Consider the following 57671-nt stretch of genomic DNA (forward strand, 5'->3'; position numbering starts at 1 on the left):
TCGTAAATGTCTTGGCTGGAAATCTGCTCACGAAGCATTCATGGACGAACTGTCGCGCTTAGCTTGACAATCCGTCAAATGAATAGAATATTGGCCTCAATTCGATTAGAGCGTCCAGCTAACGGATATGTTAGTTCAATGAAACAGCGACAGTTTGGGACTTTATTTTCTCGTCCATGGCTGTTGCTGTTTCAATTTCTAGGGGCAGTCTATTACTTATTTCACCATATAGATGTGGCTAAGATGGCCAAGCTTGAGCGAAACCGTAGGCCGAGACGTCGGAAATGAACGTCTCAGCCTCCAAAACGTCGCGCCCGAGGGCTGAGGCGTCGAAAAGCGACGTCTCAGCGGCTAAATTGGCCCCGCGTAAGGGGAAATTGAGCCCGAGACGTCGGAAATGAACGTCTCAGCCTCTAAAATGCCGCGCCCGAGGGCTGAGACGTCGAAAAGCGACGTCTCAGGTGCCAAAAGGGCCTCGCGCGAGCGAAAATCGAGTCCGAGACGTCGAAAAATAACGTCTCAGCTTCTAAAACGCCGCGTCCGAGGTCTGAGACGTCGAAAAACGACGTCTCAGCGCCAAATGTGCCCCGCGCGAGCGGAAATTGAGTCCGAGACGTCGGAAATGAACGTCTCAGCCTCCAAAACGCCGCGCCCGAGGGCTGAGGCGTCGAAAAACGACGTCTCAGCGGCTAAATGGGCCCCGCGCGAGCGCCGATCTTCCACGCATTTCGACAATTCGATGGATGCGGAAAGGAGATTATGGTAAAGTGTCCACCAGAGGGAACATCAAGCTGTGACGAATGAACCCCATGCGAAACAGCAACAAAAGAGGTGTGCTGACATGAACAAAATTATGATTGTTGAGGATGATTCCAAGATTGCGGAGCTGCTCCAGTCCCATATTCAGAAGTATGGTGATGAAGGCATTATCGTAACTGATTTTCAACACGTCCTCCAACAATTTCAACATATTCAACCGCATATCGTGCTGCTGGATGTGAATCTGCCGAGCTATGACGGTTACTACTGGTGCAGACAGATTCGTACGATCTCCACTTGCCCTATCATCTTCATTTCTGCGCGCAGCGGGGAGATGGATCAAGTCATGGCACTCGAGAGCGGGGCAGATGATTACATACCTAAACCGTTTCATTATGAAATCGTGATGGCCAAGTTACGGAGTCAGATTAGGCGAGTATACGGCGATTATGCGACGAAAGAACGGGTCATTGAGCAGTCGGGACTGCTGCTCTATCCTGAGCGTTTGGAGCTGAAGCTGAGAGAGAGGTCCGTTATGCTGACTCGCAAAGAAGCGCTTCTACTAGAAACGCTGATGAACAATTGCCCGCGAATCATAAGCCGGGAAGCTATATTGGACAAGCTGTGGGATGACTATAATTATGTCGATGACAATACCTTAAGCGTGAATATTACGCGTGTTCGCAAGAAGCTGTGTGAGCTCGGCATTCATGATGCTCTTGAAACGGTACGCGGAGTCGGCTATCGTCTCCATTTGACCTGGGAGGGCGATGTGTGACATGAGGCTGTTTATACGAGAGCAGCTGCCATTGATCGGCTTCAATATGGTACAAATGCTCGTCGTGCTGCTCGTTTATTGGCTGGACGGCTATGATCGGTGGGCAACAGCGTTGTACGCGATGTCGCTAGGGCTATTCATCACCTTCATCTACTTATGCTATCGCTACATCAGCCACCGGGAGTTCTATCGCAGCTTGTCAGAGCCGGACAAGCTGCCATCGGATGCGCTTAAACGAAGCGGTGCCCCTTTATCCGCAGCACTGAACGAGCTGCAGACTGTACAGCATCGGGAATACAAGCAACAGCTACGGACATGGGAACGCGGAAAGAAGCAGTACCAAGACTTCATCAACCAATGGGTGCATCAGATGAAGACGCCTCTGTCTGTTATTGAGCTCATCACTCAAGACGGCGACGATCCTAGATTCGAGAGCATCACAGAAGAAACCGATCGTTTGCGTCATGGCTTGGAGATGGTGCTGTATATGGCGAGACGAGATACCTTTGCTGAGGACTTTCATGTGCACAAGGTTAGCCTTCGCAAGCTGGTCAATGAAGTGATTCAGGACAATAGGCGTTCTTTCATTCGCCATTATGTATATCCCGAGATTGAGATCGATGACAGCATCACGGTTGAAACGGATGCCAAATGGCTTCGCTTCATCGTGCAGCAATTGATCTCGAACGCGATTAAGTATTCTGCGGGAAGCCGTGAGAAAGTAACGTTGAAGGCGTATCCGCAAGAACGAGCGGTTATTCTCGAAGTGATTGACCGCGGCGCAGGCATCCCGCAATCAGATCTATCGCGAGTCTGGGACGCGTTCTACACGGGGGAGAATGGCAGAGTATACAAAGAGTCTACTGGTATGGGACTCTATTTGGTTAAGGAAGCGATTGATCGCCTGCACCATCAGATTGAATTGGAATCAACCGTAGGCGCAGGGACAACCGTTCGCATTCGATTTCCATATGCGGGGAAATAGATCCATAAGGGCAGTCTCATAGGAGGCTGCTCTTTTCTATATCTTATCTTACACAGATGTAAGATTCACGTCAGAGAGTATTATATGAACATCTTCCAGATTCATATAGACTAGGGGTATACGATATAGGAACGTATGGGATTGAAAGGAGAACGTATGATGGAAATATTAAAAGTCCGCGATCTATGCAAAACATATAATGAAAAGATACCTTACGAAGCGCTGTCGGGTATCGACCTCACGATAAACAAGGGGGAGTTTGTCGGCATCATGGGACCCTCTGGCAGCGGAAAGACGACGCTTCTTAACTTAGTGTCCACGATTGATGCTCCCACATCAGGGGAGGTCAGCATCGAAGGGCAGAACCCCCATCTGCTGAAGCCGGATCAGCTGGCTCTATTTCGCAGACGTGAACTAGGATTCGTGTTTCAAGCCTTCAACCTGCTGAATACGTTGACGGTGAAGGAGAATATGATGCTGCCGCTCACGCTGGATGGCACAAGCCTCCAAGAGATGAAGTCTCGTGTCAACGCGATCGCAGAGAAGCTCGGAATCGCGTCGATTCTGGACAAGCGGACGTTCGAGATCTCTGGCGGACAAGCTCAACGGACAGCGATCGCGAGAGCGCTGATTCATCATCCGAAGCTGGTGCTTGCGGATGAACCGACAGGCAATCTGGATTCCAAATCGGCCCGCGACGTGATGGAGCTGCTCTCGGCGATGAACAAAGAGCAGCAGGTTTCGATCATGCTCGTCACGCATGATGCGATGGCCGCGAGCTATTGCGATCGCGTCGTATTTATTAAGGACGGCAAGTTCCACAATGAGATCACTTGCGGTGACAATCGCGAGGTGTTCTACCAGAAGATCATTAACGTGCTGTCGCTGTTGGGAGGCTATCGACATGACTTTTCGACAGTTCGCGTTTAACAATGTCGTTCGCAACAAACGAATATACTTAGCGCACTTCTTAAGCAGTTCATTTTCCGTCATGGTCTTCTATATCTACGCGCTGCTGCAGTTCCATCCGAAGCTTCAGGGGGAGCTCTCTTCTACGAGCGAAACGCTAAGCACCTTGGGAATGATAGGGATGCAGGTGTCACAGATCATCATCTTCATATTTTCATTCTTCTTCTGCTTATACTCGGTCAGCGCTTTTCTGAAGACCCGCAATCGAGAATTCGGCATTCTCATGATGCATGGGATGTCACCGCGCCAGCTTCATAAACTTGTGTTTATCGAAAATTTAATTATCGGAGCGGCATCTATCGTGATGGGGATTGGGATTGGTACTGTATTTGCGAAGCTCATTCTGCTTGTGGTAGAGAATATTCTTGCGATCGATAATGGGTTAGACTTCTACGCGCCTTGGGCGCCGATGCTGACGACGACGGTCGCATTCGCGCTGTTGTTCCTCATCGTGTCGCTGTTCACTTCACGGAAGGTGAAGGTAGGGCAGCTTGTAGATTTGTTTAAGTCCGAGGAGAAACCGAAGCCTGAACCGAAGGCATCACTTATGCTCTCTCTGCTCGCTGTTCTCTTTATTCTGGCTGGGTATGGGATGGTGTTTTATTTTGCGATAAATAGAATGTTCTCTTTCCCACTGTTATTCGCAGGCGTTATTAGTGTCATTATCGGCACGTATTTCCTGTTCACCCAACTAAGTGTATATGTGATTCGAGCTATGAAACGCAATGAAAAGGTGTTCTTCAAACGCATCAATGTGTTGGCTATATCCGATCTGGCGTATCGGATGAAGGATAATGCGACGATGTTCTTTATGATCGCTATCGTGTCTGCGGTGGCGTTCACAGGGATCGGCACGGTGCTGGCGTTAGGGGACCCTGGCCTCACGGAAATGGAGAATCCGTATGCCTTTATATACAGCAGCAGCTCGAAGAATAAAGCTGAGGAGCAGGATGTGCAGCTGATTCAGCAGTTGCTGAAGGATGGAGTCTTCGCATATGAGATGTTGGAAGTGAATTCTCGCCTGAATCAAAGTCCGTGGGTTCCTATAAGTCTGAGCGATTATAATCAGATAGCAGAGCTGTTGGGAATAGAGAAGATCGTGGAACTGGACGATGGAGAGGCAGTGCTCGCCCCATCCTACATCATGATGCAAACCGACTGGATGAAGGAGGAGAACTGGCCTAAGGACATTGAGATACTGCAGGAAGAGTGGAGTCATACGTATAAGGTGTCACGAGTGATAAATGAGATTGTTCTGCCTGAGGGAGCAGCGGTTGCGATTATATCGGATGCCGCATTTGCGTCCATTCCCGATGGTGGAATCGGAACGGATCGATATATCTTGTTTGACGTTCCGGACTGGAAGAGGACTAGGGAGATCGCGCAGACGCTCATCAAGGAGATTAATGAAGATGAAACACGTACAGAGTTTTCGCCTTATGTAACAACGCTGGTGCTGGAATGGCTGAACAACAAGCAGGGTAACGGACTGCTGTTCATCGTGAGCTCGATGGTGGGCATCGTGTTCTTTACGTTTGGAGCCAGCTTCTTGTATTTCCGACTGTACACGGATCTCGAGCGGGATCAACGGCAGTATCAATTGATTAGCAAGCTGGGTCTGACGAAGCGGGAGATGAGCCGTACCGTGACGCGCCAATTGATGCTGATGTTCTTCCTGCCGCTATTGATGGCTCTGGTGCACAGCGGTGTGGCATTTGCGGCGCTGCAGAAGCTGGTAAGCTTCTCGGTGTACGAGAATTCCGTTATGATCTTCGTATCGTTCATTACGATTCAGATCGTATATTTCCTCGTCATCCGCTGGCGCTACTTGCAGCACATGCGGCTGGCGATGAGATAAGTTCAGAAAGACAGCAGTCCTGGGGGAGGGTGCACGTTCCCTCTGGGTTGCTGTCTTTCTTATGTTTATGTGTGGGGGTGGACCCACGATCCGCTATTTGTGACAAAATCGGCTGTTTGGTCGTTCTTGCGGACCGTGGTTCCGTTATTTGCTCCCAAACGACGCATTATCGCTCATTTTGATGCAAATAACGGCCGCTGTGTCCGCCAAACTTCAAATTCGCTTCGAAATGCAAGAATAGCGGCTCCTGTGTCCGGTTGATCGGTCAACCGTCTATCTAACTATCTCAGACTAACTAGAATTGCGACTTTAAGTGTGATGCGGACCCACGATCCGTTATTTGTGACAAAATTGGCTATTTCACCGTTCTTGCGGACCGTAGTTCCGTTATTTGCTCCCAAACGACGCATTATCGCTCTTTTTGATGCAAATAACGGCCTCTGTGTCCGCCAAACTTCAAATTTGCTTCAAAATGCAAGAATAGCGGCCGCTGTGTCCGGTTGATCGGTTAACCGTCTATCTAACTGTCTCAGACTAACTAGAATTGCGACTTTATGTGTGATGCGGACCCACGATCCACTATTTGTGACAAAATCGGCTGTTTTATCGTTCTTGCGGACCGTAGTTCCGTTATTTGCTCCCAATCGACGCATTATCGCTCATTTTGAGGCAAATAACGGCTTCTGTGTCCGCGAAACTTCAAATTTGCTTCAAAATGCAAAAATAGCGGCCTCTGTGTCCGGTTCGACGATTTGTGACTGATGCATCGCGCAATTTCTTGGCGTATTATCGAATTGTGGTATGGAAGGAATAGGTATGTCGAGAGTCGAGTAACATGAACTTGATTGGAAAATGAAGGGTGATACCATAGTGGGGAGGATGGGACAATATTGGTTTTATTATTTTTACTAATGATTTGTCTTGTCATATCAGTCAATCTATCGTTGTTGGCAACTACTAGATCAAGATCGCTCACAGATGTGCTGCTCTTGTCTGTCTTGTTTGTCTTAACGGGTGGAGTCTTGTTACTCGACCGGAGCATAGGCGATAATAGTATCTTCATGGCAATCAATTACGGACTCATATTTACTGGCTTAATGACAGGTATACTCAGCTTTATCTTTAAGAAGGGTTGAGCCTACGGCCATCTTCCTATCATTAGCATGAAGTAGAAGCTCAGAATAGGGAAAGAGCATTCCCCTATTCTGAGTACAGATATCTTACGATGAAGTCGAGGATTCCATCCACTTCTCGTATAGGGAATCCAGCTTGGCTTGCAGCAGCTCGCGCTCCTCGTACAGCGTCGCGAGCTTGGAAGGGGAAGCGGCGTTGGCCGGCTCCATCATAGTCTCGTCTATCGAGCGAAGCTGCTTCTCGAGCTCGCTGATGTCTTGCTCTAGGCGTTCCAAGTTGACTCCATCCCGTGTGGAACGACCCTGGACTCGGCCAACCTGAGCCGAATCGGCCTTCAGTCGCTGTTCAGGTGCCGATGTCAGCAGTAGCTGCTTCTCTTTAAAGTGCTCGAAATCGCCGGGCGTGCTTGCTAAGCCGCCATTTTCCAGCGCCCAGATCTTATGAGCGATACGATTAATGAAGTATCGGTCATGCGACACGGCGAGCACGGTGCCGGGGAAGTCCTCCAGCGCTTCTTCGAGCGCTTCGCGCGAATCGATATCGAGATGATTCGTCGGCTCATCGAGCACGAGCAGATTCGGCTGCTCATGCATGAGCAGCGCGAAGCGCAGGCGGCTCCATTCGCCGCCGGACAGCGAGCGCACCGACTTGAACACGTCGGCGCCGCAGAAGAGGAAGCGGGCGAGCCGCCCGCGCGCTTCGCCTTCCTCCATGCCGACGGCTTCGCGGTAGTACGCGAGGACGGTAGCGCCCTCGTCTTCGGGGGCGGCTTCCTGCGCCAGATAGCCGACGGCGACGCGCGAGCCGAGCTTCACCTCGCCCTCGTCCGGTGCGACCTCGCCCAAGATGCACTTCAGCAGGGTGCTCTTGCCGGAGCCGTTCGCCCCCAGGAGCGCCACGCGCTCACCATAGCGCAGCAGCTCGCTCGCGCCCGAGAAGAGCGAGCGGTCGCCGTACGACTTGCCGACGCGATCAAGCGTCACGACCTGCACGCCGGAACGGTCGCGCTGGTTCAGGTCAAGCTCCATCGCCTTGCGCTCCATAATTGGGCGCTTCAGCTTCACCATCCGATCGAGCGCCTTCTGCATCGAGGCGGCTCGCCGGTACAGCCCTGGGTTCGGCGGGTTGGCGCGGTTTGCCCATTCGATGAGCTGTCTAATGGACTCTTTCATCTTCTTAATCTTCTTCTGCTGCTCTTTATAGTCCGCGAACTGCTGAAGCAAGCGGGCTTCCTTCTCCTTCTGATAGTCCGTGTAGTTCGTGTAATAGGTGATGGCTTCGCCATCCTCCAGCTCGATGATCTTCGTCACGACGCGATCGAGGAAGTAGCGATCGTGCGAGATGACAACGACCGTGCCACTGTAGGACTGCAAGAATTGCTCCAGCCACTCGATCGCATGCATATCGAGATGGTTCGTCGGCTCATCCAGCAGCAGCACATCCGGCTCTTCGAGCAGCATAGCAGCGAGGCCGACCTTGGTCTTCTCGCCGCCGGACAGCTCTGCGAACGGCCGCGCGAGCTGCGCCTCCGGTATTCCCAGTCCGGAGGCGACTCGCCCCAAGCGCGCGTCGAGCTCATAGCCGCCCGCGCGCTCGAACCGCTCCTGCAGCTCGCCGTAGCGGCGCAGCAGGTCCGCGAACTGCCGCTCATCGCGGCTCGCCTGCGGGTCGCTCATCATCCGCTCGAGCTCCTGCATCTCGCGCTGCCAGCGCTTCGGCTCCGCAAATGCGCGCTCCAGCACATCCTGCACCGTCGCGGACTCCTCCGCGTGCGGAACCTGCTCCAAGTACCCGATGCGCGCGCCTTTCTTGATCGCAAGCTGCCCGGCCTCGGGCTTTTCGCTGCCGTTCAGCAGCTGAAATAGCGTCGTCTTGCCGGTCCCATTGCGACCGATTAGACCGACTCTTTCCTGTTCTCCTATCTCAAACGTAACATCTAGAAGCACTGCGGTTGCTCCATAGCCCTTTTTCACCTGTTGACATTGAATCATGATCATCTGGATCGCCCTCTCTATTGATGACCATCTGCCAAGCCCGCGATAACACAAAAAGGCCGCAGGGAAATGTCCCCGCAGCCTTGTCGATAAACAGAAAAGATCCGTTAAGGCAGTGACAGGATGGTCATTTCGCTTGAATGTGAATGTAGTTTGGAATTGTTGAAAATGGACATACGTATCCCGTTAACGAGCCCATCATAAAAAATTCCGCGCAGCTGCGTACGAAGCGCCTCCAGATTCAAGCTTCTCAACCACGACGACTTATTTGTGTTCATCCTGTCACACCTCCTTCTTCTACAATAATATGTTCACCTTAGCATAGCCTCTCCCACACTTACAAGCGGCAAACGTGGAGACAATGATTATAGTTAAAGTTTACAACTGGCGATCAAGCGGCTAGCTAGTCTTATCCAGTCTCATTCAAACTCATTCTAGCTAATTCAGGCTAATTCTCAAGCATCTTCTCCATATATTGCTTCGGCGTGCACTGATTATACCTCTTGAACAGCTCATAAAAATGAGCCATATTGCCGATACCCACCGATTCAGCAATGTCCTGAATCTTACGCTGCTCAGTCACGAGCAATCGCTTCGCATAGGAGATTCGTCTGCGATTGACAAAGTCAGTGAAGCTGACACCCATTTTGCGTTTGAAATACTTAGAGAAGTACGTGTAGCTCATCCCGGCAATGCGGCAAACCTCCTGCATATCGATGCGATCCGTCAGATGCTCCTCCACATAGGCAACCACAGGCCGAATAACGGCGGCGTCTATCTCGCCATATGACTGAAGCTTGCCTATTATATCCTGACGAAGAAGAGTCAGCATGAGATGCTGTATATGCATGCTGACCGCGATCTCATAGCCTTTGCGAGGGGACATAACCTCATCATGGATCGACGTGATGATTCTTCCAACCTCCGACCGGACCTGCTTATCGGCAAATATATAGTTCAACTCATCCAACGGCTCCTGAACCTCCGCAAAATGCCCGTAATACATCATGATCGCAGGATCAAAGTAAGGCTCCAAATCCACATGCAGCACAATAAAGCTCAACGGATCGTCGCTCAGTTTACGAGGGCGATGCAATTGTGAGGAACCGAGCACCACGATATCACCAGGTCCGAGTGTATACGACCGTTCAGGCGTTTCCATCTCGTGAATACCGTGCTCCACTAATATGAATTCAATTTCTTTATGATAATGCCATGGCATAGGAATATGCGAAGACGCTGCACGAAAAGGATCGATAAAGCGCCACACTTTCATGCGCAGCGCGGAGTGTTGATAGATGATCGGCTCTTGATAGATTTCCACTGCTTCAGCTCCCATTCTTGGCAATGGCTAATTTGGATACAAACTGCATAAATGCCCGCATTTACGAGCGGTATACGAAAAGTATATCGTATAGGAGAAGATGGATTCAACGAAAACGAGAAGAAGCGAGGTGCAATTGTGAAAATAGCGATTGTAGGCTGTGGTGGAATGGGGCATGTGCATGCATTTGCCTATCACAAGATGCCTGATGTGGAATTGACGGCAGTATGCGATATTATTCCGGAGCGCGCTGCGGATATAGCGGATCATACAGGAGCAACTGCATATACCTCTATCGATGAAATGTTGGCTAATGCGGAGTTCGATGTGATTAGCGTAACTGTACCGAGCTATTTACATAAGGAAATGGCGATCAAGGCGGCTGAGGCTGGCAAGCATGTAATTAGTGAAAAGCCAATCTCGTTGTCGCTCGCGGATACGCAAGAGATGATGGACGTCTGTGAACGCAATGGGGTGCGTTTGTTTGTCGGTCATGTGGTTCGCTTCTTCCCTGAATATGTGCAAATCAAGCGGGCTGTTGATCAAGGCAAGCTGGGCCAACTCGGCGTCGCCCATACGAAACGGAGCGGAGCTCATCCGGGCGATGTGTCTTCGTGGTTCCGGGAAGCCGATAAGAGCGGCGGCGTCATTCTAGACTTGATGATCCACGACATCGATTATCTCCGGTGGACGGTAGGCGAAGTGAAGTCGGTCTATGCTCTGGGGCATCGTACAGAGGAGTTGGAGTTTGCCTTTGTAACCTTACGTTTTGAAAATGGGACTATTGCTAATCTTGAAGCATGCTGGGGATACCCTGGAGAGTTCCATACAGCGATTGAGATCGCTGGCAGTGGTGGCGTGGTGCGTAACAACAGTGAGAAGTGCCATTCGCTCTCGATTCGCCAGGCATCGGTGCAGGAGAAGGCTGGCAAGTTTGTGGCGGTACCGCAAAGTCCCGGCTACAAGAACCCGTATGAGCTGGAGTTGGAGCATTTTATAGGGTGTATTCGGACAGGAGAAGAAGCTGTTGTTACAGCTCAAGATGCATATAAAGCGCTAGAAATTGCAAATGCCGCAGTGGAATCGCTGCGTACTGGCAGAGTCGTGGCACTCGGTGCGAGCGTTGAGGAAGGAGTGTCGAAATGAGTAAATTGAAGGTTGGCTTTATCAGCTTTGCGCACGGTCATGCCTTTTCTTATCTGGAAGGCTTCCGATCGCTCGCGAATGTGGAGATCGCGGGGATCGCGGATGAGGTGGAGAACCGTGTAGCGGATGTAGTTGCGCGCTATCAGATTCCTTACTATTCGGATTATCACGAGCTGTTAGCAAGCGATGTCGATGCGGTCGTTATATGCTCGGAAAATGTGTACCACGCGGAGCTCACGATTGCGGCTGCGAAGGCAGGCAAGCACGTCATGTGCGAGAAGCCGCTCGGCATCTCGGTAGCGGAGATGGAGGCGATGATCGCAGCTTGTGCGGATAATGGCGTCCAGCTGATGACGGCGTTCCCTTGCCGCTCGCTGATTGCGGTCGTTCGGGCTAAAGAAGCGGTGGATCGCGGCGATATCGGCGATATTATCGGGTTCAAGGGGACGAATCGCGGCACGATGCCGGGCGGCTGGTTCGTGAATCCTTCGTTGTCCGGCGGCGGCGCTCTTTTGGATCATACGGTTCACGTGGTGGATCTGATGAACTGGTTTACGGGTTCGAAGGTGAAGGAAGTGTTTGCGCATGCGGGTACGATCTTTCATAAAGGCTTACCTGTCGATGACGCGGGGATGATGCATGTTCGGTATGAAAATGGCGTGTTCGGCGTTCTAGATACGAGCTGGTCGCGTCCTTCTACGTTCCCTACTTGGGGCGATGTGACGATGGAGATTATCGGCACGAAGGGCGTCATCAATGTTGATTCCTTTGCTCAGAACAATGAGCTGTTCAGCGATGCCAATGGCAAGGGCACGTGGGAGTTCTGGGGCGATTCCATGGATGACTACATGGTTCGCGACTTTGTTGAAGCGCTTCTCGCCGGCAAACCGGTGCCGATCACGGGCGAGGACGGCTTGCGTTCCGCGCAGGTCGCGCTTGCAGGCTATAAGTCGATTGAGCTGGGGCAGCCAGTGACAATCGCCTAATGCTTTATGCCGCTCTTCTGCCGCCGTTGAGGTGGTGGGGGGCGGTTTTTTTTGCGCTGCTCGATGCTCCGTTGTTGGTGAAGAAACATTTCTGTTTGTTACAGGTATATCCATTTGAGTTTGCTTACTATTCACAATAATGGAGGCTGCCAAATGAAAAAAAGAATTGTTCTGATTTCGATGTTGCTTCTTATCTTAGGATCAAATGTATCGGCTTCTAATACTGTCAGTCTTCACGAGTTCAAAGGAAACATTTATTGGGATGGGAATCGGATAGCCAATAATACGAAAACACCATTTTTACAGAGTAATGGAGCTGTCTATATCCCTATTCGCTTGCTAGAAAATACAAATACTGGTCTAGTGAGTTATGAATCTAATACAAACTCAATTTATTATGATTCTTTTGATACATTAAATTCTCATGTAAGATCAACTACGCATAATCAGAATAAAGATGATCTATTTCAACTTAGAATTAATAGCAGTAAGGAAAAATATAAGGCAGGAGAAGAGCTGCAAATATGGGCTTCTTTAGATGTTATTGGAGATGAGGATGTGAAGGTGCTCCATTTAAATCCACTAGTTATATTTTATATAACAGATAGCAATGGAGTAACGATAACAGAGCCCACAACTCTCAAAATGCAAAGTGACTTATTCAAGCCCGGAGATCAGATCATAAGAACTTGGAACGGGGTTCTAGCTAATAATTATTTATCAGCTGAGATGGGTGATGAAAAAAATACAAATGCAAGACCTCTTCGACTCCCTAAAGGTGAATATACGATTGGTGCGGAATTAAACTACTCTATAGATCATGATAGCCAATTAGAGAATAATACTGAGCAATATAGGCTTGAAACTAATATCTCAATCAAGATTGAATAAAAATAAATGCACATACACCAAAGGGTGCCGTTTTGGCCTGCCCAGCGGGCTGAGACGACGAAAATCAACGTCTCAGCTCCGAAAGTGGCTCAAAAATGAGCTGAGACGTCGAAAAACTGCATCTCAGCCTTCAAAAGGTGCCATCTAAGCCCCCAAAGCGGTCCGAGACGTCGAAAATCAACGTCTCAGCCCCGAAAGTGGCTCAAAAATGAGCTGAGACGTCGAAAAAATGCATCTCAGCCTCCAAAAGGTGCAGTCCAAGCCCCGACAGCGGTCCGAGACGTCGAAAATCAACGTCTCAGCCCCGAAAGCAGCTCAAAAATGAGCTGAGACGTCGAAAAAATGCATCTCAGCCTCCAAAAGGTGCTGTCCGAGCCCCCACAGCGGTCCGAGACGTCGAAAATCAACGTCTCAGCCCCGAAAGTGGCGCGAGAATGAGCTGAGACGTCGAAAAAATGCATCTCAGCCTCCAAAAGGTGCCGTCCAAGCCCCCAAAGCGGTCCGAGACGTCGAAAATCAACGTCCCAGCCCCGGAAACGGCTCGAAAATGAGCTGAGACGTCGAAAAAATGCATCTCGGCCCCCACCGGTGCCATGCGATCCCGCAAAGTGTACCGCCCGATCCCCACCCAGCGCTCTAACTTACAGAGTGTGCCGTCCGATCCCTCTCGGCGCCCCCAATCCAGCTGCTACCTCATACTATCCAAACAGCTTTCTCCCATTCACATAGCTGCGATTGACTTGAAATACGCGTACAAGCTTCGTTCCTTCGCCTCCTGGCAGCAGACTGCCCTTATGCAGCATGTTGCGCAGGATCAAGTTAGCTTTTCTTGTATGGATCTGCAGCAGGTCGCACACATCCTTTGTATTCAGCTTGCGATCGAGCTGCAGCGCATATCTCAATACTTCCTGCTCCAAATACTCCTCATAGCTAATAGTAGAATTACTGCCGAAGCTCCATATCCCCATAAACTGCTGCAGCAGTTGTTCGCACATACGGGGTTTTTCATTAATGTCATCATAGGAGAAACGCAGGATTCGCCAACCATCCATCGTCAGGTGATTTTGCCGGAGTAGGGAATCTGAGAATTGGGAGCGAGTGAGTTTAGCACTATGTGGTCCATAACCATCAATCTCAATCGCTAGCTTCAGAGGGAAACGGATATAAGCAAAATCAATATAACGACTTCCGTCTTTGAAATCAGATACTTCATATTCCGGATGCAAATGATCAAAGCTTTTGAGTGCTGGATACCAAACATTTTGCAGAAACAATTTTTCAGCATGACCATACCCATTCTCTAGACGCTCTCTTCTGTTACCGCTGCTATCTTGTAAATGACTGCTGTACCATAGATCATAGGAATGATTAAACATTTACTACACCCACTTTCAATAATAGTTATCGCATTGCATGCAGCAACAACCAATCATCACCGCAATAATTTCCGCCATACATGCAAAAACACCGCCAGCCAGGCACGAGAAACTCGTATCCAAGCGCAGCGGTGTATGCTTCACAACCCGTTTGATTTCTTTCAAGCATAACACATCGAGATTCAGGGATTCAATAAAGGTTCTCCCTATATGATGATCTAATCGAAAAGGGCTAGTTGCATTCATTTTACGGGGAGAGACTGAGGATATCAGAGTGTAACCATCCCCAGTGCAACCACCCAAAATACAGGTTATATTTGACAACTTGGTGAATCGCGCTATAATGAACATAACTTATTCATAGGTCCATACACGGTTAGGTGGAGAATTGGAGAACCCTTATCCGAAAGCATACCCCGGTAGCAGCCCCGGGTGATTTTGCTTTGGTGAGGGTTTTTTTGCGTAGTTTTCTAGCTACAAATACAGCGAAGGGCAGGCGTGATACAGGAGATGAGAGGCTATATCTTTGACTTGGATGGCACTGTTTATTTAGGGGAGCGCGTAATTGAGGGAGCGGTTGAGGCTATCGAAGCGTTGCGAGCTCGAGGGGATAAAGTGATGTTTTTATCCAATAAGCCTATTGCAACACGAGTATCCTATGCGCATAAGCTATCTAAGATGGGAATCCCGACAACGGATCGCGATATTATGAATTCTTCCTCGCTGGTGGCCAGGTATGTGAAGCAAATCTCGCAGACTGGAGATCAGATACTCGTCATTGGAGAAGAGCCGATACGCGATGAGATGCGCAATGAGGGCTTGCAGCTGAGCGATCATGATGTGGATGCGCCTTATGTGGTGCTGTCATGGGATCGCAAATTTACGTATGACAAATTAAATGTGCTGTATCAAGCGGTTCTTCGCGGCGCGCATGTGATCATATCGAATCCGGATCGCACTTGCCCGATGGAGACCGGACAAGTGCCGGACACGGGAGCTCTGATCGGAGCGCTGGAAGGAGCGCTTGGGCTTCAGCTGGATGCCGCTATGGCAACTGTTGTCGGCAAGCCGTCGGCCATTGCTGCTAAGATGGCGGTAGCTCATCTGCAGCTAGAGTCAGACCAGTGCTATATGGTAGGGGACCGTCTGGAGACAGACATTCTGCTTGCGAATGAGAATGGAATGAACTCGGTGCTCGTGCTGACGGGCATAACAGAGCCAGAAATGGTTGACCAAGCAGATATTCAAGCAAAATATGTGATAAATTCCATTGCAGACGTCGTTAATCTGTAAAAATGAGGTACAATGGGCTTGTATCCCACTAAGGAGGAGTGTCCTTTGTATCCAATTGTAGACATGGTTGAACATCAGGTCATCGCTTCTGTCCACTCTGAACAAGAGCTGAAGCTGGCGCTTGAGAGCGATGCGAACATCGTATTTTTATTGACAGGTTCTATCTTTAATTTAAAGTCCATGGTAGAGCAGGTGAAGCAAGCGGGGAAACACGTGTTTTTACATATGGATTTTATAGAGGGAATAGCGAGCGACCGCAGCGGGGTTTCTTATGTATCGCAATATTTCCAGCCGACAGGTATTCTATCAACTAGGAGCAACCTTATTCGTGTGGCGAAGGAAATGAATTTAATGTCGATTCAGCGCATCTTTCTTATTGATAATAATGCGGTGGCGAAAGGCATTAAGGCTGTTGAGCAGAGCTTGCCTGATGCAGTGGAGATCATGCCGGGTGTTATGCCGCGCATTATACGTCAATTGACAGATATGACACCGCTGCCTATCATTGCGGGGGGCTTGATCGGCAATCGGCAAGAGATCGACGACGCACTGGCAGCCGGAGCATTAGCGGTTTCGGTTGGAACGAGCGAGCTATGGAGCCACTCTTCCAGAGCGTGAATGAACAGTAAGATATCATAATCATCTTCCATTAATGGCTTGAGACATGGAGACGCCTGGGGAAGAGACTGACGTTAGAATTGCATCGTTTCGCGGTGCGGTGGCTATGCGTTTGTCTTTTTACCAGGCTTTTTATATTTATAAGGGGGCATACAGCATGCGTTTCTCATCATTAAAGCGTCAGGAACAACTTAAATATATGTCAGAGGAACAGTGGGATTTAGTTGTCATTGGGGGCGGAATTACAGGAGCGGGGATAGCACTGGATGCTGCCTTGCGCGGGATGAAGGTTGCGCTGGTAGAGAAGAACGATTTCGGCTCGGGAACGAGCAGCCGTTCGACGAAGCTAGTACATGGCGGTCTGCGGTATTTGAAGCAAGGGGAAGTAAAGCTGGTACAGGAAGTTGGCCGAGAGCGGGCCATTCTGTATAAGAATGCGCCGCATCTGGTTGTGCCGATTCCTATGCTGCTTCCCATATATAAAGGTGGCACTTACGGTTACTTAGCTTCCTCAGTCGGTCTATACGTCTATGATATGCTTGCTGGCGTCGTCCGCAAAGAGCGCCGTAAGATGCTGAATCGAGAACAGGCTCTGATGCAGGAGCCATTGTTAAAGTCGGACGATCTGAAGGGTGGAGGCTTGTACTTTGAGTACCGAACAGATGATGCCCGTTTAACGCTGGATTTGATGAAGACGGCTGTGCAGAATGGGGCGGCGGCTGTTAATTATGCGGAATGCAAGCAATTTATCTATAGGGATGGCAAAGTTTGCGGGATCGTAGTAGAAGATGTGCTGAATGGCAAGAGCTACAACATTAGCGGCAAGCATGTGGTAAATGCTGCAGGTCCATGGGTCGATCAAGTTCGCAAACAGGACAACAGCTTGAAGGGCAAGCGACTGTTCCTGACCAAGGGCGTGCATCTGGTCGTTCCTGCGGAGCGTCTGCCTATTAAGCAAGCGGCTTACTTTGACACGCCAGATGGCCGTATGGTATTCGTGATACCGCGCGGACAGATCACCTATGTCGGTACAACTGATACCGCGTATGATCAGAGTGTAGATGAGCCGCGTACAACACAGGATGATCGCGACTATTTGCTGCGGGCGGTAAATGCCATGTTTCCTAGCGTTAAGCTCACGATAGAGGATGTGAAATCGCACTGGGTAGGCTTGCGGCCGCTAATATACGAGGAAGGCAAGGGTCCTTCCGAATTGTCGCGCAAGGACGAGATCTTCATCTCGGACTCCCAATTGATCACCATCGCAGGCGGCAAATTGACGGGCTATCGCAAGATGGCGGAGAAGGTCGTTAATTTAGTGACCGATTCGATGAAAAAGGAGTCTGGCTTCGTATTCCCACAATGTATTACAGATACAATCACGGTGAGCGGCGGAGATATGGGAACAGCCTCTACTTATGCCGATTGGAAAGCCGAGATGCTGCAGAGGGGAGTCAAGCAAGGTGTAAAGGAAGACGTCATGCAGCATTGGATTGATATATACGGCAGCAACGCGCTGCGGATTGCTGCTATATATATGGAGCTTCCACGCGAGGATGAGGAGATGCGCGCGCTGCAAGCCGAATTAACCTATTCGATACAAGAGGAGATGACAGCGACTGCAGCTGACTTCCTACGCCTGCGCACGGGCTGGATGTACTTTAATCCGATGGCGGCTCGGAACCATCGTAATGCGGTGCTGGCTATTATGCGGAACATGATGGGTTGGAGTGAAGCGGAATTCGCACGTGAGTCGAAGCGGATTGACGGCTTATTCGACGCTCTCATGACCTTGCCGGTTAACGATACTCAGATGACAGCAGCCCATAAGGTTAACGAGGAAGTGGTCATGGCTTGACTACTCCAACCGAGTTGGGATTTCATCCCGAAGTCTGGCAGATCTCGTTCGCCGATCTAGCTTGGCGTTATTTAGTTGCGCTCGTACTAGGGGGGCTGATCGGCCTTGAGCGTGAATGGAGCAACCATGCAGCGGGCTTTCGCACACATATATTGGTGTGCGTAGGCTCCGCTACGATCATGCTGCTCTCGATTTATGGATTCTCGCAGTTTGTGTATGAAGCTAATGTGAGGATAGACCCAGCCAGGCTGGCTGCTCAGGTTATTAGCGGTATCGGCTTTCTTGGAGCAGGAGCAATACTGCGTAATGGGCTGACGGTGTCGGGCTTAACGACAGCGGCCTCCATATGGGTAGTAGCCGGTATCGGACTTAGTGTCGGTGCAGGCTTCTATGAGATTGCGCTGTTGGCGACGGTCACGGTATTAATCAGCCTTATCCTGCTGAATCGCTGGGAGTATGTGCTGATGAAGAAGCGTCGTGTTCATGAGTTGATACTGCGCATGCGGGATCAAGATCGCACGATGAGCAAAGTCATACAAGTATTTTCCGATCATGGTGTGCGAATTCAGCAGCTGTATGTAGAAGTGGAGGATCCGGATCACATCGAGCATGAGGAATCGATGCGAATCATTACGCTAAGGTGCATCTTGAAGGCACAGAGTGAAGGGCATGTGCTGCAGGTCATTCAGCACCTATGTTTAATGCCAGATGTACTGCATATTCAACATGGGTCGCTTGTATCATCCTTGCGCCGAGATAAGGACAAGCAGGCAGGCGTGTTGGGATAAGTGGAAGCGCTTTCGCAGCGAGGGTAAATTAGTGTCGGATTAATATGATGATATAACTTACATCACAATTTTTGTTATTATTTTGCAAAATATTCTATATTTTGTTGACGATAGATTGAAGGCGTGATATATTTGTGAACAAATATGGGAAACGCTTTCAATAATTGTATATTTTTCAATAGGGTGGAGAATGTGAGAAAGCCCGGAATTGTTAACGCATCTTGCGAAGGATTTGCTGTTCGTGTAGATCGGAACTGGAGCTAAGTTTCGATACGGCATACGGCTGCTCTTCTTCAGGCAAGCTTCGTTATGTAATTCTGAGGCTTTTTTTGTTTGACATTCCTTCTGAACAGGATTCAATGGAAGCGGGCTGCCCCATATTGTAGCACGGTATGGATCGCAACATCGAATAAGTATAACTATTTCGGTTGAGTGAAAGGGGAGTCCAAGATGAAGTTAAGACGTTGGCTGTCATTATTTACTGCTCTAAGCATGATCTTGTTAGTCTTTGCAGGCTGTTCTGGTGGCGCGGAGGAAGGGTCAGGAGAACCGGTTAAGAAGCTGCCTCCGGCACCTGAAGACAATACGCCGGTAACGATTCAGTATTGGCACGCGCATGCGGAGGCGCAGCTTGAAGGTCTAAACTATATGATCGCTGAATTCAACAAGAAGTATCCGCATATCACAGTAGAGCCGGTCTACCAAGGGGAGTATGACGATCTGCATAAGAAGCTGCTGGCTGCTGTATCGGCAGGCGATGTACCTGCGGTAACGAACGTCGAAGTCTCGTCATTGCCTAAATTCTCTCGCGACGGTATATTCGAGAACTTGGATCCGTATATCGAGCGCGATAAGGTGGACATGGACGACTTCGCCGACGGTATGCGAAATGCTTATGCATATGAGAAGAAGCAGTTTGGATTCCCATTAATCGTCAGCTCCAGTGTGATGATCTATAACAAGACATTGCTGGACAAGCTGCAAGTGCAGCCTCCGCAGACTTGGGAGGAAGTCGAGCAGTTCAATCAGAAGGTAACGGTCAAGAATAACGGCAAGACAGAGCGATACGCTCTTTCCGTACCTGGCTGGGACACATGGTATTACGATCCATGGATGATCAATGGCGGCGGATCTATCCTGACTGAAGATATGAGCAAATCCAATATTGAATCGCCTGAAAGCTTGCGTTATATCCAGAACTTCAAGAAGTGGCTTGATGACGGTTCAATTCATATCGGCTATGGCAAAGGAGCTTCCAGCACGATGCGGCAAATGTTCCTTGAAGAAAAGATCGCCATGGTTCAGCATTCTTCAGCAATCATCAAAACTTACGTTGAAAATGCAAAGTTCGAAGTTGGCGTTTCCTTCGTCCCTGGCGACAAAGAGCGCATCTCGAATATCGGCGGAGCGGGTATCGTTATGATGAGCGGCGCGAAAGAGAACGAGAAGGAAGCCGCTTGGAAATTCATTCAGCACATGACGGGCAAGGAATTCAATCTGCAATGGGCTGAGAAGGTGGGATATCTGCCAACGCATAAGAGCGTAATTGATACAGAGGAAGGCAAAGCTTATCAGGAGCGTTGGCCTACATACAAGGCGGTGCTCGAGAACTTTGATAGCGTTCGTCCTCGTTTGCAGCATCCGCTCTATCCGGAATTCAGATCGAAGTATATGGAGGCGCTCGGCAAGATGGTGCTTGAGGGAGCAGATCCAGTGCAAGCGATGACCGATGCTTCGAAGGAGATTAACGCCATTCTTGAAGATGCCAATTAATAGAGCTTCATAGCAAAGCAGACGGTCAAGAGACAACTTCTCATGATAGATACAGGATGGCAATCTATGTTTCTTGACCGTTTACTTTGACTGAAATCAGCCATTTGCGAGAAATGAGGTAATGAGATGAGCGCACAGAATCAGACCGAATCTGTGACTGCAACGCTCGCTGCACGAGCACGAAAGAAGCCTTCTCGCTTTCGATTCTTCGAGGCTCTGAAGGATTTCGGATTTGCAGTTCCGGCGTTACTGTTCTTGGTTATTTTTATATACTATCCGCTCCTGAATTCCATTTATCTGAGCTTTACAAATTGGAATATGACGCGACCAGTGAAGAAGTTTGTCGGCATAGACAATTACACGAAGCTGTTAACGAATGAGGACTTCACACATGTATTGCTGGTTACGTTCAAATACACGATATTCGACGTATTTTTTACGCTCGTCATTGGCTTGGGCCTTGCGCTGCTGTTTAATGTCACCTCGCGATTCTTTAATTTTATGCGCACGATTGTATTCATGCCTTACTATATCTCCATGGTTATCGCTTCAATGGTATTCCTGTGGATCTATAACCCTGAGTATGGCTTGGCGAACAAGCTGCTGGAATGGCTAGGCTATGACCCTGTCAATTGGCTGACGAACCCGAAGACGGCGCTATATGCAGTTATAACGGTATCTCTGTGGAAGGGTGTAGGCTTTGCGATGTTGATCTTTATCGCCGGCTTGCGCAGCATTCCCCTTGATTATTATGAAGCGTCCAGTCTCGACGGCGCCTCCAAATGGCATCAATTCTGGCACATTACGCTGCCGCTGCTCTCACCAACTACACTGTTCCTGGTCGTAACGAATTTTATCTCTTCCATGCAGGTGTTCCAATCCATCGATATTATGACAAATGGCGGACCGCTTCAAGCAACGAAAGCGATGGTGTACTGGATCTATGAGATGGCGTTTGTTGACTTCCGTACCGGCCGAGCATCGGCGCTAGTCGTTATCTTCTTCATTATCATTATTCTGCTGACGATGCTTCAATTCTGGGTGTCGAAGAAACGAGTCCATTATGAAGGGTAGGCTTAGGCACGCATGACGCGAACTTTATTGAAGAATCTGCGGCTGATCGCCGCCATTATCATAACGCTGATTATGGTATTTCCAACTTATTGGCTGATTGTGACGTCTCTGAAGACTCCATTCGAATTGCGCCTGGCCACACCGTCCTTCTGGCCGGAGTCATTTCAGTGGCAGAACTATGTCAGCGCGTTTAAGGCGGCAAGATTTGATCTTTTTTTTGTGAATACGATTATTCAGACCGCAGGCATTCTGTTACTGCAAGTAAACGTAGCGATCTGGGCCGCATTTGCCTTTGCAAAGGGCAAGTTCTGGGGAAGGGACAAGCTGTTCATTCTCGTCTTGGCTGCTCTCATCGTACCTGACCAGGTAACTTTCGTTCCTGTGTATGTGTTGATGTCTAAGCTTGGCTGGATTGATACCTTCTTTGCATTGATTGTGCCGCATGGCGCTTCCGCATTTGGCATATTTTTGCTGAGGCAGACCTTTATGTCGATTAATAATGATATGATGGAAGCAGCGAAGGTCGATGGCGCGAATCGTATGCAATTGCTGTATCGCATTCTTGTGCCGATGGCGTTCCCTACGATTGCAACCTTGATTGTATTGACGTTTATTAGCAGCTGGAACTCTTACTTTTGGCCGCTTATTATGACCAATTCTGATAGTATGCGGGTGCTGACGGTAGGCATCGCGATGTTGAAAGACTCTGTCGCGGGCAATGAGGCGCTCATGTTCCACATTCTCAGTGCAGCAAGTGTCATGATCATTGTTCCGATTATTCTTATATTTGCAATTTTCCAGAAGCATATCGTTGCGGCTATGGCTAACTCAACTTTTAAATAAAGGGCTGCGCAAGCACTAATAGGAAGGTGTGGATCCCATGACTTCTTCTAATAATCAACGTTCAGTTCAAGCGCCGTTAATCATTGCGCATCGCGGAAGCGCAGGCGAAGCGCCTGAGAACACGCTGGGCTCATTCCGCTTAGCGCTTGAACAGCATTGCGATGCGATCGAATTGGATATTCAGCTTACGAAGGAAGGAATTCCAGTCGTCATTCACGATGCTATCGTGAATCGGACCACTAACGGTACAGGAGCAGTCCATGAGATGACGCTTGAACAGATTAAAGCCCTGGATGCAGGCAGCTGGTTTGATTCCAAGTATGCGGGAGAGCGTGTGCCGACATTAGCCGAGGTATTTGATCTGGTGCCGGCATCGATCATGATCAATGTAGAGATTAAGCAGTTCCATGACGACAGAACGGTGCCGCAGCTTCTTAAGCTGCTTGAAGCATACGACCGCTTCGATTCTGTCGTGGTATCCTCCTTCGATCATAAATGTTTAAAGCGTCTCAAGGAGGCAGACGATCGAGTGAAGATCGGCCTGCTCTATAATGCCAGCTTCGTCGATCATGCCGCTATGGCTGGTCTGGTTGGGGTTCCTGTCTATTCTCTGCATCCGCAAGGCAACCATATCGGACCAGAAGATATTGCGGGAGCTCAGCAAGCAGGTCTGAAGGTATATCCGTATACCATAAACCATGTGGAACACTTCAAGCTCGCCATTCACTTTGGTGTGGACGGCATTATTACCGATTATCCTGGCCGTTTGTATTCTATGCTGCATGAACAATAGGGACAGGGCAAGTACCATAAGCAGTGGAAGAGTCGATCAACGCCATTCGCATGCCATCCATGTGAAGTTGTTGATGCTGATTACGGGTTTAGCGTTAATGGCGGTATTTGCAGGCTGCCAATCATCGAAGTCCAATGAGGCTTCGGAGACGAAGCCGGCAGTGGTGTCTCAAGCGAAGCCGAACGAACAGCAGCCGAAAGAAGCGGGTGGGAGTGCGAGTTCGGCTGAAGGTGTTAAGGATGGTCCTGTGACGCAGGAGCGAGTGAAGATTCCGTTTCAGCTGGACAATGAGGAATTCAAGCCGCTGCTGAAGGTTGCCCAAGAGGGACCGATCATACCTGGGCTGAAGCAGGGCGTTATTCCTCAGGGATTGGCTTACGATCCTTCGCACAAGTGGCTGCTCGTTTCCAGCTATCAGAAAGAGGGCAAGCCCAGCATATTATCTGTTCTTGAAGCTGACAGCGGCAAGCTGCTGAAGTCGGTAGTCCTATCTCAGGAGGATGGGTCAGTCTATACAGGCCATGCTGGCGGTGTTGCCGTGAGCAAGCAGAATGCATGGATCTCATCGGGCGGTGTTGCTTACCGACTGCCATTAGCTTCGATTGAAGCAGCTCAAGACGGAGAAGAGATTCGCTTCGACGGCAGCATTAAGACGGATGTTCGAGCCTCCTTTACGACCTATCATAACGGTGTGCTGTGGGTTGGAGAATTCGCGCTAGGCAAGGATTATGAAACCAATGCTGCTCATGTCATGACGAATCGAGATGGCAAGGAGCATAAGGCGTGGATTGTCGGCTATCAGCTTGACGAGGAGACAGATCACCTGCCAGCTGAGAAGCAGGGAACTGCAATGGCGACGCCGGATTATGTGCTCTCGGTGCAGGATCGTGTTCAAGGAATCGCCTTCTGGAACGATTGGATCGTGATCAGTGATTCGTATGGCCGCAACGCTGAGAGCACACTCGTGTTCCATGAAAACCCGTTTGCTCTAAGCGATGTAAGCGAGCTGAAGCCTCATGCCGAAGTGAGTATTGAGGGGAAGCAGATACCTCTATGGTACTTAGACGACGAGAATCGCTTAAGCCAGATTGACGGTCCGCCGATGTCGGAAGGAATAGCACCGATTGAGGATCAGCTATTGATCTTATATGAATCAGCGGCTAGCGAGGTCTTGTCCTCAGGCAGCTATCCACTGGATACGATGCTGAAGCTGGATAAGGATGCAGTGCAGCTGAAGAAATAATATGATGAAGCAGCAGTTGAGAGGATAGATGTTCTCTGACTGCTGCTTTGTTTATGTTGGGATGAAGGGGGCGGACCGTAGAGCCGTTATATAAGCAAATAAGAGGTAATCTGTGAGTTTTGCGGACACAGGAGACCTTATTTGCGTGAAAACAAGCAATTTTAGGCGGATTGTACGAGAATAACGGAACCACGGTCCGTTTGGCTGCTGGAATGACAGGATTTCAGAGGAATAGCGGATTGTGTGTCCGCCGCCGTCCATGGTCAGTGGTAGGAAACTGTTTTTAGTTTAAATTGAGTTTACATTCATCTTATACTCTGATATCAGCAAGTAGTAAATGATGATGAGATGAAAAGGTAGGTAATATGGATATGGAAAAAGAGAGAGGGACCCCGAAAGGCTCACTGGGCGATTGGCGGCAATTTGCACGTCTGATCAAGGATACGAAGCCTTCAAAGCTTATGCTGTTTACAGCTGTGCTGCTTAGCGTCAGCTCGACCGTCGTATCGCTGTTTATTCCGATGTTCACGAAGGAACTGGTCGATGGCTTCACACTATCCGCGCTGGAACCGATGCAGATCATTGCATTAGGATTGGCGTTCGTCGTGCAGGCGATCGCTTCCGGTGTCTCGATCTACTTGTTAAGCTTAATTGGGCAGCGGGTGGTCGCTAATCTGCGCGATCGGTTGTGGAAGAAGCTGCTCGTCCTTCCTATATCGTTCTACGATGAGAACAAGACGGGCGAAACGGTCAGCCGAATCACGAATGACACAGGTATCGTGAAGAGCTTCATCACCGAGCATCTTACCAGCTTCTTTAACGGAGTTATTTCCGTCGTCGGATCGTTCATTGTGCTCCTCTACCTAGACTGGCAGATGACATTGATTATGCTGATCGTTATCCCGCTGGCAGCAATCATACTCGTACCGATCGGCCGGCAGATGTACAAGATCTCAATGCGCTTGCAGGACGAAACGGCGTCCTTCACTTCGATTCTGAGTCAGGTACTGTCGGAGATTCGACTCATGAAGGCGTCTAACGCGGAGACGAGAGAGTATGCGAACGGCAAACAGAGAATAACGAATCTGCTTCGCTTCGGTACGAAGGAAGGGGTCGTGCAAGCGGTCATCTCTCCGATTATGTCGCTGGTCATGATGGCGCTGCTCGTCGTTATTATTGGCTATGGCGGGCTTCGCGTATCAAGCGGTGCATTATCAGCAGGTGATCTAGTTGCCTACATTCTGTATCTGATCCAGATCGTGATGCCGATGAGTATGCTGACGATGTTCTTCACACAGCTGCAGAAGGCGATTGGTGCGACGGAGCAGATCAGTACGATTCTGAAAGGTGAAGAAGAGGATCTGCAGCATGGTAAGCCGGTAACTTCGATATTAGCGAATCAATCGCTATCGGTTGAACAGGTGTCATTCTCTTATAATGAGGAAGAGCCGATTCTGCAAGACATCAGCTTCACTATACATCCGGGCACGGTCACCGCTATCGTTGGCCCAAGCGGCAGTGGAAAGACTACCTTGTTCTCGTTGTTCGAACGATTCTATCAGCCTTCTTCTGGTATAATTAAGCTGGGTAATGATTCGATTAACGAGTTTACATTGCACTCTTGGCGTTCCCAGATCGGATATGTCTCACAGGAGAGTCCGCTCATCGACGGTACGATTCGCGACAATATCTGCTACGGCATGAACCGCGAGGTGACGCAAGAGGAATTAGAGCGGGCCGCGGAGATGGCGTACGCGAACACCTTTATCTCCGAGATGCCGGAAGGCTACGAGACAGAGGTCGGAGAGCGCGGTGTGAAGCTGTCAGGCGGACAGCGTCAACGGATCGCGATCGCTCGCGCCCTGCTGCGCAACCCGCATATTCTGATGCTTGACGAAGCGACCTCCAGCTTAGACAGCAAGTCTGAGGTTGTTGTACAAGAGGCGCTCAACAATCTGATGCAGGGACGGACGACGCTCGTCATCGCACACCGATTATCGACTGTAGTCGATGCGGATCAGATCGTATTTATTGACAAGGGCAAGTTGACGGGAATAGGTACGCATGAGACATTGCTTGAGACCCACGAGATGTATCGAGAATTTGCTATGCAGCAGCTGCGCATTCAGGAGCAGCTGGGCTCTTCATAGATGAACCGAAAGGCGGTATCGCTGTATGATCACCATATTAATCGTTGATGACGATCCTCATATTCGCGAGCTGGTTAGCATGTTCCTGAAGAAGGAAGGCTTCCGAACGATTGAAGCCGCGGACGGACAAGAAGCGCTAGAGATTATGGAAACGGACAAAGCTGACATGGTCGTACTCGACATTATGATGCCTAATATGGACGGATGGGAGTTATGCCGAGAACTGCGCTCGCAGTATGATATCCCGCTGCTGATGCTTACCGCCAAGGGTGAAACTTCGCAGAAGGTCAAGGGCTTCAACCTGGGTACGGATGATTACTTGGTAAAGCCGTTTGACCCGTTGGAACTGGTTGTACGGGTAAAGGCGCTGCTCAAGCGATACCACATCACGATATCCCAGACGCTTCAGTTCGGCGCTGTTACCATGAATCGTCAAACTTATGAAGTGATATATGGGACGGAGAAGCTCACGCTTCCGCTGAAGGAGTTTGAGCTGTTGTTCAAGCTCGGAGGGGTTCCGGGGAGAACATTTTCAAGAGAACAATTAATAGAAGATATATGGGGAATCGACTTCGAGGGGAATGAGCGGACACTGGATGTGCACATCAATCGTCTGCGAGAACGATTCGCGGAGGAACACTGCTTCTTTCGCATTAAGACGATTCGTGGACTCGGATATCGGCTCGAGGTGATAGAATGAGTCTATCTAAGCTGTGGGAGAGAATCCGAATCGCTTTCAGTATACTGGTCGCGTTCGGCAGTGTGCTGCTTGCTCTAGCGGTTGCTTATTGGGTGACCCCCTATGTGCTTGACCCATTGGACTGGAATGTTACAGGCTTCTGGGCTTATATCTTGAATGGCGCTGTGGCATTGATAATGTTGGGCATTATACTTGCCATTATGATCCCTAGGGCTCTCAATAAGCAGAATGCATTCTCGCAATCGATTATCGATGCGCTGAAGCGAATATCGAAGGGGGACTTCGAGGTTAACATCAAGAAGTCGAAGGACTTTGAAGGGGAATTCGGCATTATTATCGAGAGCATTCATGAGATGGCTGGAGAATTAGGACAGATGGAGAAGATGCGCCAAGAGTTTATCTCCAATGTCTCGCATGAGATCCAATCTCCGCTCACCTCGATTCGAGGCTTTGCTCAGGCCTTAAGAAGCAGTGAGCAGTTAAGTGCCGAGGAACGCGACCATTACTTGCAAATCATCGAGACTGAGACGATGCGTTTATCCAAGCTGAGCGACAATTTATTGAAGCTGACGGCGCTGGAGTCTGAACAGCAGACCTTGGAGATCACAACGTACCGTCTGGATCAACAGATGCGCAATCTGGTGCTGGCATGTGAGCCGCAGTGGTCTCAGAAGCAGCTGGACATGGAATTGGATCTAGATAAGCTGACAATCGCAGCAGACGAAGAGATGTTAAGCCAGGTGTGGACGAATCTCATTCATAATGCGATCAAGTTTACGCCGGATCGCGGCTCGATTCACATCGCGATGCAGGAGCGTCAGAATCAGATTGAGGTTCGGATCAAGGATACGGGCATCGGTATCGACGAGGAGCATATCCCGCATATATTTGAGCGATTCTTCAAGTCGGATACGTCGCGGAATAGAGCTAAGGGTGGAAACGGACTCGGTCTGTCGATCGTTCATAAGATTATCGAGCTTCATCATGGTACGATACAAGTCAGCAGCAAGCGGGGCTCAGGAACATTATTTATCATTAAAATACCTGCAGATGTGGTAAGGGCAGCGGAAAATGTGCAAACAGCAGTTAATTAGCTCGATCTTATTGGAGGTGCGACACTATATGTCACACCTCCTTCTATATAATGGAATAGCAGTACAGAAGCCTTAACCTATATAGAAATGAGGTCGTCACATATGGCTAAATCCAAACGAGGACGTGCGCTCTGGCGTATGCCTTCCCGTTCGCGCGGGACTTGTCCGATCTGCAGCAGCACTCGCATCAAATTGCTGTATCCGATGAAGACAACTGCGGGTAAATCCGTTACGGTATGCAAGAAGTGCTCCAAAGCATCTCAGCATAGAGTAGATGCTGCTGCAGTGTAATGGAAGGCAGCACCATAGCGTTATGAAATACCTGTATCGGTTAACCGGTGCAGGTATTTTTAATTCATGTGCGAATATAGAAGATGCCAACCACTCATACAGATGAAAAGGAGCCGCGCATATGGAGCTAAAGAGCAGTGAAATAACCGAACTAATGGAGCGCTATAACACAGTGGGGTTAAGTATTGCCTTAATCAATGACGGTAAGCTAAGCCACGTTGATAGCTTCGGTTTACTTGAAGCGGGAACAGACCATCCCGTTGGCAACGACACGATGTTTAATGCGTGTTCTATTAGCAAGCTCGCAGCAGCCCTATTATCGTTGAGATTAGTCGAGCAAGGCATTCTGGAACTGGATCAGGATGTAAATGATAGGCTGCTTTCTTGGAAGGTTCCTGATAATAAATATACTCAGCATCAGAAAGTGACCCTGAGAACACTGTTGAGTCATCAATCAGGTGTGATAGATCCAGAGGGAAGCTTTCATGAATACCGCGCTTCTCATGGCATCCCTTCTATTTCTGATCTGCTAGAAGGCAGAACTTCCTACTGTACAGCGCCAATTGAAGTTAAGTATGAGCCCGGAAGTGAGTTTCACTATTCAGATGCAGGCTTCTGTATCCTTGAACAGCTAATAGAAGATGTTACGGGAAGACCATTTAAGCTATTGATGGAAGAGCTTGTGCTAGAGCCCTTACATATGAAGAACAGCACGCTTGATCATGCGCTGCTGCTAGAGAGAAGCCTTAATGCTGCTTGCGGACATCATAAGGACGGGAGAACGGCAGAAGGGAAATATCCGCTATACCCATTTCTCGCTGCCGCAGGTCTCTGGTCGACCGCTGCAGATCTGGCCAAGTTAGCAGTTGAACTCATGGACTCCTTGCAAGGTCATAGTAAGCTGGGCCTTTCTCCCGCCTTGATCCAAGAAATGATAACTCCGCAAGGATGTGCACCATGGACGGGACTTGGCCTCTTTCTTGATCGTTCTGATCAACAGCTAGAGATATCTTCGCTTGGTTGGGGAGTCGGGTATCAATGCATGTTAATCGCTTACCCGCACATAGGTAATGGGGCTGTCATCATGACGAATTCGGACTTAGGGGTTCATCAGAATAAAGGTATCATCGGAGAAATAGTGAAGCTACTAGATCTACAGAAGCGTTAGATAGGACTGGGATATAGGGATTGAGTGGAGAGGGATGGGGCTGTACGGTGCCATCCTTTTTATTATCCATAGTGGAATTTTTTAACTATAATCTATTTTATATATTGCACTTATTTAAAGTTAAATGTTGTAATAAATAGTATATCGTACAAACACAAAGTGTAGAGAGGAGCCATGAGGTTTGAGCAATATGCATCGCATTCAATGGTTTGATCAGCAGATCCGAATCGGCAAATATCCGAATAGCAATCATCTTGCGGAACGCTTCGAGATCTCGAAGCGCCAGGCTCAGCGTGATATCGAGTACTTGGAAATGTCCTTGCATGCTCCTCTCCAATATGTCGCGAAGAAGCGAGGATACTGTTACACCGATAAGACCTTTATCCTGCCGCATCTTTATATGACAGAAGAAGAGAGGCAGGTGCTGAAGTTTCTAGCATTTCGCTATCGACAGTACCATGATGATAATGCCGCGGTTGTGAATCGAGTTTCTCATCTATTAGATCGCTTTACCGGTGAACTAGAGGGGGAGTCCTCGCTTCGTCTTCCGTGGTTCGAGATGGACTCACGGCTCATTCAGAACATACAGCTGTTAACCTATGCTGTTCAAGAGAAGCTGGCGATTCATCTCATATACAATGAATTCGAACAGGAGAGCTCGCTGCGACTGCTTCCGCTGAAGCTAGAGTCCAACTACAATGCCGACTATCTGGTTGCCTACTGTGAACGCGAGCGTAAGCAGCGAAGCTTGCGGCTTGATCGCATACAGCATGTAACCGTGACGGAGGATCAATTCGACCATTCGGCCAATGAAGCACTACAGCAGGAGCGCAGACCGATTCGCAAACCGTTTGTCGCAAGAGTGCTGCTATCGAAGCAGCTACATGGAACGACATGGAATGGTTATGCGGCGCGAGAACTGCAGCCGTTCGAGTATGAGGTGGAATTCTACGACGAAGAAGCTTTTCTGCAGCACTTGATGACAGCGGAGTGGGCGCAGCTTCAATCTCCTCAGTGGCTAAAGCAGCGGCTGAAGAATAGATGCCAGCAGCTGATGTCTCGACTTGGAGGATAAATGGCATCGTAGACCAAGTATGGCGCACACGTCAATGGCAGGGGGGAACAAGCATGGCTGGCGTTTATCTGGATAACATCGTGATGACACGAGAATCGAAGTCGTTTACCGATAGCTTGTACGCCATCTTAACAGCCGCGAATTTATTCAGCGGTCCGAAGTATATGCTCTCAGGACTTAGCGGAATGGCGTTCAAATTTACGGTGCATGAACGGCTTCTGCCGATGTCTGTTACCGCATACGGACAGTGGGGAGTGGAGCATCAGCCTGCTATCGACAATCTAGGAATCTATACGCTATGGGACGGGGGACGTTCACGTCATCCTACGTTTCGCGTTTATCAGCAAGATGCGGTTAGGACTGTTACTGCAAGCTTGGATCGAGGTATCGGCGTGTTGTACTGGATTCCTGAATTCGGGGTCATATGCGGGTATGATGATGAGGATCGAGTTCTCTTTGTGCAAAATGGCATTTCAAAGGACAGCCAGGTCATTCTATATGATAATTTCGGCTTGAATAGGACCCCTTTCTGGTATGTTCAGCTGTTCGGCGACAAAGTGACGGTTTCGCTGGAGGAGATGACGCTGGAAGCGCTGCGCCTGGCTATTCAGGATTGGGAAGTGCCGTATAAGACTTTGCCGAACACGGACATCGCGTCTGGACGATTGGCCTATTCCTTTCTGAAGCGAGCTCTGGACAAGGGCGATTACGATGAGGACGGCGCTGTTTACATTTTGGAGTCTTATCAGGTATCGAGATCTGAGATTATGTGTTTTCTGCGCGATGTACGCCATGTGCTTCCAGGATTAGATGATGCTTGCGCGCGATACGAACAGTTGGTTGAGAGAGTAGTTGATATGAGCGAATGTATAGCGACGTCACGGGGCAAACGCCAAGTCAATCGAGCTTCGATTCCTGCCTTGGTGGAGATGCTAACAGCAGCAGAGGCGCTGGAGGAGCAGGCGGTCGACCATTTTAAGGAGATATCCAGGTCTTATCCAGACTTGAAACGGAGTATCGTGCCTAGATGGGGCTCACATTCGCCGAGGTGAGAGGAGGAGTTTAATGAGTGCCGTGATTCTATCGGACTTGCATATGAAGAAAGGATCTAACTCTTACATAGATGCCATGCATGCCATCTTGTACCGCAAGGGCTGGATCAGCTGCACCAAATCCATGCTGGCGGGAATGACGGTTACAGGCTTCCGCTTTACTGTGAATCGTACGTTATCAGCAGACTCCATCCACGCTTACAATTGGATGGCCGAGAATTTCCTTGCAGCGGACTTTACCGGAATTATCTCTTCGCAGCAGGCGGGATTCTCCTTTCAGACTACATTTCCTCTGTATCAGAAAGAGGCCGTTGTTGATATAAAGCGGGCAATCGACAGCGGAACGGGCGCTGTGATATGGAAGGACGGCTTCGCGATTGCCGTTGGTTATGACGATGCGGAGCAGAGGTTGTATTATTCTGATGGGGTCGAGGCGGGGCTGTGCAGTATGCCGTATGATTCATTCGGATGCAATCTGTCGCCATACTGGTACTATCAAGTGTTCGACGATCGCATCGAGATGGATGAGATCGAGATCTTTCGAGAATCCTTGATTCAGGCCATATATAAATGGGAAACCCATGACTTGATGCTCCCTGCCGCAGAGTATGCATGTGGAAGAGCCGCTTATGATGCGATCCTGCAGGCTTTAGAGACGGATGAGTACGACAGAACCGGTATCGTTGAAGTGATCCGTTACTATGCTGAAGCCAAGCGGGATATTAAGTTGTACATGTCAGCCTTGCAGCGGATCTGGCCGCAGATGAGTACTGTCGTTCCGCATTATGCTGATGCAGCCCGTTGCGTTGACTCTATTGCAGCGCTGCTGGAGCAGCTTCCTGCTGGTCATCGAATAGACTCTGCGCTTAGAGTTGAATTGATTGCTCTATTGGTCGAGGCCCGGGAAGCGGAGGAATTGGCTATCCAATGGTTGAAATCGTGGATGCGCGAAAAGGTGAACAACCGCTATCACGATATCGGGTTGAGATGATCTTGCAGTTACATAGAAGGAGATGATGAATAATGGCCTGGAAAGAGAAGAAGGTGCTCATTACCGGAGCGGGGAACGGCATTGGAAGAACGCTCGCGGTTACATATGCCCAACACGGGGCGGAGGTTATTACTATCGATAGAGATCAGGCGGGATTGCAGGAGACTTCCGAACTGATTCGGAGCAGCGGGGGCTTCGTGGAAAGCTATGTTGTTGATCTGAGCAAGTCGGCGGAGATTGAGCAGTTGTTCCGCACACTCGATGAGCGAGATGATCGTCTGGGCGTGCTGATTAATAATGCCGGGCTTGGCATAACGAAATCGCCCTATGAGCTCACGGTAGAGGATTGGGATTATGTGCTGGGCACGAATCTGCGCGGCACGTTTCTGTGTTCCCGTTTGGCGGCAGGGATCATGAAGCGCCATGGCGGAGGAGCGATTGTGAACATCGCATCGACTCGCGCGCTGATGTCGGAACCGAACTCGGAAGCCTATGCGGCATCTAAGGGAGGCATCCTGTCGCTGACTCACGCGCTGGCCGCTTCCTTGGGAGAGGACGGCATTACCGTGAATGCGATAAGTCCAGGCTGGATCGAGACGGGCAACTATGCCGACCTTCGCGAAATCGATCATACACAGCATCAGTCACAGCGGGTAGGTAAGCCAGAGGATATCGCGCGTGCCTGTATGTATCTGACGAATGCGGATAATGATTTCGTCACGGGTATTAATCTTGTGGTAGACGGCGGTATGACGCGGAAAATGATCTATGTAGAGTAGTCGCTTGTCGTTGACATATTCGAGTAGTCCTTTATAAGTGTATCGGGTAACATGAAATATTTTCCTTGAAAATCAGGGTTAGTATCGATAATATACAGTGTAAGGGGTTTCAGAAAAGGTTTTCAAGACGTGCTTCAATCACCTGAAAGCTCTTATACTCCTATTCGGTGCACTTATTCATATCGACGGAAAGAAGGCTGCCTGCTAATGAAATCAACCATCCGAGATGTGGCCAAATACGCCAACGTTTCCATTAGTACCGTTTCTCGTGTGATGAATGCACCGGAAACCGTTGTGGAAGAGAAGAGAGTACGCGTACTGGAGGCTGTTCAAGCGCTTCAATATCAGCCTAACGCTTTTGCTCGCGGATTAATCTTTAAGAAGTCCAATACGTTTGGGGTGATGATCCCAGATCTTGAGAATCCCTATTATTCCGGCCTCATTCGCGGTATGCAGGATGCGGCTGTTGAACTCAATCACAGCTTAATCTTTTGTAACACGGATCGAGACCGGGATCAGCTTCACTCTTATATTCAATATTTTATTGAGAAGCAGGTAGATGGTGTCATTTATACGAGTGAGCCCTTATATCCTGAATATTACGAGCATATGAAGAGGTATAACCTGCCGTTCGTGCTGGCTTCGACCAACTCGGCTGAATACGACATTCCATCGGTTGATATTAATGAGGAGCTGGCGGGATATGAAGCGGTGCAGCATCTGATTGCTGGCGGTCACAGACAGATCGGTATGGTCGGTTTTCCGTTAACGGAGACGGTATCAGGAGTGCCGAGATATGAAGGATTTATGCGCGCTCTTCAGGAACATGGGCTTGAAGTCTATACGAACTGTGTAGAATTTGCGGAGCTCCGATATGAAAAAGCGTATGAAGCGACGGGCAGATTAATTAGCAGATATCCTGAACTGACTGCCATATTTGCTGTGTCTGACGAATTTGCGATGGGCGTTATTTCGTATTTGCATGATCATGGGATCAAGGTGCCTGATCAGATCTCGGTTATTGGCTTCGATGATATTCGTATGGCGAATATGTTTATCCCGAAACTATCCACGATTGCTCAGCCGATATACGACATCGGGTTCAGAGCTGTACAGAAGCTTCATGAATTAGTATCGGCAGGTCAAGTTGCGACACTCCGAGAGAAGCTTCCTCATGAGCTGATTATAAGAGATTCATCTCGAGCGAAGTAGCAGATCCAGCGCATGTTTGAAAAGCTTTTCACATCAGTCACGCAAGCTCTAAACAAGCAGCATACATGTACCACTTTATTACTCTACGACACTTATTTTCGATCTCCATAGCTATAGCAACAGTGATGACCATCACAACTCCACACTACAGAAGTGACAGCTGCAACCACCACAACCACTGAAACCACTGAAACAACTAGAAGAACAACCTCAACAATCTGAGAAGCCACAGAAACTACAATCACCACAACTGCTGGAACAACCCACCGCACCAGCGTCTACAACATCATCAACACCTATTAATTCCTCAGCCACTGTTATGCCCGCATAGGTTCAGAAACGAGACCAACAGCATGGAGTCAGCAGAATAATCGAGAAACCCTTAGAGAGGGGGGATGCGTGTCATCATGAGCCCCTGCATCGTGTACAAGAGCTTAATGATTTGGCTCAGTTACTAGCTATTGTTGAGTATTCAGCACCGTCTGGTGGTGGATAGGCAGAATAATTCGCTGAAATGGACACAGCAGCCGCTATTTTAAGAATTAGAAGCTTATTTTGAGTTTAGCGGACTCAGATGACGCTATTTGCTTCAAAACTAGCAATAATCTGCTGATTTTGTTTAAATAACGGCTCTACGGTCCGCGAACATAGCGAATGAGAGGCTTTAGCAGCAAATAACGGCTTGTGTGTCCGCTCCCGATCATGCAGGGGAAATTAACGTATCCAATGATTTAAGTGATTACACAAACTTGAAAGGGTTGAGGTCTATGATGTTTTCAAACCGAAAACGTACGCTATTAACGCTGATTTGTATTGTCGTCTTTACGATGGCGCTAAGCGCTTGCGGTGGAGGTACAACGGAGACAGCTCCGCCTGCAGAGAAGCCAGCTGAGAATAAGCCTGCTCCTCCCGCTGATACGAAGACAGAACCGAAGAAAGAGGATGAGAAGAAGCCGGAAGAGAGCAGCTACTTGCAGCGTGCCCTAAACGGAGAGTTTAAAGGCAAGAAAGTAACGATGTTCGGTCCGTTTGTAGACGAAGACGAAGCGAAGTTTAACAATAGCATCAAGGAGTTCGAAGAGAAATCGGGTATCGATATCGCCTATGAGGGCTCCAAGGAGTTCGAAGCTGCGATATCCGTTCGCGTAAACGGCGGCAACGCACCGGACATTGCGGACTTCCCGCAGCCAGGTCTGCTGGCGGACTTCGTGAAGGCTGGCAAGGTTGTTGATGTGAAGTCGTTCTTATCCGAAGACTATTTGAAGAAGCAGTACAATCAGAGCTGGCTGGATATGGCCTCGATGGCAAATAAAGACGGCTCGAAGATACAGGCCGGCATTTGGTCACGCAGCAGCGTCAAGAGCTTAGTCTGGTACAACAAGAAGGCTTTCACGGAAGCCGGCTACCAGATCCCACAGACGTGGGATGAATTACTGGCTCTGTCAGAGCAGATTGCGAAGGATGGAGACCCGGCTTGGACGATCGGTATCGAGAGCGGCGCGGCAACAGGCTGGCCGGCTACAGACTGGATTGAAGACATTATGCTCCGCACAACGACGCCTGAGAATTACGACAAATGGGTAGCGGGAGAGCTTCCATTTACAGATGAAATTGTTAAGAATGCCGCTAAGAAGATGTCGGATATCTGGTTCAATGAGAGCTATGTATACGGAGGGCGCAAGTCGGTTGCGACAACGTCGTTCCAGGATGCGCCGCAGCAGTTGTTCACGAATCCGCCGAAGGCATGGCTGCACCGTCAAGCAAGCTTCATCACATCGGGCTTCCCGAAAGAAGCGACACCTGATACGTATGACTGGTTTCCGCTGCCTCCGATCGATCCGCAGTACGGTTTGCCGGCATTGATCGCGGGTGATATCTACGCCATGCATAATGACCGTGATGAAGTGCGTGCCGTTATGGAATTCTTCACGACGGGCGAATCGATCAGGACTTGGGTTCAATCCACCGGTGTTATCGCGCCGATGAATGATGCGGATATGTCATGGTATACCAATGATCAGGAGCGCCGCATGGCTGAGTTCTTGAAGTCAGCTAAGACCATTCGCTTTGATGGCTCGGATCTGATGCCTGGTGCAGTTGGAGCAGGCACGTTCTGGAAAGGCATGACCGACTACGTCAGCGGTACAGCTAATCTGGATCAAGCGATGGAAGAGATTCAAGCCGGCTGGAAGAAATAGCAGCACTCCGTAACGATTGAGGGACTATCCCTGTCACAGATAGTCCCTCCTTTCGTATTGAAGCTGGTCTTTGCTTATTGACCTATAGGGAGGGATAGCCGTGCATGTTCGGACGCATAAGGGAAATACGCTTCGCTTGGTGTTGCTATCTGTGTTGGTTCCGATCCTCAATATCGGGCTGCACGGGCTCATATTCGTATTTTTCCGTGAATCGAGTCTTCATCCTATCGTTAACGCGTTGCTTGCAGTCCTCTGGGGAGCGTTTGGCATCTATTCCATCTATTATTCATTCAACTGGGTAGTTGAGCAGTATTCCGATGTATGGAAGCGCAGAATACTGCCTTATGTGTTTATCGGACCAGCTGTCATTCTGCTGGGCTGGCTGCTGGTCATGCCTACCTTGCGCACGCTCTACTTGAGCTTCCTGAACGCCGACTCCACGCAATTCGTCGGGTTGGCGAACTATGTCGCTGTCTTTACCGAGCGGCTGCTCATCACCGCGCTTCGTAACAACCTGCTATGGGTGTTTGTCGGGACATTGGCTTGTGTCAGCTTAGGCTTGCTGATTGCCATATTGGCGGATCGCAGCAGCTTCGAGCGGCTTGCCAAGGCCATCATCTTTATGCCGATGGCGATATCCTTTGTGGCGGCAGGGGTCATATGGAAGTTCGTCTATTATTACCAGCCGGAGCAGGAGCAGATCGGCCTGCTGAATGCCATCGTCGTCGCGTTCGGCGGTGAGCCCCAAGCCTGGATTAGCATGCTGCAGCCGTGGAACAACCTGTTTCTGATCGTGATATTAATCTGGATGCAGACCGGGTTCGGGATGGTCATCTTCTCTGCGGCGATCAAGGGAATTCCAGATGACCTATTAGAGGCGGCGCGCATGGATGGCGCGAGCGAGGTCGGAATCTTCTTCCGCATCATGATTCCATACATATCCGGTACCCTGTTGGCGGTTACGACGACTATTATCGTATTTACATTGAAGATATTCGACGTCGTCATGGTGATGACGGGAGGCCAGTACGATACGGAAGTGGTAGCCACACAATTCTACAGGCAATTGTTTATGTACCAGAACACGGGTTACGGCTCAACGCTTGCCATCGTGCTGCTGATTGCCGTTATTCCGGTTATCTTCATTAACTTGCGACAGTTCCGCAAGCAGGGAGGGATCTAGATGCGAAGAAAGGGACTCCGTAAATCCAAATGGCTCGTGAACACAGTCCTTGGCTTCATATGCGTCATCTGGCTTGTCCCTACGATCGGGTTGTTAGTTTCATCGTTCCGGCCTGCTGTGGATATTCTGCAATCTGGCTGGTGGAACATACTGCCGCACAGAGGTTGGGAAACGACCGAGCAGCTTACCCTGCCGAAGGAAACCGATCTTCGGCAGCCAATTGAGGTTCGCGGGACTGCTTATACCGACGACCAGCTTCGCGCAGGCGTCGAGCAAAACGACCAGCGTCTCATATGGGAGAACCGCCGCGCGCGCCTCGTGAATGTTCAGGATAAAGAATGGACGATGATGACGGAATTTACACTGCAGAATTACCAAACGGTGCTCGGCGGCAAAACCTATGAGATCGCGCAGCCGGACGGCACGACGAAGACGGAGAAGGGCAGTGGCATGACACGTTCCATCTGGAACACGCTGGCCGTAACGGTTCCGTCTACCATCATCCCGATATTCATCGCATCGTTCGCGGCGTATGCCTTCGCATGGCTTCGCTTTCCCGGGCGCAAGGTGTTCTTCGTCGCCACCGTTGCGCTGCTGGTCGTGCCGCTGCAGGTGGCGCTGATCCCCATCATGCGCGATTATACAACGCTTGGATTGAACGGCACGTACTTTGGCATCTGGTTAGCACACACGGCGTTCGGCTTGCCGCTGATCACCTATTTTATGTATAACGCGATCAGCCAGCTGCCTAGGGATATATTCGAATCCGCATTTATGGACGGCGCTTCTAACTTTACGATCTTCAGCAGACTGATTCTGCCATTGTCTATACCCGCGATCGCTTCTATCAGTATCTTTCAATTTCTATGGGTATGGAATGACTATCTGATCTCACTGATCTTCTTAGGCAGCCAGCCGGAGGTGCAGGTCTTGTCGATGCAGATCGCCAGCTTGGTCGGGTCGCGCGGGAATGACTGGCATCTGCTGACCGCGGCTGCGTTCATTTCGATGCTGATGCCGTTGACTGTATTCTTTGCGCTGCAGAAATATTTTGTCCGCGGACTTCTTGGCGGTTCCGTGAAAGGATAATCTATGAGCGGCCGCAATATGTGAATGCACAGTACCCGTGGAAGGTAGAAAATGTTGTACATTCTACAACAATAAGAACTCCAAAACAGCCGATTCCATAAGATTGTTGTACAGAATACAACAATATCTCAAGAAAACCATAAAGTTATGGCCAATATGATTATTTTTATGTACAAAATACAACATTTCATTGTTTTTGATCAGCAGAAATAGAATATGTTGCACTCTGTACAACAATTCGCCGAATAAACGGCTTTTGCAGCTCGAGTCCGGAACGGCAGGCTATCGTGATGCATCACGCGACAGACTACCAATCCCTATTTGGGCTGACCTCGCCCCCAAGAAAGCCGCTGGAGTTAGATTCTCCAGCGGTTTTTTGTGCTGCGCACCCATCCTTTGAACATTTGGACATATTCCGCTCCGACGCACAATAGAGATGTACAAGAAGGCATTCATCTTCGTGTTTATGTGAGTCGGTTCTATTTCGCTGTGAAGCATTAGTATGGAAGGAGGAGGATTAGCTTGCCATCATCCCTGAAAATGAAAGCGAATTCAATTGTAACCGCTTCACCGAAGAGGAAACGCAGGTTCACACACAATGATTGGATGGGATATCTCTTTAGCGCACCGCTAATCATCGGTGTGCTTGCATTCGCAATCTATCCCATGTTCGCGGCGCTGTACATGAGCTTTCAACAGACTACGGGACTTAGCGTATCTGGCAAGTGGGTTGGGTTGGATAACTACATCTATGCGCTGGAGGACCCTATGTTCTGGCAGGCGCTGGGCAACACATTTATGATGGGCGTATTATCTGTTTTATTTGGAATCGGTCTATCGTTTATCCTAGCCAGCCTTATCAACAACTTGAAATGGAATTTCGGGAAAAATTTCTTTAAAGCCGTGTACTTTTTGCCTAATGTCGTCTCCGCAGTTGCGACTACTCTTCTGTTCTCGTTCTTATTCTATCCTTCTAAGGAAGGGCTGCTTAACTTCTTCGTCACCTTGATCGGGCTGGAACCGATCGGTTGGTTCACGAACCCGGACTTGTCCAGGTTCAGCATCGTGCTGATGAGCTTGTGGGGGGCGCTTGGGTACAACACGATCATATTTCTAGCTGGCTTGCAGAGTGTGCCGCGTGATTTGTATGAGGCGGCGGAAGTGGACGGTGCAGGCACTTATCGCAAATGGCTCTATATCACAATCCCATACTTGCGGCCAATATTCGTCTTCATGCTTATAATGGGCACGATCGGAGGTATGAAGCGGTTCACGGATGTATGGCTTATCGGTGGGACGGCTGGCAATCCAGGCGGAAGTCTGATGACAGTGGTGCTGTATATTTATCGCAACGCATTTCTTGCGAGCCAGATGGGCCTGGCGACTGCAGTATCCTATCTGCTGTTCATTATTATCTTGGTCCTGACGGCAGCGCTTATGCTCCTCAATCGACGCAAAGACAGTCTTGACTAAGGTACGGGCTTGATCGGAGCATAATTGCCACAATATGCAACGTTAGGAGGGAAACTATGGAACATGCCGCTATTCTCCAAGCACCTGCCCGCAAACGAATGTCGCTCAACCAGTGGATCCTTACGATTGTCCTATTCTTGGGTTCCTTTATTATGATCGTGCCTTTTCTGTGGATGCTGATCACGAGCTTCGACTGGGGTGCACGATTAAACATAACGTTTCCGCCTAGGCTCTGGCCGGAGGAGCCTTCTCTTAGACCCTATCAGGCAGCATTCACGAATATTAAGATGATGCGCTATATCGGCAATTCCACGATCGTGAGCGCAGGGGTGATCATCATCAGCGCTCTGTCTGCCTTGCTCTCTGGATATGCGCTCTCCAAGCTTCGCTTCAAAGGCTCCAACCTCGTGCTGCTGCTCGCGTTAAGCACCATGATGATTCCATTTGAAATGACGATGATTCCGCAGTACGTCCTGTTCAGCAAGCTTGGACTTGTAGACAACTACTTGTCCTTCTATCTTCCAGCGCTTAACTATGCATTTGGAACGTTTCTAGCTAAAGCTTTCTTCGATCAGCTGCCTACCAGCTTGCGCGAGGCGGCACTATTGGATGGAGCTAAGGAGATTACCGTGTTCAGCCGGGTTTACCTGCCGCTATGTACGCCGATTATCGCGACCATGATCATTCTCCTGTTTCTTGGAGTATGGAACGACATGCTATGGCCGCTGCTTATACTGAAGTCCTCCGCCAAATACACCATCCAGATTGGATTAGCGATGTTCACTTACAACAACGGCATTAACCAGCAGCCTGCCATCATCATGGCAGCAACAGCGACGAGTCTTATACCGGTATTAGTCGTCTATCTGTTCTTGCAACGCTATATCATCGAGAGCATCGCGCTTTCTGGTATTAAGCAGTAGGCAGCAGGAAAGGCACGTTCCGTTATTTGCGACTCAAGCGATTCATTAACTATTTTAAGGGGGAGAACTCACATGAAGAAGGCAATTCTGCTGATCTTAAGCTTCGTGCTCGTATTCACCTTGGCTGCATGCTCGGACGGATCTGGATCAGACGTTACGGGCGGGGCCGACATCAAGAAAGTGTCCGACATGGAAGGAACAGTTCGAGTTGCATTGGCCGGTTGGCAGTTGGATAACGGACTCAATGCCCAAACAGGCAACACGACGATTGGTCTTAACGAATACCTGGAGAAGACGTTCAAGATTATGTACCCGAATATAAAGCTTGAAGTGTACCAGATTCCTTGGGAGAACGTGAAGGCGAAGCAGTCCACCATGCTGATGTCGGGTGACGTGGATGTCCTCTACACAGGAGGTGCATTCGCTTCCCAATGGTACCAAGAAGGGCTGCTGCGCGATCTGGATGATTTGATGGCTGATGATAAGTCATTTGATAAGAGTATATATCTAGAAGGAATCATGAACAACTCCTACAGCACGAAGTCGCCGGACGGCACCAAGCAGTTTGGTATACCGGTCGCGCTCGGGCGCCGGATGACGATTTACGATAAGAAGTTATTCGAGGACTGGGGTGTAGCGGGGCTATCAGAGAAACCAACACCTGAGGAGATCCTGGAAGCTGCCAAGAAGATGACGGGCAAGAATCCGAAGACAGGCGAAGACAACTACGGTCTGTGGTGGAGCGGCAATTCATTGAACGCTTCAACGTTCGTCGCGCTTACATTGGCATATGGCGCAAAAGGTGCTGAAGGAACCTTGACGGATGCAAAGAGCATCAAGTGGCATCTGAATACGCCAGAGATGGTTAAGGTTATGGAATGGTTGAAGGAAGCCGCCAAGCTGCCGCCTGCAGCCTTCGTAAATGCTCAAGGTGCGGAGAACTTTGGCCTGCAAAAGAATGCGATCGCGATTGCTCTTGACTCGTCAGGCGGTGCTACGATGAGTGAATATCGTTCGAATAAGGATCAGGAGCTGTTGGATCGATTTGTGCCGGCGCTGAATTTGGGGCCGAAGGGTGAAGGCTGGGTTGCTGTGGATCCATTTATAATGGCGAAAAATGCGAAGGATGCGAAGGCAGCGTGGGAAGTGATTAAGTTCCTGACCAGCCCGATGACCCAGAAGTATATGTATGACAACTTTGCACAAACGCCTACTTTAAAGAATGCTGATTTCGTTGACACCAACGACAAGTTTGTGAAGAAGGCTCTGGACATTGCGAATGTCGGCCACTCGGAGCTGATGGATGAGGCTAATCCATTCTTTATGAGCGATATTGCGCCTGCGGTTAACGGATTCATCAGTAAAGCAGCATCTGGCAATGCGCCTGATATCAAGCAGTTCCTGGATGAGCTGCAAGCGCGCGCTGAGAAATGGTCGGCTAACCTGAAGTAAGTCGGTGCGGGCGAAGTCTTCAGAGACTTTGCCCTTCATCTTGCATAACAGAGGTTATCGATATCTAATTCACTGCTGATGAGGGGGAGAAGGATGAGGAAGGGAATCAATCAATGGTGCTTTCCTGCAGGCACTTCGATGGGGAAGGTTTTGCGTGTGAGCGCGGATGCGGGATTTGAGACAGTAGAGCTGAATCTATACGCGCCTGGAGGCGTCGGCTTGACGATGGACACGACACCTGCTGAAGCGAAAGCCATAAGCAAGCTGGTGCGAAGCTATGGTTTATCGATTAGCAGCTTGTCTACAGAGATGCTGGGCCGCTATCCCCTCAGTTCTCCTGATGCCGAAGTAAGGGCAAAGGCGGTTAGCTCCATACGGAAGCAGATTGAGTTGGCATCCCAGCTTGAGGTGGATACCATCCTGGTCGTTCCAGGTCGGGTAGGCGCTGATATGACATATGAGCAGGTGTGGGAGCGTTCGCGTGCCGAGCTGGAGCCGCTGATCGAGGAATTGGAAGCAACAGGCGTACATATGGCAATCGAGAACGTCTGGAACAAGTTTATGTGGAGCCCGCTGGAAATGGCTCGCTACATCGATGAATTCAAGTCTCCAAGTGTCGGAGCCTACTTCGATGTCGGCAATACGCTGCTATTTGGATTGCCGGAGCAGTGGATTCGCACGCTGGGCTCTCGAATACTTAAGGTTCACGTGAAGGACTTCCGTACGGGAGTGGGCAATTATCATGGGTTTGTGCCGCTGCTTGCGGGTGATGTGAACTGGATTGAAGTGCGCCGCGCCTTGAAAGACATCGGTTATAGCGATAGCTTGACAGCCGAGCTGGATGCGTACGCAAGCTTCCCGGACCAGCTCGTCTATGACACAGCCCGTCATCTTGATGTCATTATCGGCAGTGATCCCTATTAACGATTGATGGAGTAGAGGAGGCGTTCAGATGGTACGAGTAGGAGTAGTTGGTGCAGGCGGTATAGCCGCCGAGCACTTTATACATATTGCAGCGAATGAACAGGCGGAGTTTGTCGCGGTATGCGATATCGCGGCGCAGCAAGCGGAGGCTGCCGCACACCAATACGGGGCGGCTGCGTACACCGACGTGAACGAGATGATGAACCGTGAGAGGCTGGACGCGCTGTTCGTGTGCGTGCCTCCATTTGCGCATGGCGATATGGAGGAGCAGGCTGCTCGCCGCGGCATTCATCTCCTCGTGGAGAAGCCGCTTGGATTAAACATGGACACCGTGCGGCGCAAAGCGGCAGTACTGAAGGAAGCCGGTATTATGGTCAGCACGGGATATTGCTTGCGGTACATGGAAGCGGTACAGCGCGCGAAGCAATATCTCGAGGACAAGGAGATCGCGATGGTGCGGGCTTATCGGTTTGGCGGTATGCCTTCAGTGCCTTGGTGGATCGACCATGAGAAGTCAGGCGGGCAGCTAGTAGAGCAGACGACGCACAATGTAGATCTCATGCTCTATCTAGCGGGCGGTGTACGCAAGGTGTCTGCTGACATGGCTCTGTTAATGAACGGTGATGTACCTGGCATCACAACGCCTGATGCGGCGTCGGTTAACCTTGTGTTTCAATCCGGGGCGCTCGGTCATATCGATACGGGCTTCCTCCCGCAGCCGGACGGCCGTTCATCGTTAGAGATTATCGGCCGAGACTTCCGCTTGACACTCGAAGGGATGTCATTAACGATTAAGGAGCCGAACCGCACGACGACACTGAGCGGGAGCGGCAATTTCTATCAGCAGCAGGATGATGCCTTTATTCGCGCGGTCGAGACGGGGGATCGAAGTCTGATCCTCGCTCCGTATGAAGAAGCGATGAGAACGTTGGAAGTGACTTTGGCTGCTAACGATTCCGCCAAGTCCGGTCAGTCGATTACCATATAGTAATAAATGTAACTTATTGATAATCGAACTCCATAGCTGTAATCTATTGTAGCGGATACTAACGCTATTGCTTATAACATGGGGGACGAATTCATGTACAATCAGCTAGAAGACCTAGCAAAGCGAATCGAACTATATGAAATGCTGCAGAATCATTGGGGCGGTTTTTATTTACAATATAAGATGGCTTTGAACGAATTGCAGAGTGACTTTCAGATCATCGATCTCGAGTGGAAAGCTCAGAGAGGATATTCGCCTATTGAACACATGAAAGGAAGAATGAAGAAGGCGATGTCCTTGTTCAAGAAGATTGAGAAGAAAGGAATCTCATTCACGCAAGAAGAAGTGAAGGAGAAAATATTCGACATAGCCGGTCTTCGTATCGTAACTACATTTATTGACGACGTCTATCTGCTTAAGGAACATATTGAACAACGTGAGGATATCCGTGTCCTTCGTGTGAAAGATTATATACAGAACCCGAAGCCGAGCGGCTACAAGAGCTTGCACATGGTCGTTCAGACGCAGATTATTCTGTCCAAGGAAGTGCTGTGGGTGCCTGCCGAGATTCAGATTCGCACGTCTTCTATGGATTTCTGGGCATCGACTGAGCATAAGCTGAATTACAAGTATGAGGGCGGAGAGGTGCCTGAAGAAGCGAAGGCCGAGCTGCTCGAATTATCGCAGTCTGCATATGAATTAGATAAACAAATGTCTAAGCTCCGCAGACAACTATTGAAATAATACGACTTAACTTGTTTATATCCAAATATGTGCTGATCTCGGTGAGGTTCGTGCAGTATCGTTAAAGGGGGCGCTATGGCGCCCCTTTTCGTATGCATATGCGTATGCGGCCAGGTGGAATAATCCTATTAAAGGGATGGGAATGGACCTCCTTTTGAGGTATAATCTTGATTATGATTCACGATCTGGCGTATACTTTTCTCGCCAATACTGATTTGAAAAGGAGTTCGGACATGGAAAAAGTACTGATCTTTGGGCATAAGAATCCCGACACAGATACCATTTGTTCTGCTATCGCATATGCAGATTTGAAGAGCCAGCTTGGCTATAATGTTGAGCCGGTTCGCCTCGGCAGCGTTAATGGAGAAACGCAATATGCGTTGAATACATTTAAGGCAGAAGCGCCTCGTCTCGTGGAGACTGTTGCAAACGAAGTGAGCGGCGTTATCCTGGTTGACCACAATGAGCGTCAGCAAAGCGCTAGCGACATTGATCAAGTTCGCGTGCTGGAGGTTATCGACCATCATCGTATCGCTAACTTCGAGACAAGCGCACCGCTTTACTACCGTGCGGAGCCAGTGGGCTGCACAGCTACTATCTTGAAGAAGATGTACAAGGAGAATGGCATTGCTATTCCTCAAAATATTGCTGGACTCATGCTGTCCGCGATCATCTCCGACTCCCTGCTCTTCAAGTCGCCGACTTGCACAGCAGAGGATGTTGCAGCTGCTCGCGAGCTTGCTGAGATCGCAGGCGTGGATGCAGACAGCTACGGCTTGGAAATGTTGAAAGCTGGCGCTGATCTGAGCGACAAGACGATCGAGCAATTGATCTCGCTCGACGCAAAAGAATTCACAATGGGCAATGCTAAAGTGGAAATTGCTCAGGTGAATGCTGTTGATACGAACGATGTGCTGTCCCGTCAAGCGGAGCTGGAAGCGGCACTTTCCAGCATTATCGCGGCTAAAGGTCTGGACCTGTTCATGCTCGTCGTTACGGACATCCTGAACAATGACTCTGTTGCATTGTCGCTCGGCAAGGCTGCGAACGCGGTTGAAGCGGCTTACAACGTAACTCTGGCAGATAACAAAGCCCTGCTTAAAGGTGTTGTATCGCGCAAATCGCAGATCGTACCTGTGCTGACGGATTACTTTACTAAGCAGTAATTCATGCGTTCACGCTCGAGAGCTCGCCGACGGTGCTGGTCCATCGGACAGGTTGTCTCTTTGCGCGAACGATATGTTGAAGATAATAGCAGTGACTTGGAGACTGGCTCGTGAATTGGCGACAATTTGCGGGCCAGTTTTTTGTGCTGTGGTGTCCACTTTTTATTCTGGGTCCATTTACTCCGTTACAGCACCCGGAGGGTGGGTGCAGGAGAGAGATACCTAGGAAAAACCGTCTTACGCGCGCGAAGTAGGCTCTGGGGAAGATGCTGCCTATGAGATAACACGGATTTACCCCGTTACAGCACCCGGAAGGCGGGAGCTGATGAGAGATACCGGGGAAAAACCGTCTTACGCGCGCGAAGTAGGCTCTGGGAAGATGCTGCCTATGAGATAACACGGATTTACCCCGTTACAGCACCTGGAGGGTGGTTGCAGGTAAGAGATACCGGGGAAAATCCGTCTTACGCAGGCGCAGTAGGCTCTGGGGAGGATGCCGCCAGTGAGATAACGCGGATTTACCCCGTTACAGCACGTGGAGGGTGGGTGTCGGAGAGAGATACCGGGGAAAAACCGTCTTACGCAGGCGCAGTAGGCTCTGGGGAGATGCCGCCAGTGAGATAACGCGGATTTACCCCGTTACAGCACATGGAGGGCGGGTGCAGGTAAGAGATACCGGGGAAAATCCGTCTTACACAGGCGGAGTCATTCACCATGAAGTTGGATGAAATGTTCGTTGGTTCTTGACTCTGCTGGCGGAATGCGTTACATTGGTTGAAAATTAATGGCGTATTCAAGTGCAAAACAATAAACAGCGATGATCAAGGTCATGTTCTGCATCGGTCGATCCAGAGAGGGAGCCCTAGGCTGCAAGGCTCTCCGTACCGTAAGAACGGCCCTGCCTTGTGAGCTGCAGCGGTTGAGCGGTCTTGCCGCCCGATCTGTTGCCGGGTTCAGCCCGTTATCGATTAGAGGAGCATCTGCTTGAAGATGCTCGAATTAGGGTGGTACCACGACGCATTCGTCCCTTACGAATGCGTCTTTTTGTTGTTTAGACGCGTTGAGACGCCAATCAGATCTGGAGGGGATTCCATGAAACAGAGCAAGCTGCTCATTCCAACGCTGCGCGAAGCGCCTGCGGAGGCGGATGCAATCAGCCATAAGCTGCTGCTGCGCGCGGGATATATACGCCAAGTGGCTTCGGGGATATACACGTACCTGCCGCTAGGCTGGCGCGTGTTGCAGAAAGTGTCGGCAATCGTCAGAGAAGAGATGGATCTGGCGGGTGCCCAAGAAGTGCTCATGCCTGTCATGCAGCCAGTAGAGCTGTGGCAGGAGTCGGGACGCTATGGCGCATACGGACCGGAGCTTATGCGGCTGCAGGATCGGCATCAGCGTGAGTTCACGCTCGGACCGACTCATGAGGAGGTCGTCACCTCTCTTGTCGGGAACGAAGTGAAGTCCTATCGTCAGCTTCCATTGACGCTGTATCAGATTCAGACGAAGTTCCGCGACGAACGCCGTCCGCGCTTCGGCCTGCTGCGCGGGCGAGAATTCCTGATGAAGGATGCTTATTCCTTCGACATGGACATAGAGGGCCTGAATGAGACGTACTGGCGGATGTATGACGCTTATCAGCGCATCTTTGCACGGTGCGGCATTAACGTTAAGCCAGTAGAGGCAGATGCAGGCACCATTGGCGGAGACGGCGGCACACACGAATTCATGGCGCTGGCGGATATCGGCGAGGATACGATCGTGACCTGCTCCGCTTGCGATTATGCAGCCAATCTGGAAAAAGCCAACATAGGCGAAGCGGTACAAGCGAATACTCATGGAACTACCGAGTCGAGCCAAAACACACTGGCATATGAACGCTTCCACACACCAAATGTAGGCACCATTCAGGAGCTGGTGAACTTCACAGGGCACCCTGCCAGCGACTTTGTGAAGACGCTGATTTATAAAGCGGATGATAAGTACATTGCCGTATTGGTGCGCGGCGATTATGAGATCAACGAGATTAAGCTGAAGCACGCGCTCGGCGCAGAAACGCTGGACATGGCGGACGCCGCCGCTACGGAGCGGATTACAGGCGCGCCAGTTGGATATGCGGGTCCTGTAGGGCTCTCCATTCCGATCTGGGCTGATCACAGCGCGCTCGAGCACGATGCAGTCATCGTAGGAGCGAACGAACAGCATTATCACCTGCGCAACGTACAGCTGCGACGGGATGCCAAGATAGCACAGATCGGCGACTACCGCAATGCGGTGGAAGGTGACTGTTGTCCGCGCTGCGGGGAGGCGCTTAAGTTCTATCGCGGGATTGAGGTAGGACAGGTATTCAAGCTCGGCACGAAATACAGCAGCAAGCTAGGGGCGGTCTATCTGGATCAGACAGGCGCGGAACAGGACATGGTTATGGGCTGCTACGGTGTAGGCATCTCGCGCGTACTGTCAGCGATCGCGGAGCAGCATCATGATGATCATGGCATCATGTGGCCGATGGCAGTCGCGCCATATCAGGTGCATGTGATCATCGTCTCGACGAAGGATCAGGTTCAATGTGAGCTTGGGGAAGCGCTTGTACAGCAATTGGAGGCAGCGCGCGTCGAGGTACTGCTGGATGACCGTGATGAACGGCCAGGCGTGAAGTTCAAAGACGCCGATCTCATCGGTATTCCGCTTCGAATCACGATAGGCAAACGCGCAGGGGAACAGATCGTGGAATATAAAGAGCGCGGTGAGGCACAGGCAGAGTCTATCGATGTTCAAGCTGCTGTCGCGCGGGTAATGAACACAATTGGAGCCTGCTAAATAAAAGGGGCAATCTTTTCATGGAGCAGCACATGCCGCGCCAGTGAGGAGATTGCCCATGTCATTTCATTAATCACGCGCTTTGCCGAAGCAGAATTTCTCCAGCTCGCGAATGCGGTCGATAAGCTCCATACGATTCGCTGGACGCTCGCTTGGACGATCGAACGGAAGTTCCGGTATACGTTCTATCGGCTTCTCAACCATCGCGGAACGCTCCAACGGCAGGTCAAATGGCGATATCGGCGCTCTTTCCACTGATCGCTGTTCAACAGCCTTTTTCTTCAACTGCTGGATCTCAAGCTCATACTTCTGAATGATGTCCTCAAAGGTTTGATAGTCTTTGATGATATCATCCAGGTATTCATTGATCTGATCGGGGTCGTAGCCGCGGAATGCTGTCTTAAACTCTTTCTGATGAATATCTATTGCGGACAACCGGATTCCCAGATCGGATAAGTTATTGTATTGGCTCATTTGCGGCACCTTCTTTTCCTCATATACTTTATACAGTGTAACTCATAAAGCCCCTATTGGGCGAGTCCTTCATTGCATTTTTCCAAAATTAGTCTTACGATGTAAGGGTAGCTAATCCAAGCGGTTGAATGAAATGGAGGTAATAATCATGCTCTTATCTACTTCACTTCCCAGACAAAAGCCCGCAGCATTAGGCGTAAACGCTAACGGAATCATTTCATTTTTAGATGCGATCCAGGAGACAGGACAGGAACTGCACAGCTTCATGCTGCTGCGGCATGGGGCAGTTGCTGCCGAGACCTGGTGGAGTCCCTACACATCAGACAGTCCACATACGCTGTTCTCCTTGAGCAAAAGCTTCACGGCTACAGCCATCGGAATTGCGGTGGATGAAGGGCTGCTGAGTATTCATGATCGCGTTGTAACCTTCTTTCCCGATGATCTTCCTGAAGAGCCGGCACCTCATTTGTTAAAAATGACAATCCGCGATCTATTAATCATGGGTACGGGACACGATCAGGATACGTCGAGCCGATTTAACCACGATCACTGGGTTCAATGCTTTCTAGCACTGCCGGTTGAACATGAGCCGGGTACGCACTTTACATATAACAACGGAGCAACCTATATGCTCTCTGCAATCCTGCAGAAAGTCACGGGAATGACGACGTTGGATTACTTAACATCGCGGTTGTTTCAACCGCTAGGTATCGCGAAGCCTACATGGGACACCTGTCCGCGAGGAATATCGGCAGGCGGATGGGGACTGAAGTTGACAACGGAGGACATCGCGAAGTTCGGACAGCTGTTTCTGAATAAGGGAGTCTGGAACGGTCAGCGCATCGTGTCTGAAGAGTGGATAGAAGAAGCAGCCTCGAAGCAGATCTCCAACGGTGATGATCCGAACAATGATTGGAACCAAGGCTATGGGTATCAAATGTGGATGTGCCGCCATCACGCGGTGCGGGGAGACGGTATGTACGGTCAATATTGCATCCTGCTGCCGGAGCTTGACGCGGTTATCGCGATAACATCGGCCTCGACGGATATGGGGCAAGTATTGAATGAGGTATGGAACCATCTGCTCCCAGCCATGACGGATGGTCAGCTGGCTGAAGATGAGGATCTACAGAAGCGCCTGAACGAGCGATTGGTAGGTACACAGTATGAACCACTAACGTCGATGAGTCCGTCCTATCGTGCACAGCAGATGTCAGGCATCCGTTATCAGCTTGAGGATAATCCGTTTCACGTTGAAGAGGTCTCTCTTCAGTGTGAACAGGACGGCTCTGTTGTGATCTCGCTTCTTATCAGTGGTGAACATTTAGTTATCCCATGCGGCAATGGCATATGGGAGAAGTCGAGGGGCAAGCTGTTTGCTCATGAGGAAGAAGTTGCGGCCTGTGCGGCTTGGCAGGATGAGAATACGCTCTTCATTCACAGCAGAATGGTGGAAACTCCGTTTACATCGAAGTTGATCTTCTCCTATGGGGAGCCGGAGATGAAGTTAACGATTCAATATACTGTCGGGGGAAAATGCGAGCACGAGCACACGTCCGTCTGCCGTGTCATTGCATCAGCTTAATATACTGCTGCGACAAGTATCCCAATGTTGATGGAAACTTCACCATCTTAATCGCCGTACAGGACACAGGGGACGCTATTTTAAGATTTATAGGCGTTTTTTGAATTTCGCGGACACAGATGACGTTATTGGTGTCCAAACTAGTCATAATCCTTAGTTATGCAGCAAATAACGGCTCTACGGTCCGCTAACATGGGATTAAGCGGTTTTAGCCACAAATAGCGGCCTGTATGTCCGCTCCGACACACTACAGCGCCAAACCTAAAAGAACCCAAACCTTGATCCAAGGCAAGCGTATGCCGCCATCGACAGGTTTGGGTTCTTCTGTATCTATAGTGTCTAGCTGTTGCGTGACATCGCGTACGGCAGTGCCGCTTCATCAGTGACTTCGGCAGCAGGCTGATCCGTCATGTCGAAGGAAAGCGTGCATCCCGCTGCAATCTGCTCATGGCTGACGTACAGCGCATTCACTGCTGCGCCGTCAAGCTGAAGGCCAGCCACATATTGATTGGCGTCGGAAGTGTTCGCCGCTTCGATGACGAGGTCCTTGCCCTCCTCAAGGTGAACCGTCATCCGTTTAAACAGCGGCGTGCCGGCCACATATTGCGGAACGCCTGGGCTAAGCGGATACAATCCCATCGCGCCGAAGATGTACCATGCCGCCAAGCTGCCGTTGTCCTCATCGCCAGGCAGTCCGTCTGGACGAGCGCTGAACAGCTCGTTCATCGTCTTGCGCACCCAGTATTGGGTCAACGCCGGGTAGCCTAGCGCTGTATACACATAAGGGATGTGGAAGCTTGGCTGGTTGCTGATCGCAAACTGACCGAAGTCAACGGCTGCCATCTCCGACATCTCGTGAATCTCGAAGCCGTAGGAGCCGACTTTGAACACTGGCGGAGCCGCGAACAGCGCATCCAGCTGCTTCTTCAAGCCTTCTCTGCCGCCTGCCAGATCGGCGAGTCCGAGCAGGTCGTGCTGCACAGCCCAGCTGCTCTGCCATGGTCCGCCCTCGCAGTATGCGCCGCCCCATTCGTAAGCATCGAATGGCTCCAGCCAGCTGCCATCCTGCAGGCGTCCGCGCATGAAGCTGATGGATGGATCGAACATCTGCTTATAGCCTGACGCGCGCTCCATCAGCTCGTTGTATTCTTTCTCGCGGCCTAGGTGCTTCGCGATCTGTGCGATACAGAAGTCGCCGTATACATAGTCGAGCGTGCTGCACACACTCTCGTGCGTGATAATGTCCGCCGGCAGATAGCCGTACTCGAGGTATTCCTTCATGCCGCGGCGGCCGAAGCGCTCGTCAGCGGACACCGTCATCGCATGCTTGTATAAGCCTTCAAATGCTGTCTCCACATCAAAGCCAGTGACACCCTTCGCGATGGCATCAGCGAAGCTGACATCAATCAGCGTTCCCGGCATCATGCTGCGCTCGCCCGGCGATGCCCACTTCGGCATCCAGCCAGCCTCTTTATAGGCATTTACCCAGCCCTGCATCATCTCATTCATGAAGGTCGGATAGAGCAGGTTATACAGTGGGAACGAAGTCCGATACGTATCCCAGAAGCCGATATCCGCATACAGCGGGCCATCTTCAATGCGTCCGTTATAAGGACTGAAATGAATCTGCTTGCCCGCCGCATCGTATTCATGAATGGCATGCGGGAACAGGGAAGTACGGTACAGACAAGTGTAGAACGTATCCAACTGGTCTTGGTTGTCGCTGTCAATCTCGATGACACGGAGCTGCTTCTCCCATGTGTCGGTTGCTTCTGCGCGCACCTCGTCGAAGGTACGGCCGCCGATCTCACGCTCCAGCGTGATGAAGGCCTGCTCCTCGCTGATGAAGGATGTGCTGATGCTGGCTTGAACGATGCCGTTCGCCGGCACCTCTAGACCGACATAAGCGCCCACTTTCTCTCCCGTCATCGACAGCTCGGAAACAGCCTTGTACTCGTTCGTAAATGTACCGCTCAGATCCGCGACGAGCGGGCAGTCGAACTTCATCACGAAGTACATGCGGTAGTTGTCCGGTGTGCCTCCAGCCTTGGCAGTCGTGTAGCCCTTCAGCACGCCTTCCTTCACGTCGATCGTCATCGACGATTCACCAGGAAACGGCGCTAGTACAAGACGCGCTTGCTCTGGATTTTCATACGTGAACCGTATGCTCGCACAGCGCGCCGTTGGCGTCAACTCAAGCGTTGTCTGATAGCGCAGCAGGCGTGTCTGGAAATAATCCGGACGCACGATCATATCCTGCTTGCGGATCGAGGAGGAGCGGTTGTGGGCCGACAGCTTCAACGGACCGGCAATCGGCATAAAGGTCATGTGGCCATAATCGCCAATCCATGGGCTAGGCTGATGGGTCAGTCGAATCCCTTCGAAGCGGTTGTGGTTCGGGTTAAAGTACCAGCCGCCGCCAGCTTCGTTCGTTTGCGGGCTCCATGCCGCCATGCCCCAAGGCATCGAGATGAGCGGCAAGGTATTGCCGTTCGAATAAGGATATATGGAATCGGTCCCTTGCAGCGGGTTAACATGTTTCAATAAACTCATCGATAGTCACTCCTTCTAGACGCATACACAGCTTCATGATGCTGGATAAGCTCTATCTCTATTGTAGGATCAATTTCTGCAACTCACCTATCAATAATTTAGAATATCTATCAGTTTTGATGGTAAAATGAAAAGTAAAGCAATCATTAACATGAGAATCGTGAAAAGAGTGATAGGCGTGTATCCGAACAATTTAGAGGGTGACGATGAGATTTACGGCGAGTTTCCATTTACCTTGAAGATTCATCATCTGGGAGGCTCGGTACCTGCTCATGTGCATCATTTTATAGAGTATACGTATGCTTTTAAAGGCAAAGGTACTGAAATTATTAATGGGGTAGAGAAGGAGCTTGTACCGGGCACCTTTACGCTGTGTTTTCCCCATCAAGTTCATAGAATCGACATCAAGCCTGGAGAAGAACTGCATCTGTATGTGGGTGCGATTGGGCTGAAAGCCTTTTTCGGAGCGGGTGATTCCTTTCTTAATTTGCACAATCTGCTGCGGCAAGCGGAGAATGATGACAACACTACCTATAAGCTGGATCCGCAAACTGCCGAAGAGATGCTGCCCTTGCTCCAACAGATGCACGATGAAGTACAAGAGGAGAAGCCTTGGAGCCGCATGATGTTTTTGGCCAAGCTGATGCAGGTATTTATTCTGTTTGACCGCTATCGCCAAGAACGAATGCCTAAGACGGTTAGTGAACCGCATGCCAATGAGCGCCAAAGGATGTGGGAAGTGATCCATTATGTATATCAGCATTTCAAAGAGCCGCTCACGCTGGAGATGCTGGCGAAGCAATTTAATTACAGCACTTCGTATATTAGCGCTACATTCAAACAGGTAGTTGGAGAGAACTACTACTCCTTCTTGGAACGAACACGGGTCGCGCACGCATGCAATCTGCTGATCGGCACGAATATGAAGATAACCGATGTCGCTTATGAATCAGGCTTCAAGTCGTACCCAACCTTCGTTCGAGTGTTCAATGCGAGAATGGAGATGTCTCCGCGCGCCTACCGCAAATACAAGTCCATGACACTTACTTGATAAGCATTCCCCTAACAAAAAGTAAGGGGTTGACATCGATCAAAATCTGGCTTATATTATACCCACAGGGGTATAAACTTACTTTTATATAGGAGGTAATGATACAATGGCAACTGTTGAATTGAACGATAGCACAATCGAACAATTTTTGAAGGATAACAAGCTGGTATTGGTTGATTTCTGGGCACCATGGTGTGGACCTTGCCGCATGGTCGCGCCTACGCTCGAGCAACTGGCGAATGAAATGGGTGATCGCGCGGTGATCGCTAAGGTGAATGTGGATAGCAGCCCATTTGCGGCGATTAAGTATCAGATTCAAGGAATTCCGAACCTGAAGCTGTTCCATGAAGGAAGAGAAGTTGAGGGCTTTGTTGGCGTTCAATCGTTGGAGCGGTTGAAGAGCGCGATTATGAAGCACAGTGTGTAACTGCCCACTTTCTAATTGATTCGTTCAGTACCACGCCTTATGAGGCTAAGGAAGTGATGGATATGAGTTGGATGCTGGCAGCGGTCATCATCTATATGTTTATGAAGCTGAGGCATTATTGGCCTGTACAAGGGCTGACTTATATAACATGTGATGAAATGCAAGCCATGCGAAAAGGTGTTCCTTCGATCAAGTGGATCGATATTCGTGACAGCTCGGAATATTGGCAGGAGCATCTGCAGGATTCCGTTAACATATATGTAGGTCGGCTTCCGTATGTGTGGCATCAGGACATAGAGCCTGGGGAGCGGATTGCATTGATCGGTTCGAATAAACGCTCGATTCAGAAGGCTGCGCGCATCTTGAAGCGGAATGGCCGCATGACCTCCATGCAAGCCTGGGTGTTACCTAAGCGGAAGCGGACGATCAGATGGGCAAACGATGATTGTACTTGTATGAAATAAAGGCATGGACGCAAGCTCAGAGGAGACCGTGGACAGCTGTAGGATGGAAGCGCATGGTATCGCCCATCCTCGCGTGGGCTTCGATAACTATAGAAAGGAGCAGTCTTACTAGTATGTTGATACTAATGAGACTGCTCCTTTTTTGTACGCCTATAGAGGCAATTTCATCATCTCATGATCTGGATACAGCCTGAGTGGACTTGCGTCGAACGCGGTCAGAGATCGCGAATGGCAGGTATAAGACCAGGAACAGCAATAACGCGACTGCCTCCAGAGAGAGAAGATACCACGGATAAGGCCCCAGTACATCCAGAAGTGACGCTGTCTCCGGCTTGCGGGCTAGAAACATGTAATTGCCGCCTGTCAGGAAGTTTACGGTGCCTACGGTAACGAGCAGGAAGTTAAGGAATCCCATTGTCAGGAAGACCGACTTCAACGTTGGACGATATTGCTTGACCCACACCATGTACAGGACCGCCAGTATGATCGCGATATGCGCCGCGAAGAATTCGATGAATCGAAAGTGCGGGTATCCGTAGTCGAGCGCGGGAGTGAGCAGCGCCTGAAGCGCTCCTCCGATGCCTGTAAAGTATACGATCTGGAAGATGCGGTAACTGTTCAAGATGAGCATGGCTGCGCAGAGGTATAGGGATATGGAACACAGTTCAAGAGGAAGTGTGTCCTTAATGTTATAAGTGCCTTGGGAGATATACCATGCATTTAACGACAGCTCAGAAAGCACCAATACGGCAAGCAGGCCATAACGCACATACTGTCCGCTTCGTTCTTGCCGAAGCCGTGTCCGTTGACCGAACAATAATGCGGCAAGGCAGACCAGTATCGCGAGAGCGATCATGTGAGGCGCGGAATAAGCGGCAAACGGATCAGAAACTTGTATATCGAACAAACGCTCCATGGATTCCCCTCCATTTATGAACTGGAAACATTATAGCATGCAAGGAACTTGAACAGGAGAGGGAATTTCCTAATAATGGATTAAACCTCCGAGTGTGAGTGATTTCAGGCATACGAAAATAGTATAGACATTGAAAATGGGATATTGCTCATAACACACGGATGCTGTACAAATGAAGTGTGTACAATCCACTGAAAATGGCGTCAGGAGGTAAGAGCAATGTCGACTGAATCCAATCAGCAAATCGAA

Annotated in this window: 49 protein-coding genes (1 of these 49 running past the window's edge); 42 read left to right on the forward strand and 7 right to left on the reverse strand. The window is 49.8% G+C overall.

What is annotated here, in order from left to right:
* Window positions 1-841: 841 nt before the first annotated feature.
* From AC3WTP_RS17345 to AC3WTP_RS17360, 4 genes are all read left to right on the forward strand, one after another.
* Complete coding sequence (locus tag AC3WTP_RS17345) at window positions 842-1537, forward strand: response regulator transcription factor (protein ID WP_492395894.1); 696 nt, start codon at window positions 842-844, stop codon at window positions 1535-1537.
* A 1-nt stretch (window position 1538) separates the two neighbouring features.
* Entirely contained in the window at window positions 1539-2522 is a 984-nt protein-coding gene (locus AC3WTP_RS17350) for a sensor histidine kinase (RefSeq protein ID WP_492395895.1), read from the forward strand.
* A gap of 159 nt (window positions 2523-2681) precedes the next feature.
* Window positions 2682-3452: an ABC transporter ATP-binding protein gene (locus AC3WTP_RS17355; protein WP_492395896.1), complete on the forward strand. Its 771-nt coding sequence runs from the start codon at window positions 2682-2684 to the stop codon at window positions 3450-3452.
* Complete coding sequence (locus AC3WTP_RS17360) at window positions 3427-5349, forward strand: FtsX-like permease family protein (RefSeq protein WP_492395897.1); 1923 nt, start codon at window positions 3427-3429, stop codon at window positions 5347-5349. The genes AC3WTP_RS17355 and AC3WTP_RS17360 overlap by 26 nt, the downstream gene beginning before the upstream one ends.
* Before the next feature lie 1220 nt (window positions 5350-6569).
* On the opposite strand, the gene abc-f is transcribed toward AC3WTP_RS17360, so the two are convergent.
* From abc-f to AC3WTP_RS17375, 3 genes are all read right to left on the reverse strand, one after another.
* Window positions 6570-8474, reverse strand: a complete 1905-nt coding sequence (gene abc-f, locus AC3WTP_RS17365; RefSeq protein ID WP_492395995.1) for a ribosomal protection-like ABC-F family protein — start codon at window positions 8472-8474, stop codon at window positions 6570-6572.
* Window positions 8475-8584: 110 nt separating this feature from the next.
* A complete protein-coding gene (locus AC3WTP_RS17370) occupies window positions 8585-8755 on the reverse strand; it encodes an RAxF-45 family protein (RefSeq protein WP_492395898.1) in 171 nt (56 codons plus the stop codon).
* A gap of 170 nt (window positions 8756-8925) precedes the next feature.
* A complete protein-coding gene (locus AC3WTP_RS17375) occupies window positions 8926-9801 on the reverse strand; it encodes a helix-turn-helix transcriptional regulator (RefSeq protein WP_492395899.1) in 876 nt (291 codons plus the stop codon).
* A gap of 138 nt (window positions 9802-9939) precedes the next feature.
* Here AC3WTP_RS17375 and AC3WTP_RS17380 point away from each other — a divergent pair, with 138 nt between their 5' ends.
* From AC3WTP_RS17380 to AC3WTP_RS17390, 3 genes are all read left to right on the forward strand, one after another.
* Complete coding sequence (locus AC3WTP_RS17380; protein ID WP_492395900.1) at window positions 9940-10947, forward strand: Gfo/Idh/MocA family protein; 1008 nt, start codon at window positions 9940-9942, stop codon at window positions 10945-10947.
* Window positions 10944-11933 carry a Gfo/Idh/MocA family protein gene (locus AC3WTP_RS17385; RefSeq protein WP_492395901.1) on the forward strand — a complete coding sequence of 330 codons (990 nt, stop codon included), beginning with the start codon at window positions 10944-10946 and terminating at the stop codon, window positions 11931-11933. The genes AC3WTP_RS17380 and AC3WTP_RS17385 overlap by 4 nt, the downstream gene beginning before the upstream one ends.
* A 153-nt stretch (window positions 11934-12086) precedes the next feature.
* On the forward strand, window positions 12087-12824 hold the full coding sequence (locus AC3WTP_RS17390; RefSeq protein WP_492395902.1) for a hypothetical protein: 738 nt from the start codon (window positions 12087-12089) through the stop codon (window positions 12822-12824).
* Window positions 12825-13522: 698 nt separating this feature from the next.
* Here the strand turns inward: AC3WTP_RS17390 and AC3WTP_RS17395 are convergent.
* Window positions 13523-14200, reverse strand: coding sequence for a putative endonuclease domain-containing protein (locus AC3WTP_RS17395; RefSeq protein WP_492395903.1), 678 nt, complete (start codon window positions 14198-14200; stop codon window positions 13523-13525).
* A gap of 510 nt (window positions 14201-14710) precedes the next feature.
* On the opposite strand from AC3WTP_RS17395, the gene AC3WTP_RS17400 reads away from it, so the two are divergent.
* The 30 genes from AC3WTP_RS17400 to AC3WTP_RS17545 all read left to right on the forward strand — a co-directional run bounded on the left by AC3WTP_RS17400 (window position 14711) and on the right by AC3WTP_RS17545 (window position 49952).
* Entirely contained in the window at window positions 14711-15493 is a 783-nt protein-coding gene (locus AC3WTP_RS17400) for an HAD-IIA family hydrolase (protein ID WP_492395904.1), read from the forward strand.
* A 45-nt stretch (window positions 15494-15538) separates the two neighbouring features.
* Window positions 15539-16111, forward strand: a complete 573-nt coding sequence (locus tag AC3WTP_RS17405) for a glycerol-3-phosphate responsive antiterminator (RefSeq protein WP_492395905.1) — start codon at window positions 15539-15541, stop codon at window positions 16109-16111.
* Between the two features lie 157 nt (window positions 16112-16268).
* Window positions 16269-17969, forward strand: coding sequence for a glycerol-3-phosphate dehydrogenase/oxidase (locus AC3WTP_RS17410; RefSeq protein WP_492395906.1), 1701 nt, complete (start codon window positions 16269-16271; stop codon window positions 17967-17969).
* Complete coding sequence (locus AC3WTP_RS17415; RefSeq protein WP_492395907.1) at window positions 17966-18757, forward strand: MgtC/SapB family protein; 792 nt, start codon at window positions 17966-17968, stop codon at window positions 18755-18757. Before AC3WTP_RS17410 ends, AC3WTP_RS17415 begins: the two co-directional genes overlap by 4 nt.
* A gap of 450 nt (window positions 18758-19207) precedes the next feature.
* Entirely contained in the window at window positions 19208-20530 is a 1323-nt protein-coding gene (locus tag AC3WTP_RS17420) for an ABC transporter substrate-binding protein (protein WP_492395908.1), read from the forward strand.
* A 126-nt stretch (window positions 20531-20656) separates the two neighbouring features.
* Window positions 20657-21604 (forward strand): carbohydrate ABC transporter permease, encoded by a 948-nt coding sequence (locus AC3WTP_RS17425; RefSeq protein WP_492395909.1) that lies wholly within the window; start codon window positions 20657-20659, stop codon window positions 21602-21604.
* Between the two features lie 12 nt (window positions 21605-21616).
* Window positions 21617-22447 (forward strand): carbohydrate ABC transporter permease, encoded by an 831-nt coding sequence (locus AC3WTP_RS17430; protein ID WP_492395910.1) that lies wholly within the window; start codon window positions 21617-21619, stop codon window positions 22445-22447.
* Window positions 22448-22484: 37 nt separating this feature from the next.
* Window positions 22485-23240 carry a glycerophosphodiester phosphodiesterase gene (locus tag AC3WTP_RS17435; RefSeq protein WP_492395911.1) on the forward strand — a complete coding sequence of 252 codons (756 nt, stop codon included), beginning with the start codon at window positions 22485-22487 and terminating at the stop codon, window positions 23238-23240.
* Between the two features lie 73 nt (window positions 23241-23313).
* The gene (locus AC3WTP_RS17440) at window positions 23314-24483 is read left to right on the forward strand and encodes a hypothetical protein (protein WP_492395912.1); all 1170 of its coding nucleotides are present in this window, start codon (window positions 23314-23316) and stop codon (window positions 24481-24483) included.
* Between the two features lie 371 nt (window positions 24484-24854).
* The gene (locus AC3WTP_RS17445) at window positions 24855-26633 is read left to right on the forward strand and encodes an ABC transporter ATP-binding protein (protein ID WP_492395913.1); all 1779 of its coding nucleotides are present in this window, start codon (window positions 24855-24857) and stop codon (window positions 26631-26633) included.
* 25 nt (window positions 26634-26658) lie between these two features.
* Window positions 26659-27333, forward strand: a complete 675-nt coding sequence (locus tag AC3WTP_RS17450; RefSeq protein ID WP_492395914.1) for a response regulator transcription factor — start codon at window positions 26659-26661, stop codon at window positions 27331-27333.
* Window positions 27330-28427, forward strand: a complete 1098-nt coding sequence (locus tag AC3WTP_RS17455; protein WP_492395915.1) for a sensor histidine kinase — start codon at window positions 27330-27332, stop codon at window positions 28425-28427. The genes AC3WTP_RS17450 and AC3WTP_RS17455 overlap by 4 nt, the downstream gene beginning before the upstream one ends.
* Window positions 28428-28529: 102 nt before the next feature.
* Complete coding sequence (locus tag AC3WTP_RS17460; RefSeq protein WP_492395916.1) at window positions 28530-28718, forward strand: hypothetical protein; 189 nt, start codon at window positions 28530-28532, stop codon at window positions 28716-28718.
* Window positions 28719-28839: 121 nt separating this feature from the next.
* Window positions 28840-29886 (forward strand): serine hydrolase domain-containing protein, encoded by a 1047-nt coding sequence (locus tag AC3WTP_RS17465; protein WP_492395917.1) that lies wholly within the window; start codon window positions 28840-28842, stop codon window positions 29884-29886.
* Window positions 29887-30076: 190 nt separating this feature from the next.
* Window positions 30077-30961, forward strand: a complete 885-nt coding sequence (locus AC3WTP_RS17470; protein WP_492395996.1) for a helix-turn-helix transcriptional regulator — start codon at window positions 30077-30079, stop codon at window positions 30959-30961.
* Between the two features lie 53 nt (window positions 30962-31014).
* On the forward strand, window positions 31015-32013 hold the full coding sequence (locus tag AC3WTP_RS17475) for a hypothetical protein (RefSeq protein WP_492395918.1): 999 nt from the start codon (window positions 31015-31017) through the stop codon (window positions 32011-32013).
* A 13-nt stretch (window positions 32014-32026) separates the two neighbouring features.
* Window positions 32027-33004: a hypothetical protein gene (locus AC3WTP_RS17480; protein ID WP_492395919.1), complete on the forward strand. Its 978-nt coding sequence runs from the start codon at window positions 32027-32029 to the stop codon at window positions 33002-33004.
* A gap of 32 nt (window positions 33005-33036) precedes the next feature.
* Window positions 33037-33783: an SDR family NAD(P)-dependent oxidoreductase gene (locus tag AC3WTP_RS17485; protein ID WP_492395920.1), complete on the forward strand. Its 747-nt coding sequence runs from the start codon at window positions 33037-33039 to the stop codon at window positions 33781-33783.
* Between the two features lie 207 nt (window positions 33784-33990).
* The gene (locus tag AC3WTP_RS17490) at window positions 33991-34995 is read left to right on the forward strand and encodes a LacI family DNA-binding transcriptional regulator (RefSeq protein WP_492395921.1); all 1005 of its coding nucleotides are present in this window, start codon (window positions 33991-33993) and stop codon (window positions 34993-34995) included.
* 767 nt (window positions 34996-35762) lie between these two features.
* Window positions 35763-37193 (forward strand): ABC transporter substrate-binding protein, encoded by a 1431-nt coding sequence (locus tag AC3WTP_RS17495; protein ID WP_492395922.1) that lies wholly within the window; start codon window positions 35763-35765, stop codon window positions 37191-37193.
* A gap of 100 nt (window positions 37194-37293) precedes the next feature.
* Window positions 37294-38376 (forward strand): carbohydrate ABC transporter permease, encoded by a 1083-nt coding sequence (locus AC3WTP_RS17500; RefSeq protein ID WP_492395923.1) that lies wholly within the window; start codon window positions 37294-37296, stop codon window positions 38374-38376.
* Window positions 38377-39465 carry a carbohydrate ABC transporter permease gene (locus AC3WTP_RS17505; protein WP_492395924.1) on the forward strand — a complete coding sequence of 363 codons (1089 nt, stop codon included), beginning with the start codon at window positions 38377-38379 and terminating at the stop codon, window positions 39463-39465.
* Window positions 39466-40005: 540 nt separating this feature from the next.
* Entirely contained in the window at window positions 40006-40938 is a 933-nt protein-coding gene (locus tag AC3WTP_RS17510) for a carbohydrate ABC transporter permease (RefSeq protein WP_492395997.1), read from the forward strand.
* A gap of 56 nt (window positions 40939-40994) precedes the next feature.
* Entirely contained in the window at window positions 40995-41861 is an 867-nt protein-coding gene (locus tag AC3WTP_RS17515) for a carbohydrate ABC transporter permease (RefSeq protein WP_492395925.1), read from the forward strand.
* 72 nt (window positions 41862-41933) lie between these two features.
* Window positions 41934-43313, forward strand: a complete 1380-nt coding sequence (locus AC3WTP_RS17520) for an extracellular solute-binding protein (RefSeq protein WP_492395926.1) — start codon at window positions 41934-41936, stop codon at window positions 43311-43313.
* Between the two features lie 93 nt (window positions 43314-43406).
* Complete coding sequence (locus AC3WTP_RS17525) at window positions 43407-44237, forward strand: sugar phosphate isomerase/epimerase family protein (RefSeq protein WP_492395927.1); 831 nt, start codon at window positions 43407-43409, stop codon at window positions 44235-44237.
* Between the two features lie 28 nt (window positions 44238-44265).
* Entirely contained in the window at window positions 44266-45225 is a 960-nt protein-coding gene (locus AC3WTP_RS17530; RefSeq protein ID WP_492395928.1) for a Gfo/Idh/MocA family protein, read from the forward strand.
* Between the two features lie 93 nt (window positions 45226-45318).
* The gene (locus AC3WTP_RS17535; RefSeq protein ID WP_458567564.1) at window positions 45319-45969 is read left to right on the forward strand and encodes a GTP pyrophosphokinase; all 651 of its coding nucleotides are present in this window, start codon (window positions 45319-45321) and stop codon (window positions 45967-45969) included.
* Window positions 45970-46202: 233 nt separating this feature from the next.
* The gene (locus tag AC3WTP_RS17540) at window positions 46203-47135 is read left to right on the forward strand and encodes a manganese-dependent inorganic pyrophosphatase (protein ID WP_492395929.1); all 933 of its coding nucleotides are present in this window, start codon (window positions 46203-46205) and stop codon (window positions 47133-47135) included.
* 1092 nt (window positions 47136-48227) lie between these two features.
* A complete protein-coding gene (locus AC3WTP_RS17545; protein ID WP_492395930.1) occupies window positions 48228-49952 on the forward strand; it encodes a proline--tRNA ligase in 1725 nt (574 codons plus the stop codon).
* Between the two features lie 69 nt (window positions 49953-50021).
* On the opposite strand, the gene AC3WTP_RS17550 is transcribed toward AC3WTP_RS17545, so the two are convergent.
* Window positions 50022-50426: a DivIVA domain-containing protein gene (locus AC3WTP_RS17550; protein WP_492395931.1), complete on the reverse strand. Its 405-nt coding sequence runs from the start codon at window positions 50424-50426 to the stop codon at window positions 50022-50024.
* Window positions 50427-50574: 148 nt separating this feature from the next.
* On the opposite strand from AC3WTP_RS17550, the gene AC3WTP_RS17555 reads away from it, so the two are divergent.
* Window positions 50575-52011, forward strand: a complete 1437-nt coding sequence (locus AC3WTP_RS17555; RefSeq protein ID WP_492395932.1) for a serine hydrolase domain-containing protein — start codon at window positions 50575-50577, stop codon at window positions 52009-52011.
* A gap of 339 nt (window positions 52012-52350) precedes the next feature.
* Here AC3WTP_RS17555 and AC3WTP_RS17560 read toward each other — a convergent pair whose 3' ends face one another.
* Window positions 52351-54564, reverse strand: coding sequence for a GH92 family glycosyl hydrolase (locus AC3WTP_RS17560; protein WP_492395933.1), 2214 nt, complete (start codon window positions 54562-54564; stop codon window positions 52351-52353).
* 127 nt (window positions 54565-54691) lie between these two features.
* Between AC3WTP_RS17560 and AC3WTP_RS17565 the strand changes: the two genes are divergently transcribed.
* The 3 genes from AC3WTP_RS17565 to AC3WTP_RS17575 all read left to right on the forward strand — a co-directional run bounded on the left by AC3WTP_RS17565 (window position 54692) and on the right by AC3WTP_RS17575 (window position 56506).
* Entirely contained in the window at window positions 54692-55615 is a 924-nt protein-coding gene (locus AC3WTP_RS17565) for an AraC family transcriptional regulator (protein ID WP_492395934.1), read from the forward strand.
* A 106-nt stretch (window positions 55616-55721) separates the two neighbouring features.
* Complete coding sequence (trxA, locus tag AC3WTP_RS17570) at window positions 55722-56042, forward strand: thioredoxin (protein WP_492395935.1); 321 nt, start codon at window positions 55722-55724, stop codon at window positions 56040-56042.
* A gap of 62 nt (window positions 56043-56104) precedes the next feature.
* A complete protein-coding gene (locus AC3WTP_RS17575; RefSeq protein WP_492395936.1) occupies window positions 56105-56506 on the forward strand; it encodes a rhodanese-like domain-containing protein in 402 nt (133 codons plus the stop codon).
* A gap of 172 nt (window positions 56507-56678) precedes the next feature.
* Here AC3WTP_RS17575 and AC3WTP_RS17580 read toward each other — a convergent pair whose 3' ends face one another.
* A complete protein-coding gene (locus AC3WTP_RS17580) occupies window positions 56679-57422 on the reverse strand; it encodes a YwaF family protein (protein ID WP_492395937.1) in 744 nt (247 codons plus the stop codon).
* A 219-nt stretch (window positions 57423-57641) separates the two neighbouring features.
* Between AC3WTP_RS17580 and AC3WTP_RS17585 the strand changes: the two genes are divergently transcribed.
* Window positions 57642-57671: the start of an alpha-L-fucosidase gene (locus AC3WTP_RS17585; RefSeq protein WP_492395938.1), read on the forward strand. 1380 nt of this gene lie beyond the right edge of the window; only the first 30 of its 1410 coding nucleotides appear in the window; its start codon is at window positions 57642-57644; its stop codon lies off the right edge, out of view.

It is taken from the genome of Paenibacillus sp. EB106-04-04-XG159, assembly GCF_058791835.1.

What these genes read in the sequence shown, in the direction of transcription:
- AC3WTP_RS17345 (WP_492395894.1), top strand. Translation starts at nt 842, where the DNA reads ATGAACAAAATTATGATTGTTGAGGATGATTCCAAGATTGCGGAGCTG.
- AC3WTP_RS17350 (WP_492395895.1), top strand. Translation starts at nt 1,539, where the DNA reads ATGAGGCTGTTTATACGAGAGCAGCTGCCATTGATCGGCTTCAATATG.
- AC3WTP_RS17355 (WP_492395896.1), top strand. Translation starts at nt 2,682, where the DNA reads ATGGAAATATTAAAAGTCCGCGATCTATGCAAAACATATAATGAAAAG.
- AC3WTP_RS17360 (WP_492395897.1), top strand. Translation starts at nt 3,427, where the DNA reads ATGACTTTTCGACAGTTCGCGTTTAACAATGTCGTTCGCAACAAACGA.
- abc-f (WP_492395995.1), bottom strand. Translation starts at nt 8,474, where the DNA reads ATGATTCAATGTCAACAGGTGAAAAAGGGCTATGGAGCAACCGCAGTG.
- AC3WTP_RS17370 (WP_492395898.1), bottom strand. Translation starts at nt 8,755, where the DNA reads ATGAACACAAATAAGTCGTCGTGGTTGAGAAGCTTGAATCTGGAGGCG.
- AC3WTP_RS17385 (WP_492395901.1), top strand. Translation starts at nt 10,944, where the DNA reads ATGAGTAAATTGAAGGTTGGCTTTATCAGCTTTGCGCACGGTCATGCC.
- AC3WTP_RS17390 (WP_492395902.1), top strand. Translation starts at nt 12,087, where the DNA reads ATGAAAAAAAGAATTGTTCTGATTTCGATGTTGCTTCTTATCTTAGGA.
- AC3WTP_RS17395 (WP_492395903.1), bottom strand. Translation starts at nt 14,200, where the DNA reads ATGTTTAATCATTCCTATGATCTATGGTACAGCAGTCATTTACAAGAT.
- AC3WTP_RS17400 (WP_492395904.1), top strand. Translation starts at nt 14,711, where the DNA reads ATGAGAGGCTATATCTTTGACTTGGATGGCACTGTTTATTTAGGGGAG.
- AC3WTP_RS17410 (WP_492395906.1), top strand. Translation starts at nt 16,269, where the DNA reads ATGCGTTTCTCATCATTAAAGCGTCAGGAACAACTTAAATATATGTCA.
- AC3WTP_RS17420 (WP_492395908.1), top strand. Translation starts at nt 19,208, where the DNA reads ATGAAGTTAAGACGTTGGCTGTCATTATTTACTGCTCTAAGCATGATC.
- AC3WTP_RS17425 (WP_492395909.1), top strand. Translation starts at nt 20,657, where the DNA reads ATGAGCGCACAGAATCAGACCGAATCTGTGACTGCAACGCTCGCTGCA.
- AC3WTP_RS17430 (WP_492395910.1), top strand. Translation starts at nt 21,617, where the DNA reads ATGACGCGAACTTTATTGAAGAATCTGCGGCTGATCGCCGCCATTATC.
- AC3WTP_RS17435 (WP_492395911.1), top strand. Translation starts at nt 22,485, where the DNA reads ATGACTTCTTCTAATAATCAACGTTCAGTTCAAGCGCCGTTAATCATT.
- AC3WTP_RS17440 (WP_492395912.1), top strand. Translation starts at nt 23,314, where the DNA reads ATGCTGATTACGGGTTTAGCGTTAATGGCGGTATTTGCAGGCTGCCAA.
- AC3WTP_RS17445 (WP_492395913.1), top strand. Translation starts at nt 24,855, where the DNA reads ATGGAAAAAGAGAGAGGGACCCCGAAAGGCTCACTGGGCGATTGGCGG.
- AC3WTP_RS17450 (WP_492395914.1), top strand. Translation starts at nt 26,659, where the DNA reads ATGATCACCATATTAATCGTTGATGACGATCCTCATATTCGCGAGCTG.
- AC3WTP_RS17455 (WP_492395915.1), top strand. Translation starts at nt 27,330, where the DNA reads ATGAGTCTATCTAAGCTGTGGGAGAGAATCCGAATCGCTTTCAGTATA.
- AC3WTP_RS17460 (WP_492395916.1), top strand. Translation starts at nt 28,530, where the DNA reads ATGGCTAAATCCAAACGAGGACGTGCGCTCTGGCGTATGCCTTCCCGT.
- AC3WTP_RS17465 (WP_492395917.1), top strand. Translation starts at nt 28,840, where the DNA reads ATGGAGCTAAAGAGCAGTGAAATAACCGAACTAATGGAGCGCTATAAC.
- AC3WTP_RS17470 (WP_492395996.1), top strand. Translation starts at nt 30,077, where the DNA reads ATGCATCGCATTCAATGGTTTGATCAGCAGATCCGAATCGGCAAATAT.
- AC3WTP_RS17475 (WP_492395918.1), top strand. Translation starts at nt 31,015, where the DNA reads ATGGCTGGCGTTTATCTGGATAACATCGTGATGACACGAGAATCGAAG.
- AC3WTP_RS17480 (WP_492395919.1), top strand. Translation starts at nt 32,027, where the DNA reads ATGAGTGCCGTGATTCTATCGGACTTGCATATGAAGAAAGGATCTAAC.
- AC3WTP_RS17485 (WP_492395920.1), top strand. Translation starts at nt 33,037, where the DNA reads ATGGCCTGGAAAGAGAAGAAGGTGCTCATTACCGGAGCGGGGAACGGC.
- AC3WTP_RS17490 (WP_492395921.1), top strand. Translation starts at nt 33,991, where the DNA reads ATGAAATCAACCATCCGAGATGTGGCCAAATACGCCAACGTTTCCATT.
- AC3WTP_RS17495 (WP_492395922.1), top strand. Translation starts at nt 35,763, where the DNA reads ATGATGTTTTCAAACCGAAAACGTACGCTATTAACGCTGATTTGTATT.
- AC3WTP_RS17505 (WP_492395924.1), top strand. Translation starts at nt 38,377, where the DNA reads ATGCGAAGAAAGGGACTCCGTAAATCCAAATGGCTCGTGAACACAGTC.
- AC3WTP_RS17510 (WP_492395997.1), top strand. Translation starts at nt 40,006, where the DNA reads ATGAAAGCGAATTCAATTGTAACCGCTTCACCGAAGAGGAAACGCAGG.
- AC3WTP_RS17515 (WP_492395925.1), top strand. Translation starts at nt 40,995, where the DNA reads ATGGAACATGCCGCTATTCTCCAAGCACCTGCCCGCAAACGAATGTCG.
- AC3WTP_RS17520 (WP_492395926.1), top strand. Translation starts at nt 41,934, where the DNA reads ATGAAGAAGGCAATTCTGCTGATCTTAAGCTTCGTGCTCGTATTCACC.
- AC3WTP_RS17525 (WP_492395927.1), top strand. Translation starts at nt 43,407, where the DNA reads ATGAGGAAGGGAATCAATCAATGGTGCTTTCCTGCAGGCACTTCGATG.
- AC3WTP_RS17530 (WP_492395928.1), top strand. Translation starts at nt 44,266, where the DNA reads ATGGTACGAGTAGGAGTAGTTGGTGCAGGCGGTATAGCCGCCGAGCAC.
- AC3WTP_RS17535 (WP_458567564.1), top strand. Translation starts at nt 45,319, where the DNA reads ATGTACAATCAGCTAGAAGACCTAGCAAAGCGAATCGAACTATATGAA.
- AC3WTP_RS17540 (WP_492395929.1), top strand. Translation starts at nt 46,203, where the DNA reads ATGGAAAAAGTACTGATCTTTGGGCATAAGAATCCCGACACAGATACC.
- AC3WTP_RS17545 (WP_492395930.1), top strand. Translation starts at nt 48,228, where the DNA reads ATGAAACAGAGCAAGCTGCTCATTCCAACGCTGCGCGAAGCGCCTGCG.
- AC3WTP_RS17550 (WP_492395931.1), bottom strand. Translation starts at nt 50,426, where the DNA reads ATGAGCCAATACAATAACTTATCCGATCTGGGAATCCGGTTGTCCGCA.
- AC3WTP_RS17555 (WP_492395932.1), top strand. Translation starts at nt 50,575, where the DNA reads ATGCTCTTATCTACTTCACTTCCCAGACAAAAGCCCGCAGCATTAGGC.
- AC3WTP_RS17560 (WP_492395933.1), bottom strand. Translation starts at nt 54,564, where the DNA reads ATGAGTTTATTGAAACATGTTAACCCGCTGCAAGGGACCGATTCCATA.
- AC3WTP_RS17565 (WP_492395934.1), top strand. Translation starts at nt 54,692, where the DNA reads ATGAAAAGTAAAGCAATCATTAACATGAGAATCGTGAAAAGAGTGATA.
- trxA (WP_492395935.1), top strand. Translation starts at nt 55,722, where the DNA reads ATGGCAACTGTTGAATTGAACGATAGCACAATCGAACAATTTTTGAAG.
- AC3WTP_RS17575 (WP_492395936.1), top strand. Translation starts at nt 56,105, where the DNA reads ATGAGTTGGATGCTGGCAGCGGTCATCATCTATATGTTTATGAAGCTG.
- AC3WTP_RS17580 (WP_492395937.1), bottom strand. Translation starts at nt 57,422, where the DNA reads ATGGAGCGTTTGTTCGATATACAAGTTTCTGATCCGTTTGCCGCTTAT.